General features: G+C 71.3%; 55 protein-coding genes (1 of these 55 only partly in view). 32 read left to right on the forward strand and 23 right to left on the reverse strand.

Going from position 1 to position 54,759, the window contains the following annotated elements:
• The first annotated feature begins 140 nt into the window (after positions 1–140).
• From LHA35_RS17535 to LHA35_RS17550, 4 genes are all read left to right on the forward strand, one after another.
• Positions 141–1,133 (forward strand): hypothetical protein, encoded by a 993-nt coding sequence (locus tag LHA35_RS17535; RefSeq protein ID WP_226610379.1) that lies wholly within the window; start codon positions 141–143, stop codon positions 1,131–1,133.
• 280 nt (positions 1,134–1,413) lie between these two features.
• The gene (locus tag LHA35_RS17540; protein ID WP_226610382.1) at positions 1,414–2,007 is read left to right on the forward strand and encodes a transposase; all 594 of its coding nucleotides are present in this window, start codon (positions 1,414–1,416) and stop codon (positions 2,005–2,007) included.
• A gap of 130 nt (positions 2,008–2,137) precedes the next feature.
• The gene (locus LHA35_RS17545) at positions 2,138–3,535 is read left to right on the forward strand and encodes an amidase family protein (RefSeq protein ID WP_226610384.1); all 1,398 of its coding nucleotides are present in this window, start codon (positions 2,138–2,140) and stop codon (positions 3,533–3,535) included.
• Positions 3,532–3,861 carry a hypothetical protein gene (locus tag LHA35_RS17550; RefSeq protein WP_226610386.1) on the forward strand — a complete coding sequence of 110 codons (330 nt, stop codon included), beginning with the start codon at positions 3,532–3,534 and terminating at the stop codon, positions 3,859–3,861. The genes LHA35_RS17545 and LHA35_RS17550 overlap by 4 nt, the downstream gene beginning before the upstream one ends.
• A gap of 179 nt (positions 3,862–4,040) precedes the next feature.
• On the opposite strand, the gene hemA is transcribed toward LHA35_RS17550, so the two are convergent.
• Positions 4,041–5,270, reverse strand: a complete 1,230-nt coding sequence (hemA, locus tag LHA35_RS17555; protein WP_226610532.1) for a 5-aminolevulinate synthase — start codon at positions 5,268–5,270, stop codon at positions 4,041–4,043.
• A gap of 205 nt (positions 5,271–5,475) precedes the next feature.
• The gene (locus tag LHA35_RS17560; RefSeq protein WP_226610388.1) at positions 5,476–6,432 is read right to left on the reverse strand and encodes a calcium-binding protein; all 957 of its coding nucleotides are present in this window, start codon (positions 6,430–6,432) and stop codon (positions 5,476–5,478) included.
• 439 nt (positions 6,433–6,871) lie between these two features.
• On the opposite strand from LHA35_RS17560, the gene LHA35_RS17565 reads away from it, so the two are divergent.
• From LHA35_RS17565 to LHA35_RS17580, 4 genes are all read left to right on the forward strand, one after another.
• Positions 6,872–7,384, forward strand: a complete 513-nt coding sequence (locus LHA35_RS17565) for a Csu type fimbrial protein (RefSeq protein WP_226610390.1) — start codon at positions 6,872–6,874, stop codon at positions 7,382–7,384.
• Positions 7,385–7,490: 106 nt separating this feature from the next.
• A complete protein-coding gene (locus tag LHA35_RS17570) occupies positions 7,491–8,234 on the forward strand; it encodes a fimbrial biogenesis chaperone (protein ID WP_226610392.1) in 744 nt (247 codons plus the stop codon).
• A gap of 23 nt (positions 8,235–8,257) precedes the next feature.
• The gene (locus LHA35_RS17575; RefSeq protein ID WP_226610394.1) at positions 8,258–10,603 is read left to right on the forward strand and encodes a fimbria/pilus outer membrane usher protein; all 2,346 of its coding nucleotides are present in this window, start codon (positions 8,258–8,260) and stop codon (positions 10,601–10,603) included.
• A 35-nt stretch (positions 10,604–10,638) separates the two neighbouring features.
• A complete protein-coding gene (locus LHA35_RS17580; protein ID WP_226610397.1) occupies positions 10,639–11,082 on the forward strand; it encodes a spore coat protein U domain-containing protein in 444 nt (147 codons plus the stop codon).
• Positions 11,083–11,094: 12 nt separating this feature from the next.
• On the opposite strand, the gene LHA35_RS17585 is transcribed toward LHA35_RS17580, so the two are convergent.
• The gene (locus LHA35_RS17585) at positions 11,095–11,397 is read right to left on the reverse strand and encodes a hypothetical protein (protein ID WP_226610398.1); all 303 of its coding nucleotides are present in this window, start codon (positions 11,395–11,397) and stop codon (positions 11,095–11,097) included.
• Positions 11,398–11,532: 135 nt separating this feature from the next.
• Here LHA35_RS17585 and LHA35_RS17590 point away from each other — a divergent pair, with 135 nt between their 5' ends.
• The 5 genes from LHA35_RS17590 (at position 11,533) to LHA35_RS17610 (ending at position 16,062) form a co-directional block, all read left to right on the forward strand.
• The gene (locus LHA35_RS17590; RefSeq protein WP_226610401.1) at positions 11,533–11,994 is read left to right on the forward strand and encodes an L-2-amino-thiazoline-4-carboxylic acid hydrolase; all 462 of its coding nucleotides are present in this window, start codon (positions 11,533–11,535) and stop codon (positions 11,992–11,994) included.
• A gap of 4 nt (positions 11,995–11,998) precedes the next feature.
• The gene (locus tag LHA35_RS17595) at positions 11,999–13,069 is read left to right on the forward strand and encodes a DUF6817 domain-containing protein (protein ID WP_226610403.1); all 1,071 of its coding nucleotides are present in this window, start codon (positions 11,999–12,001) and stop codon (positions 13,067–13,069) included.
• A 63-nt stretch (positions 13,070–13,132) separates the two neighbouring features.
• Positions 13,133–14,125 (forward strand): Bug family tripartite tricarboxylate transporter substrate binding protein, encoded by a 993-nt coding sequence (locus tag LHA35_RS17600; RefSeq protein WP_226610405.1) that lies wholly within the window; start codon positions 13,133–13,135, stop codon positions 14,123–14,125.
• Positions 14,125–15,114, forward strand: a complete 990-nt coding sequence (locus LHA35_RS17605; protein WP_226610407.1) for a Bug family tripartite tricarboxylate transporter substrate binding protein — start codon at positions 14,125–14,127, stop codon at positions 15,112–15,114. The genes LHA35_RS17600 and LHA35_RS17605 overlap by 1 nt, the downstream gene beginning before the upstream one ends.
• A 33-nt stretch (positions 15,115–15,147) precedes the next feature.
• The gene (locus LHA35_RS17610) at positions 15,148–16,062 is read left to right on the forward strand and encodes a DMT family transporter (RefSeq protein ID WP_226610409.1); all 915 of its coding nucleotides are present in this window, start codon (positions 15,148–15,150) and stop codon (positions 16,060–16,062) included.
• 111 nt (positions 16,063–16,173) lie between these two features.
• On the opposite strand, the gene LHA35_RS17615 is transcribed toward LHA35_RS17610, so the two are convergent.
• From LHA35_RS17615 to LHA35_RS17625, 3 genes are all read right to left on the reverse strand, one after another.
• On the reverse strand, positions 16,174–17,574 hold the full coding sequence (locus LHA35_RS17615) for an MBL fold metallo-hydrolase RNA specificity domain-containing protein (RefSeq protein WP_226610411.1): 1,401 nt from the start codon (positions 17,572–17,574) through the stop codon (positions 16,174–16,176).
• Positions 17,575–17,630: 56 nt separating this feature from the next.
• Positions 17,631–17,963: an acyl-CoA thioesterase gene (locus LHA35_RS17620; protein WP_226610536.1), complete on the reverse strand. Its 333-nt coding sequence runs from the start codon at positions 17,961–17,963 to the stop codon at positions 17,631–17,633.
• Between the two features lie 74 nt (positions 17,964–18,037).
• Positions 18,038–19,057, reverse strand: a complete 1,020-nt coding sequence (locus LHA35_RS17625; RefSeq protein WP_226610413.1) for an enoyl-CoA hydratase/isomerase family protein — start codon at positions 19,055–19,057, stop codon at positions 18,038–18,040.
• Between the two features lie 77 nt (positions 19,058–19,134).
• On the opposite strand from LHA35_RS17625, the gene LHA35_RS17630 reads away from it, so the two are divergent.
• A complete protein-coding gene (locus LHA35_RS17630; protein ID WP_226610415.1) occupies positions 19,135–19,620 on the forward strand; it encodes an MgtC/SapB family protein in 486 nt (161 codons plus the stop codon).
• A gap of 51 nt (positions 19,621–19,671) precedes the next feature.
• Here LHA35_RS17630 and LHA35_RS17635 read toward each other — a convergent pair whose 3' ends face one another.
• Positions 19,672–20,106, reverse strand: coding sequence for a phage holin family protein (locus LHA35_RS17635; RefSeq protein ID WP_226610418.1), 435 nt, complete (start codon positions 20,104–20,106; stop codon positions 19,672–19,674).
• Positions 20,107–20,124: 18 nt separating this feature from the next.
• Positions 20,125–20,472 (reverse strand): hypothetical protein, encoded by a 348-nt coding sequence (locus LHA35_RS17640; RefSeq protein ID WP_226610420.1) that lies wholly within the window; start codon positions 20,470–20,472, stop codon positions 20,125–20,127.
• Positions 20,473–20,644: 172 nt separating this feature from the next.
• On the opposite strand from LHA35_RS17640, the gene LHA35_RS17645 reads away from it, so the two are divergent.
• The 3 genes from LHA35_RS17645 (at position 20,645) to LHA35_RS17655 (ending at position 23,748) form a co-directional block, all read left to right on the forward strand.
• Positions 20,645–21,715, forward strand: a complete 1,071-nt coding sequence (locus LHA35_RS17645) for an ABC transporter ATP-binding protein (protein WP_226610423.1) — start codon at positions 20,645–20,647, stop codon at positions 21,713–21,715.
• 62 nt (positions 21,716–21,777) lie between these two features.
• Positions 21,778–22,509, forward strand: coding sequence for a superoxide dismutase (locus LHA35_RS17650; RefSeq protein WP_226610425.1), 732 nt, complete (start codon positions 21,778–21,780; stop codon positions 22,507–22,509).
• Positions 22,510–22,704: 195 nt separating this feature from the next.
• Positions 22,705–23,748, forward strand: coding sequence for an SDR family oxidoreductase (locus LHA35_RS17655; protein WP_226610427.1), 1,044 nt, complete (start codon positions 22,705–22,707; stop codon positions 23,746–23,748).
• 168 nt (positions 23,749–23,916) lie between these two features.
• Here the strand turns inward: LHA35_RS17655 and LHA35_RS17660 are convergent, their stop codons facing one another.
• From LHA35_RS17660 to LHA35_RS17705, 10 genes are all read right to left on the reverse strand, one after another.
• Entirely contained in the window at positions 23,917–24,903 is a 987-nt protein-coding gene (locus LHA35_RS17660; RefSeq protein ID WP_226610429.1) for an acetamidase/formamidase family protein, read from the reverse strand.
• A 157-nt stretch (positions 24,904–25,060) separates the two neighbouring features.
• The gene (locus LHA35_RS17665; RefSeq protein ID WP_226610548.1) at positions 25,061–25,813 is read right to left on the reverse strand and encodes a hypothetical protein; all 753 of its coding nucleotides are present in this window, start codon (positions 25,811–25,813) and stop codon (positions 25,061–25,063) included.
• Positions 25,723–26,709, reverse strand: a complete 987-nt coding sequence (gene corA / locus LHA35_RS17670; RefSeq protein WP_226610432.1) for a magnesium/cobalt transporter CorA — start codon at positions 26,707–26,709, stop codon at positions 25,723–25,725. Before corA ends, LHA35_RS17665 begins: the two co-directional genes overlap by 91 nt.
• A 257-nt stretch (positions 26,710–26,966) precedes the next feature.
• A complete protein-coding gene (locus LHA35_RS17675) occupies positions 26,967–27,920 on the reverse strand; it encodes a tripartite tricarboxylate transporter substrate binding protein (RefSeq protein WP_226610434.1) in 954 nt (317 codons plus the stop codon).
• 254 nt (positions 27,921–28,174) lie between these two features.
• Positions 28,175–29,137 carry a Bug family tripartite tricarboxylate transporter substrate binding protein gene (locus tag LHA35_RS17680; protein WP_226610436.1) on the reverse strand — a complete coding sequence of 321 codons (963 nt, stop codon included), beginning with the start codon at positions 29,135–29,137 and terminating at the stop codon, positions 28,175–28,177.
• 198 nt (positions 29,138–29,335) lie between these two features.
• A complete protein-coding gene (locus tag LHA35_RS17685; protein ID WP_226610439.1) occupies positions 29,336–29,692 on the reverse strand; it encodes a hypothetical protein in 357 nt (118 codons plus the stop codon).
• Positions 29,693–29,906: 214 nt separating this feature from the next.
• Positions 29,907–31,253 (reverse strand): DUF2254 domain-containing protein, encoded by a 1,347-nt coding sequence (locus tag LHA35_RS17690; RefSeq protein ID WP_226610441.1) that lies wholly within the window; start codon positions 31,251–31,253, stop codon positions 29,907–29,909.
• Complete coding sequence (locus tag LHA35_RS17695) at positions 31,250–32,266, reverse strand: mechanosensitive ion channel family protein (protein ID WP_226610442.1); 1,017 nt, start codon at positions 32,264–32,266, stop codon at positions 31,250–31,252. Before LHA35_RS17695 ends, LHA35_RS17690 begins: the two co-directional genes overlap by 4 nt.
• Positions 32,267–32,490: 224 nt before the next feature.
• Positions 32,491–33,018: a DUF421 domain-containing protein gene (locus LHA35_RS17700; protein WP_226610444.1), complete on the reverse strand. Its 528-nt coding sequence runs from the start codon at positions 33,016–33,018 to the stop codon at positions 32,491–32,493.
• Positions 33,019–33,080: 62 nt separating this feature from the next.
• Complete coding sequence (locus LHA35_RS17705) at positions 33,081–34,172, reverse strand: PRC-barrel domain-containing protein (protein ID WP_226610446.1); 1,092 nt, start codon at positions 34,170–34,172, stop codon at positions 33,081–33,083.
• Positions 34,173–34,406: 234 nt separating this feature from the next.
• On the opposite strand from LHA35_RS17705, the gene LHA35_RS17710 reads away from it, so the two are divergent.
• Positions 34,407–36,299: an ABC transporter ATP-binding protein/permease gene (locus LHA35_RS17710; RefSeq protein ID WP_226610448.1), complete on the forward strand. Its 1,893-nt coding sequence runs from the start codon at positions 34,407–34,409 to the stop codon at positions 36,297–36,299.
• Between the two features lie 42 nt (positions 36,300–36,341).
• Here LHA35_RS17710 and LHA35_RS17715 read toward each other — a convergent pair whose 3' ends face one another.
• Together LHA35_RS17715 and LHA35_RS17720 are read right to left on the reverse strand one after the other, a co-directional pair.
• Positions 36,342–36,998, reverse strand: a complete 657-nt coding sequence (locus LHA35_RS17715; protein WP_226610450.1) for a response regulator transcription factor — start codon at positions 36,996–36,998, stop codon at positions 36,342–36,344.
• The gene (locus LHA35_RS17720) at positions 36,988–39,537 is read right to left on the reverse strand and encodes a PAS domain-containing protein (RefSeq protein WP_226610453.1); all 2,550 of its coding nucleotides are present in this window, start codon (positions 39,535–39,537) and stop codon (positions 36,988–36,990) included. The genes LHA35_RS17715 and LHA35_RS17720 overlap by 11 nt, the downstream gene beginning before the upstream one ends.
• 294 nt (positions 39,538–39,831) lie before the next feature.
• Between LHA35_RS17720 and LHA35_RS17725 the strand changes: the two genes are divergently transcribed.
• Complete coding sequence (locus tag LHA35_RS17725) at positions 39,832–40,272, forward strand: hypothetical protein (protein ID WP_226610455.1); 441 nt, start codon at positions 39,832–39,834, stop codon at positions 40,270–40,272.
• 136 nt (positions 40,273–40,408) lie between these two features.
• Here the strand turns inward: LHA35_RS17725 and LHA35_RS17730 are convergent, their stop codons facing one another.
• Complete coding sequence (locus tag LHA35_RS17730) at positions 40,409–41,284, reverse strand: hypothetical protein (protein WP_226610458.1); 876 nt, start codon at positions 41,282–41,284, stop codon at positions 40,409–40,411.
• Here LHA35_RS17730 and LHA35_RS28990 point away from each other — a divergent pair.
• The 3 genes from LHA35_RS28990 to LHA35_RS17745 all read left to right on the forward strand — a co-directional run bounded on the left by LHA35_RS28990 (position 41,231) and on the right by LHA35_RS17745 (position 42,887).
• On the forward strand, positions 41,231–41,797 hold the full coding sequence (locus tag LHA35_RS28990) for a PRC-barrel domain-containing protein (RefSeq protein WP_338050909.1): 567 nt from the start codon (positions 41,231–41,233) through the stop codon (positions 41,795–41,797). The two genes, LHA35_RS17730 and LHA35_RS28990, sit on opposite strands and share 54 nt — an antisense overlap.
• 384 nt (positions 41,798–42,181) lie before the next feature.
• Positions 42,182–42,343, forward strand: a complete 162-nt coding sequence (locus tag LHA35_RS17740; RefSeq protein ID WP_226610459.1) for a DUF1328 domain-containing protein — start codon at positions 42,182–42,184, stop codon at positions 42,341–42,343.
• A 106-nt stretch (positions 42,344–42,449) separates the two neighbouring features.
• Entirely contained in the window at positions 42,450–42,887 is a 438-nt protein-coding gene (locus LHA35_RS17745) for a PRC-barrel domain-containing protein (RefSeq protein ID WP_338050910.1), read from the forward strand.
• A gap of 580 nt (positions 42,888–43,467) precedes the next feature.
• Here the strand turns inward: LHA35_RS17745 and LHA35_RS17750 are convergent.
• The gene (locus LHA35_RS17750; protein ID WP_338050912.1) at positions 43,468–44,394 is read right to left on the reverse strand and encodes a LysR family transcriptional regulator; all 927 of its coding nucleotides are present in this window, start codon (positions 44,392–44,394) and stop codon (positions 43,468–43,470) included.
• 170 nt (positions 44,395–44,564) lie between these two features.
• On the opposite strand from LHA35_RS17750, the gene LHA35_RS17755 reads away from it, so the two are divergent.
• The 10 genes from LHA35_RS17755 to LHA35_RS17800 all read left to right on the forward strand — a co-directional run bounded on the left by LHA35_RS17755 (position 44,565) and on the right by LHA35_RS17800 (position 53,444).
• Entirely contained in the window at positions 44,565–44,762 is a 198-nt protein-coding gene (locus tag LHA35_RS17755) for a (2Fe-2S)-binding protein (RefSeq protein WP_226610462.1), read from the forward strand.
• Between the two features lie 11 nt (positions 44,763–44,773).
• Positions 44,774–46,117, forward strand: a complete 1,344-nt coding sequence (gene benA, locus LHA35_RS17760; protein WP_226610464.1) for a benzoate 1,2-dioxygenase large subunit — start codon at positions 44,774–44,776, stop codon at positions 46,115–46,117.
• A 14-nt stretch (positions 46,118–46,131) separates the two neighbouring features.
• Complete coding sequence (gene benB, locus LHA35_RS17765) at positions 46,132–46,653, forward strand: benzoate 1,2-dioxygenase small subunit (RefSeq protein WP_226610466.1); 522 nt, start codon at positions 46,132–46,134, stop codon at positions 46,651–46,653.
• 26 nt (positions 46,654–46,679) lie between these two features.
• A complete protein-coding gene (gene benC / locus LHA35_RS17770) occupies positions 46,680–47,708 on the forward strand; it encodes a benzoate 1,2-dioxygenase electron transfer component BenC (protein WP_226610468.1) in 1,029 nt (342 codons plus the stop codon).
• Positions 47,709–47,715: 7 nt separating this feature from the next.
• A complete protein-coding gene (locus tag LHA35_RS17775) occupies positions 47,716–48,495 on the forward strand; it encodes a 1,6-dihydroxycyclohexa-2,4-diene-1-carboxylate dehydrogenase (RefSeq protein WP_226610471.1) in 780 nt (259 codons plus the stop codon).
• Between the two features lie 27 nt (positions 48,496–48,522).
• Positions 48,523–49,476: a catechol 1,2-dioxygenase gene (catA, locus tag LHA35_RS17780; protein ID WP_226610474.1), complete on the forward strand. Its 954-nt coding sequence runs from the start codon at positions 48,523–48,525 to the stop codon at positions 49,474–49,476.
• 132 nt (positions 49,477–49,608) lie between these two features.
• Positions 49,609–50,769, forward strand: a complete 1,161-nt coding sequence (locus tag LHA35_RS17785) for a muconate/chloromuconate family cycloisomerase (RefSeq protein WP_226610476.1) — start codon at positions 49,609–49,611, stop codon at positions 50,767–50,769.
• A gap of 10 nt (positions 50,770–50,779) precedes the next feature.
• Positions 50,780–51,058: a muconolactone Delta-isomerase gene (gene catC / locus LHA35_RS17790; RefSeq protein WP_226610479.1), complete on the forward strand. Its 279-nt coding sequence runs from the start codon at positions 50,780–50,782 to the stop codon at positions 51,056–51,058.
• Positions 51,059–51,176: 118 nt separating this feature from the next.
• Positions 51,177–52,523, forward strand: a complete 1,347-nt coding sequence (locus LHA35_RS17795) for an MFS transporter (RefSeq protein ID WP_226610482.1) — start codon at positions 51,177–51,179, stop codon at positions 52,521–52,523.
• Between the two features lie 66 nt (positions 52,524–52,589).
• Positions 52,590–53,444 (forward strand): BKACE family enzyme, encoded by an 855-nt coding sequence (locus tag LHA35_RS17800; protein WP_226610484.1) that lies wholly within the window; start codon positions 52,590–52,592, stop codon positions 53,442–53,444.
• 253 nt (positions 53,445–53,697) lie between these two features.
• On the opposite strand, the gene LHA35_RS17805 is transcribed toward LHA35_RS17800, so the two are convergent.
• Positions 53,698–54,759 carry the 3' portion of a hypothetical protein gene (locus LHA35_RS17805; protein ID WP_226610486.1) on the reverse strand. It continues 153 nt past the right edge of the window, so 1,062 of the gene's 1,215 nt are visible here — the last part of the coding sequence; the start codon falls outside the window, past its right edge; it ends in the stop codon at positions 53,698–53,700.

Consider the following 54,759-nt stretch of genomic DNA (forward strand, 5'->3'; position numbering starts at 1 on the left):
CACCCGCAGCGGATGGTCGGCCCGGACCCGTTGTTCCAAATCCACGTAGCTGAACAGCGACCCAACCACCGCATCACTGCCACGCATCCTCACCCCGCTCGCTGCCGGGGGTAGGGAATCACGCAGGCGGCATCACCACAATGAATTTCAGCAGCCTGCTAGACCTACATCTTGTCGCTGTGGTTCACAACATCGATGAGCCATCTAGACTACACTTGGGGTTCCCTGGATTGAAAACAGATAATGCCGTTTCCGCAGACGAGCAACCATTTACGGTGGGTTGTAATTTCGGATCAGAATTTATTCACATTATAGATGGGCCAAGCCTTTTCACGACATTAACAACTTTAGATACTATAAAATATTTCGTGAGTTTCCTGAATGACCGTCGGCTTACTCTTGCTAAGCGTCATTGTGTTATTGAAGGAAACGAGAATTTTTTAGGGGCCTATCTTAGCTCGCCGATCGCTGCAGGAAAATACAGTGTCGCACATCAGTTGACTGGCAGCATTCTTGACACTGTAGTGTTCAACAGCGGGTTCTGGACTAAATATGCTCAATCTCCCGCATGGGAGCATACAAACAAAGAAAACAAAAGAAGCTATTTCATAGACAGACTTATAGAGCATATTTCTGAAGAGTATCAGCTCGGCCGTCTCGTCCGGTCGCAGGAGATGGAATTCTCCTATCATGAACAGGGTTGGAGGTTTTTAGCTCGAGAGAGCCGATTCTCCCGAAGACTATTAGCTGGCGCATTTCAATCAATTTTTGATGAGCCGGACAAAACGACGTTTTGGTCATCGTCCGTCTCATCGAAAGACTACCCTGATACACGATATGTTTTTCTTACATACCCGCAAGCCACCAGCGACAAGTCATACGAGAAACTTGAAAATTACATTAGTTTTCATTTAATGGAATACATGTTTGCGGCAGGTGCTGCTTTTAGGGATGCGAGGTACATAGTAGGTGTTGGAATTCCCAACTACCACTTCGGCCAACATAGTATAGTTCTTCATATTGCAGACACGCATAGTTGGGGGGATCGTGAGCAAGTGACTGCAAAGAAAATTAGACACCGACTAGGAGCGTTCCGCGCTCTACATGCCAACACTACATTCCATTTCGAATGACACCCCATTTTTCGTGCAGATGGGCAAAACGTCGATCATCTCCGGCGGCCTGAAGTGGGCGCCGGCCACCTTTCTCAGCCGTAGCCCTCGTGAACAGCACCATCTCTGGGACGCCGGAGATCTGCTCCTCGTCTGAAGCAACCTTAAGCGGGGACGCTCCGTTCCGACCTCATTCAGCCACCGGTTCCAACACGACAACCTTCGCCGCCCCCGAATAAATTGACTTCCAGAAAAAATTCCTATTCACTCCCCCGGCTGCGCCGCTGCCGCCGGAGGCCCTATGTCCCGCCGCTCCCCTCCCGCCCCGCGCCCCGCCGAACCCCGCCCCTGGGCCCCGCTAACCGATGCGGAATGGGACATCCTCGCCCCCTTCTTCGCCCGCCGCGGCGCCGGCCGCCCCATCCGCGATCTCCGCCATCGCGTGGACAGCATCTTCCAGGCCGTCACCTCCGGCCTGCCCTGGTCGGAGCTCCGGTCCGGCACCCTGCTCTGGGACACGGCGCACCGGCAGTTCCGCCGCTGGGCGCATGCGGATCTCTGGACGCGCCTGCTCAAGGCCGTCGCGCGCCGCCGGTGCGGCCGGGTGCTGCGCGGCCTCCGGCCCTGGATCTGCGCCGCCTATCGCCGCGCCTGGCGGCTGCTCGGCTTGCGCGGCATCGCCATCGCCCGGCGCCTCGGCCTGTTCGATGCCCTGCGCGCCCCGCCCTGGATGCTGCCCGACCCGGATTTGTCCGAACAGGCGCTGCGGCATCTCCATCAGCGCCTCGCCCCCGGCCAGCCGCCCATGGCGCGGGAGACCTGGCGGCTCTGGCTGAAGGTCCTGCGCCGCCTCATCCTCCCCACCCGCATCCCCCGTGCCCTCGCATGGCCCTGAGCAGCACGCCCGGTTCCCGAAGGCCCCCCGGCCTCCGGCGGGCTTGGCCGGGGAAGGGCGAGGCCCTGCCCGGATTGACCGGCCCTTGCGGTCCCCCGACCATGCCGCGAAAGCAACCGGGACCCATGCCATGACCGATCTCTGGCGCCTCTCCGCCACGGAACTTGCCGCGCTGATCCGCGCCCGCCAGGTCTCCGCGGAGGAGGCGACGCAGTCCGCCCTCGCCCGGCTCGATGCGGTGAATCCCAGGCTCAACGCCGTCATCGCGCATGATGCGGCGCAGGCGCTGGCGGCGGCCGGGGCGGTGGATGCTGCGATCGCGCGGGGGGAGGCGGTGGGGCCGCTCGCCGGCGTGCCGGTGACGGTGAAGGTGAATGTGGACCAGGAAGGCTGGGCCACCACCAACGGGCTGCGCATCCAGCAGGACCTGCTGGCGCGGCAGGACAGCCCGGTGGTCGCCAACCTGAAGAAGGCCGGCGCCGTCATCCTCGGCCGGACCAACACGCCGGCCTTCTCCCTGCGCTGGTTCACCCGCAATTCCCTGCATGGCGCCACGGTCAATCCGCGCGACCCCTCCATCACCCCGGGCGGTTCCTCTGGCGGCGCGGCGGCGGCGGTGGCGGCGGGCATCGGCGCCATCGGGCATGGCACGGATATCGGCGGCTCCATCCGCTACCCCGCCTATGCCTGCGGCGTGCATGGCCTGCGCCCGACGCTCGGGCGCATCCCGGCCTGGAATCCCACCGGTCCGGATCGCGCGATCGGCGCGCAGCTCATGGCCGTCTCCGGCCCCATCGCGCGGACCATCGGCGACCTGCGCCTTTCGCTCGCCGCCATGAGCCAGCCCGATGCGCGCGACCCCTGGTGGGTGCCGGCGCCGCTGGAGGGGCCGGCCTTCCCGAAGCGCGCCGCGCTCTGCCTCGCGCCGGATGGCATGGCGGTGCAGCCGGAAGTCGTGGCCGCGCTGCGCGACGCGGCGAAGCGGCTGGAAGCGGCCGGCTGGGCGGTGGAGGAAGTGCCGAACACCCCGCCGCTCCAGGCCAGCGCCGATCTCCAGCTCCTGCTCTGGCTGGCCGAAAGCCGCCGCGCCGGCCCCGCGGCGCGGGAGCGGGAGGGCGACCCGGATGCGCTGGCGATCTTCGGCTATATGGAACGGCTGTGCCCGGCGCCGACGCTCTTCGATTTCCAGGATGCGCTGCAGACGCGCCTCACGCTGCTGCGGGACTGGCTGCTCTTCCTCGAACGCTACCCGGTCATCCTGATGCCCGTCTCGGGCGAGTTGCCCTTCCGCGACCACTCGGATGTCGAGAGCTTCGAGGGCTTCCGGCGGATCCTCGCGGCGCAATTGCCGCAGGTGGGGCTGCCGCTGCTCGGCCTGCCGGGGCTGGCGGTGACCACCGGCCTGGTCGGGCGCCTGCCGGTCGGGGTGCAGCTGGTCGGCGGGCGGTATCGGGAGGATGTGCTGCTCGCGGCCGGGGAGGCGATCGAGGCGGGCGGCGTGCCGGCCGCGCCGGTGGACCCGGCATGAGGGCGCTGCGCGCCCTGCCGCTGCTGCTGCTCGCCGCCGCCTGCGCCGGGGGCGGGCGTGGCTGCCCCGCGGTGCTCGTGAACGCCTCCCAGTTGCCGGTCGAGCAGTTCTACCTGGCGCGGGCAGGGGCGGAAGGCTGGGGCACGGATCTGGTCGCCGCGGCCGAGCTGGCGCCGGGCGGCACCCTGCCGGTCCGCTTCGAGGGGGAGGGGCGCTACGGCCTGCGCGCCGTCTGGGCCAATGGCCGGGCGGTGGAGATGCAGAATATCGAGGGCTGCCGCGTCGCGCGCATCACCGTGCGCGACGACGCCTTGCAGGTGGAATAGGGCATGCCGCTGGCGCGCCGCCGGGGGCGGGGCGCCTGCCTCGGGCCGCGGTGCCGGCACGCCCTGTCCCGCCCCGCCTGCCCGCGGAGGGAGGGGGGCCGAGGCGGCGCCGCATGGCAGCCCGCCCCCGGCGGCAGGCCGGGGCGACCATGCCGCGCCCGGCCCTGCGCCGGCCGGTCCTACTCCGCCGCCAGCGGCACGGAGCGCTTCGGCAGCACCGCCTTCAGCGCCTCGACCAGTTCCGCGATCATGGCATCGGTGTGGAAGGGCGTGGCGCAGAGCCGCAGCCGCTCCGTCCCGCGCGGCACGGTCGGGTAGTTGATGGGCGTGGCGTAGAGGGCGTGCTCCTCCAGCAGGCGGCGGGCCACCTGGCGGCAGAGCTCGGCCTCCCCCACCATCACCGGGACGATATGGCTCGGCCCCGGGATGCGCGGCAGGCCGGCGGCGTCCAGCGCCGCCTTCAGCGCCGCGGCGCGCTCGGCCAGCGCCGCGCGGCGGGCGGGGTCGCGCTTCAGGACACGCACGCTCTCCAGCGCCGCGCCGGCGACGGCGGGCGGCAGGGCGGTGGTGAAGATCAGCCCGCCGGCGACGCTGCGGATGAAGTCCACCAGCTCCGCCTCGCCCGCGACATAGCCGCCGAGCACGCCGAAGCCTTTCGCCAAGGTCCCCTCGATGAGGTCCACCCGGTGCGCCACGGCATCCCGCTCGCTGATGCCGCCGCCGGTCTCCCCGTAGAGCCCGACGGCGTGGACCTCATCCAGATAGGTCATGGCGCCGTAGCGCTCGGCCAGGTCGCAGATCGCCGCGATCGGGGCGATGTCGCCATCCATGGAATAGACGCTCTCGAAGGCGATCAGCTTCGGCGCCTCGGGCGGTGCCGCGGCCAGCTTCGCCTCCAGGTCCGCCAGGTCGTTATGCGTCCAGATGACGCGCTTCGCCGCCTTCGCGCCGCGCATGCCGGCGATCATGGAGGCGTGGTTCTTGGCGTCCGAGAAGACCCAGAAGCCCGGCAGCGCCTCCAGCACGGCGGAGAGCGCGGCCTGGTTGGCCATGTAGCCCGAGCCGAAGAGCAGCGCGCCGGATTTGCCATGCAGCGAGGCCAGCTCCGCCTCCAGCGCCACGATCAGCGGCGAGGTGCCGGAGATGTTGCGGGTGCCGCCCGCGCCGGCGCCGTGCTCGGCGATCGCCCGGGTGGCGGCGGCCAGCACGGCGGGGTGGCTCCCCATCCCGAGATAGTCGTTGGAGGACCAGACCGTGACCTCCCGCAGGCCCGCCGGCGCATGCCAGCGATAGACGGGGAAGCGGCCGGCCAGCTTCTCCAGATGGGCGAATTCGCGGTAGCGGCCCTCCCGGCGCAGGGCGCCGAGCGTGTCGCGGGCATGGGCAAGGAGGGTGGCTCGGGTCTGCATCATGGCCGGGTGCTGTGGCGTGGGGTCAGTGGGGTATGTCGGCATGGCCGCGAAAAACCCAGTGAAACCGTCGCAACCCTGTGTCGCGGCGTGAACGCCTCTCCGCGCAGGATGGACGCCTTTCCCGCGCCGCGTGCCGCCGGCGGGATCCGGCGGCGTGCCAGGAGCGGTTTCTTAGCCCAGCCTATGACCGGGCATAAGGCCTTCAAATGAAAATGAAATTATCAAAGGCGATATGATCGCCTGAGCCGATCAGGGCAGGGTCATCCAGGCCAGGGAGGGAGGTGATCAGCAGGGTGTCGATCGCGCCCCAATTTGCGCCGCTGACCAGGGCCGGTTTGTGGTTGCCGAGGGTGACAGTGGTCTGGCCGGCCAGCGCGCCGTCCCGGTAGCCGGCAAAGGTGACGCTCTGTTCGAGATTCCAGGCCGCCGCCGCCTGGACCTGGCCGAAGATGAAGCAACTGCCATCGGTCCTGGTGATCTCGATCGGGCCGTCGGCGAAGGTACTGAAGGCCACCTGGTGGCCGGACGGAACGCTGGCGGCCGCATAGCCGCTGCCGGGAAAGTAGCTGGTGTCGATCACACGCATTCCATGGGTCGGCGTGTGCCAGTTGAAACCATGATAACCGTCCGGCAGGAGTGGGGTCGGCATCCCGTCGATATCCTCGAAGGTGATCAGCTTCGGCGCGCCCAGCAGTGCGTCAAGACTCACGAGCGTGCCGTCCAGCCTGACGCGGACGATCTCGACGCTGGTCATGTCGATCCGCAATGTATGGTTGACGAAGCGGGCGTCCGGCGCCGGCGGTGCGGCAAGATGGGCCCAGAGCGAAAAGAGTGCCGCCTGCACGTTGGCCTGGGCGAACTGCGCCGAACTCATCGTTATGACCAGCGTGTCCATGCCAGCCCCGCCATTGATGGTGTCGAAGGCGGCGGGGCTGAGGAATGTGAAGATCGTGTCGTCGCCGGCGCCGGCGAGGATCAGGTTCTTGCCGGCGCCGCCGCGGAACGCGTCGTTTCCTGCCCCGCCAATAAGAGTGTCATCGCCGGCGCCGCCGCGTAGCGTGTCGTTACCGGCAGCCAGCAGTTCGACTGCGAAGCCCTCTGTCATGGATTGGGCGTCGACGAGGGTTCCATAGGAATAATTGGTAAAAAAGATTGTCACGACGCATTTCCTTCCCGTGCAGGTTCGATGCATGGGCGGCCGATCCATCCTGACCCGTTGCCGATAGTGCTGATGCGGCGGGAAGTGGTTGATGCTTAAGGATGACCGCCCGAGCAAGTCGAGGAAATAGCTCCAATTACATTCGCCTGCCAAGCTCGTTGTTGAGGTCGACATGGAATTCAGCAAATAATATAGTACACGGTAGATTGCGCGAAATAACGGGCAGGTTTCTCGGATCGATTACAACTTTCACTAATTGTAACCGTTCTGAGGCATTGAAATTATCGAGAGAATAATGAAGATCGGGTTGGGAAGAGAACGCTCCTAATATGCAACATTCCTCCACTGCATCATTCGGTCGCCGCCCCCGCGGCCACCGCCTGGCCAGGGGCAATGGACGGGCGGAGCAGGACCTTCCCGATACGGAAAAGGAACATCCATGAAGCGCCTTGCCCTTGCCGCCGCCCTGCTCGGCGGCACCGCCCTCAGCCTCGCCACGCTGGCCAACAAGCCGGCCGATGCGGCCGTCGCGACCTCGACCTTCCAGGTTCAGGCGCAGGTCGTGAACACCTGCTCGATCTCTGCCACGAACATGAGCTTCGGCGTCTACAATCAGAATACCAGCTCGCAGGCGACCTCCACCATCACCGTCAACTGCACCCTCGGCGTGCCGGCGGTGATCACTCTCGACCAGGGCCTGAACGACATCTTCGGGTCCGCCTCGGCGCCGAGCCGCCGCATGAAGAACTCGGCCACCAATGCCTGGCTGAGCTACAACCTGTTCACGGATTCCGGCCGCTCCTCGCTCTGGGGCAACACGCCGGCCACCGGCCAGTCCTATACCGGCACGGGCCAGAACACGGCCCTGAACGTCTACGGCCTGCTGCCCGCCGGCCAGAACGTCCTGGCGGGCACCTACTTCGATACCGTGACTGCCGTCATCACCTACTGACGTCCCGGGGCCGCTGCGGCCGTATGCACCATGGCCGCCACCCGCCCGCCGAGCCGGGGCGGGTGGCGGCACGCCATTGTCCCCACCCTGGAATTTCCGAAACCTCATGGTCCCCGCGCCCCGTTCTGCGCCGCGCCGCGCCGCCCTTGGCCTTGTCCTCGCGGCAGCGGGCTGCCTTCTCGCGCCGCGCCGCGCCGCGGCCGCCACCCGGATCTCGCCCACCCTGCTCGACTTCGCCCCGGGCCAGATGGCCGGCCTGCTCGAATTCGCCAATCTCGGCGACGGTGCCATTTCCATCGACATCGACATCGTCGCCTGGACCCAGCGCGGCGACGAGGACATCCTGGCGCCCAGCGAGGATATCGTCGTCTCCCCGCCCGCCGCGGTCATCCCGGCCGGTGCCCGCCAGACGCTTCGCGTCATCTTCCGCCGCCGCCCCGAGGGGGAGGGCGAGCGCAGCTACCGCCTGCTGATCGCCGAGAACCCCGTGGCGCCGGACCGCAACCGCACCATCGCCGTCGCCGTCACGCATTCGCTGCCGGTCTTCATGGGGCCCGCCCTCGGCGGGGGGCAGGGGCGGGTGCAGTGGCGCGCCGAGCGTTCCCCCGAGGGCGGATGGGATCTCGTCGCCGCCAATCCCGGCCAGCGCTACATCCGCATCCAGTCGCTCAGCGTCCTCACCAGCCGCGCCCAGCAACTCCCCGTCGAGCCGCGCGGCCGCACGCCCTATGTGCTGCCGGGGGTGGAGCGCCGCTGGCGCCTGCCGAGGGTGCCGGCCGGCATCGATTCGGTGCTGCTGCGCGGCCAGACCCAGTCCGGCCCCTTTGAGCAGACCGTCACGTTCACATGACGCAGCGCTCGGCAGGTCTTGCCATGCTGCTTCTCGCCCTCGCATTCCTCCCATTCCCGGTGCAAGGCGCGGAGCGGCGGCTGCAACTCGAGGTGCGGATCAACGGACGGCCCACCGGCTTGGTCGGGGAGTTCGTCGAGCGCGCCGGCGCCCTGTTCGCCCGCGGGCGGGAACTGCGCGAACTGGGCGTCGAGGCACCGGAAGATGACGCGCTGGTCCCGCTCGCCTCCATCCCCGGCCTCGGCGCGACGCTCGATCCGCTTACCCAGGTGCTGGAGGTCAGCGCCGATCCCGCCGCCCTCCGGCGGACCAGCCTGAACGGCCGCGGCGGCCGCACGCTGCCGCCGCTGACCCCGACCGACTGGGGCATCGTGCTCAACTACGACACGCTCGGCACCTTCGGCACGGAGACCACCGGCTTCGTACAGAACGAGCAGCGCCTGCTCGGCCCCTATGGCACGCTGTCCAACAGCGCGCTCTCCCGCTTCGGGGTCCGCGCACCGGACCAGGACTATGTGCGGCTCGACAGCAACTGGTCCTATGCCGATCCGGATCAGGACCGCAACTGGCGGCTGGGCGACCTGGTGACAGGCGCCGTGGGCTGGAGCCGCGCAATCCGGCTGGGCGGCGGACAGGTGGCCTCCGACTTCAACATGCGGCCCGATCTGGTGCGCTTCGGCAGCCCCAGCTTTACCGGCCTCGCCGCCCTGCCCTCCACCGTGGACGTGCTGGTCAACGGCGTGCGGCAGTTCGGCTCCCCCGTGCCGCCGGGCCCCTTCGAGATCCGCAACCTGCCGGTCGTGGTCAGCGGCGGGTCGGAGGTGGTGGTGGCGGTGCGCGACGAACTCGGCCGGCAGACCCTGACGACGCTGCCCTTCTACTACAGCACCCAGCTGCTGGCCGAAGGCACCACCTCCTATTCGGTCCAGGCGGGCCGGGTGCGGCTCGGCTACGGCATCCGCACCACGGACTATGTCGGCTGGGCAGCCTCCGGCTCGGCCCGGCATGGCCTGAAGCAGTGGCTCACGGCCGAGGGGCATGCCGAGGCGACCGACGGGCTCGCGATGGCGGGCGGCGGCGGGGCGGTGCGGCTTGGCAGTTTCGGGGTCGCCAGCCTGGCGCTTGCCGCCAGTGCCGGGCGGGGCGCCAGCCTGCCGCGCGAGATCACCGAGCGCTATGGCGTCCTCGGCAAGGCGACCACCGGCCCCGGCCGGGGTGGTCAGGTGGCTTTCGGCCTCCAGCACAGCACCAGCCGCTACAGCCTCACCCTGAGCGGCACCTTCGCCAGCGCCGGCTTCCGCGACACGGCGGCGCTGTTCGGCACCTCCGTGGTGCGCAGCCAGCTGCGCGCATCCGTCAGCCTGCCCTTGCAACGCTACGGCAGCCTGACCCTCGGCTTCATCCAGCAGCGCGGCGGCGTCGCGCAGGCCACTCCGCTCGGCGGCATCCCGCTCGGCCTGCAGGCGAACAATGCGCTGCTCAACCTCGGCTATTCCGTCAGCCTGCGGGATGATCTCTATTTCTATGCTTCGGGCTTCTACGATCTGCGCGGCAGCCTGGGCACCGGCATCTTCGCCGGGCTCATCTTCACCTTCGGCGCCAAGGACTCCGCCGGGCTCAGCTACAACCGGCAGGACCGTAGCAACACCTACACGGCGCAGCTGGTGCGACCGGCGGTGCAGACCGGCGATATCGGCGGGCGGCTGGTGGCCGAGCTGGGCGACGTGAACCGCCAACTCGCCGAAGGCCAGTATCTCGGCCCCTATGGCCGCGTGACCGCGGGTATGGACCTGCTGGACGGCCAGCCGACCGGTCGCTTCGGCCTGGGCGGTTCCGCGGTGATCGGCGGCGGCAGCGCCTTCCTCTCCGACCGGATCTTCGACAGCTTCGCGGTCGTGCGTACGGGATCGGTGCCCGGCGTCCCCGTGCAGTACGAGAACCGCCCCGCTGGCACCACGCGCCGGGACGGACGGTTGCTGGTGCCGCAGCTCCGTTCCTTCGACGTCAACAGGCTCTCGATCGATCCCGTGGCCCTGCCGGCAGATGTGGAGGTGAGCAGCACGCAGCAGGAGGTGCGGCCGGGCGACCGGGCCGGGATCGTCGTGGATTTCGGGATCCGCCGCAGCCTGGGCGCGCTGGTGCGGTTCCAACTGCCGGATGGTCGGCCGGTACCGACCGGATCGGCGGTGCGGAAGGAGGGACAGCCGCCCGTGCCCGTAGGCGGCGGCGGCCGTGCCTACCTGACCGGGCTGGAGGAGCGGAACAGGGTCGCCATCGCGCTGCCGGACGGCACCACCTGCCAGGCAGGCTTCGGCTTCACGCCGCTGCCTGGTGAGATCCCGCTGATCGGGCCGGTGGGATGCGAGTGATCCTGCCCCTGCCGGCCGCGGCGCTGCTGGCGACCTTGAGCCCTCTGCCGGCCGCGGCTTCCGGCGGGGTGGTGACCTGCAGCCTCTCTGCCACGGCCATGGCCTTCGGCGTGGTCCAGCCGGAGGGCAACGCCCCCGGTGACACCACCGCCACTCTGGAGGTGATCTGTGTCGCCAACGGGCAGCAGCCGGCGGCGGTCACCCTGCGGGTGATACCGCTGAGCGAGCCGGTGGGGCCGGGCCTGCGGCGGATGCAGCCCGGGCCGGGGCTGCGCTACCAGATCTTCGTCGATGCCGCGCGCAGCATCGCCTGGGGCAGCGGCATCGGCGGCAGCATGCCGCTTGCGGCCAGCGCCACGGTGGTGCCGGGCACGCCGCTGCGGGTGCGGTTCACCCTCTACGGCCGGGTGCCGGGGCGCCAGCATGGCCTGCCCGCCGGCAGCTTCGTGGAGAGCCTGGTCGCGGTCCTGCAGTACTGAGCAACGCGCGGTTCAGTACAGACGGAGGATGCGGACATTCCCCTGCGCATCCGTCTCCGTCGTCACCGCCGGCGGATAGGTTGCGGCCGCCGGGGGCAGGGAGAGGCCGGCCTGCCGGGCGGCCGAGATGGCCGCGGCGCAGCCCGCCTGCTCCGCCGACGAGAGTGTCTGGCCGTTCCAGCAACTGGGCGGCAGCACGATGGCGCCGACGGACATCTGCGCGCCGCTGCCGCGCGTCGTGCCTTGGGCCTGCGCGGCGAGGGATGGCAGCAGCAGGGCGGCCAAGAGGCCGAGGGGACGGAGAGTGGGGCTCAAGAATGGCATGCCTGATCATGTCGGGCGCCCTGGTTGAATATTTCATAAATCATCGCGAGGAGTGGGCGTGCCGGACCGGCTTCCGCAGGGCCTGCGCCTGCAGCTACCTTGCCCCATGGCCGGGAGGGAACCAGCATGGATATCGGCATCCTGCAGCAGCGCCGCATCGAGGCGGCCTTCGCCAGGGGCGTTTTCGAGGAGATGGCGGCCGAGATCGGCGCCGAGAGGGCCAAGGCCATCCTCTCCCGCGCGGTGATCAAGCTGGCGAAGCGGGCCGCCGCCGAGATGGCGAGGGAGGCGCCGGAGGGCCCGAGCCTCGACCATTTCGAGGCGATCCAGGAGCGCTGGACGCGCGACGACGCGCTCCGGATCGAACCCGTCGCGCGCGACGCGACGCGCTTCGAGTTCAACGTGACGCGCTGCCGCTACGCCGAGATGTACCGGGAGATGGGCCTTGCGGAACTCGGCGCCGTGCTGTCCTGCAACCGCGACGGCGCCTTCTGCGAGGGCTACGACCCGAAGCTGAAGCTGACCCGCACGCAGACCATCATGGGCGGCGCCAGCCATTGCGATTTCCGCTACCGGGTCGAGGAGTGAGGCCATGCCGGAGCGCCTGCATCCGAAGCTCCGCGCCTTGCTGGCCGATGACTGGGTGGCGGTCGATCCCGAACTGCCGCGGCTGCTGGAGATGCTGTTCGCCCGCAGCGCCGGGGAGGACTGGCACAAGGCCGGCACCTTCAAGGACCACCTGCTCGGCGTCTGCCGGACGCTGACGCTCTGGGACCAGCCGCGGGAGGTGCGCCTCCTCGGCCTCTTCCACAGCGTCTATTCCAACGAATACGTGGACCTGAAGCTCTTCGACGGCAGCGGCAACCGGGCGGAGCTGGCCGAGGCGCTGGGCGCCGAGGCGGAGCGGCTGATCCACACCTTCTGCGTGATGCCCCGCACCCTCTTCACCCAGCGCCTGCTGGCGATGGAGCACCTGCCGGAGGAGGAGATGGTGCTGGAGCGGGAGGGGGCGCCGGCGCTGCACCTGCCGCCGCGCGATGTCGCGGTCTTCGCCATCGCCACCATCGCCGATATCGCGGAGCAGTGGCATTCCTGGCAGGACGAGATTTTTGCGGGTTACCCCTTCCAGAAGCCGCGGGCCGTCCGGGAGAACTGGGCCGCCTCGCTCTGGCCCGGGCCGCTGAAGCCGACCGCGACCGCGCTGTCCATGCTCTCCCGCCTCGGCCGGGTCCTCTCCGATCTGCCGGAGGAGTGGGGGCTGCCCACCCCGCCGGTCTTCGCCCGCTGCACCGCGGTGCTGGAGGCGGAGGAGGAGATGGCGGCCGTCACCCTCTACTGGCAGGCGGTGACGCGCGGCCTGCCCATGGCGGGGCTCGGCCCCACCCACCGGGCGTTGGAAGCCTGCATCCGCCACAACCCCTATGTCGGGGAACCGCGGCTGATGCTGGCGCAGCTCGCCCTCATCGCCGGGGACTGGGACATGGCCGCGGGTCATGCCCGGGCGGGCCTCGACCTGCTGCAGGACTGGGGCGTCGCCTGGGACAAGCGCATCGCCTGGTCCGGCTGGGTGGCCTGGGCGCGCATCCTGCTGCAATCGGCGGAAGGCCGGCGCTGGCCGGAGAGCCTGACGGGGCTGAACGGGCTCGGGCTGGTGACGGGCTGACCTTTTCCCGGAGGGCAGGACGCGCCATGTTGGGCGCAACGAACTGCCTCCGGGGAAACGTCCATGATCCGCCTCACGCGCCGCGCCGCGCTCGCCCTGCCGCTCGCCACCCCCTTCGTCGCGCACGCCCAGGACGCATCCGCCCCCTGGCGGCCGAGCCAGACCATGCGCATCGTCGTCCCGGCCGCGCCGGGCGGCACCGCCGATATCAGCGCCCGGCTGCTCGCGCCCTTCCTGCAGGCGCATCTCGGCCAGAGCTGCGTGGTGGAGAACCGCTCCGGCGCCGGCGGGGTGATCGGCACGCAGGAAGTGGTGCGCGCCACGCCGGACGGGCACACCCTGCTGCTCGGCAATATCGGGCCGCAGGCGATCGGCCTCTCGCTCTACCGCAGCCTGCCCTACAAGCGGGAGGACCTGACGCCGGTCTGCGGCACGGTGCGGGGCCCGAACGTGCTGGTGGTGCACCCCTCCGTCCCCGCCAACACCCTGCCGGAGCTGGTCGCCCATCTGAAGAAGAACCCGGGCAAGCTCAGCTTCGGCTCCCCGGGCGTCGGGCAGAGCCCGCACCTGACGGGCGTCTGGTTCAACCAGGCGACCGGGACGGAGGCGATCCACGTCCCCTTCCGCGGCGCCGGCCCGGCGGCGCTGGAACTGGTCGCGGGCAACATCCAGTACATGTGGGACAACCTGACCAGCGGCATCACCCAGATCCGCGCCGGGCGGGTCCGGGCGCTGGCCGTCAGCAGCGCCGACCGCAACCCGCAACTGCCGGACGTGCCGGCGGCGCGGGAGACGATGCCCGAGCTCGCCGCCTTCGACGTCAACACCTGGTTCGGCATCTTCGTCCCCTCCGCGACGCCGCGGCCGGTGGTGGACAGCCTCAACGCCGCCATGAAGGCCTGGCATGAGACGGAGGAGGTGAAGGCCCGCTGGCGGGAGATGGGCGGCGTCTCGCTCTACGGTACGCCGGAGCAGTTCGCCGCCTTCGTCGCCAACGAGGTGCAGAAGTGGGGCGAGGTCATCCGCAAGGAAGGCCTGCAACTGGAGGTCGGGTGATGGGCGCCGCGCGGCTCCCGCGCCGGGCGGCGCTGGCCGCGCCGGCCCTGCTGCTGGCGCCGCCCCTTGCGGCGCAGGCCTGGCGCCCCGGCCAGCAGATGCGCATCGTGGTGCCCGCCGCGGCCGGCGGCACCACCGACATCATGGGGCGGCTCTGCGCCCAGCACCTGCAGGCGCGCTGGGGCACGCCTGTCGTGGTGGAGAACCGCACCGGCGCCGGCGGCACCATCGGCACGCTGGAGGTGGTGCGGTCCCGCCCCGATGGCACCACGCTGCTCTCGGGCAATATCGGGCCGCAGGCCATCGCCTATTCGCTCTTCCGCAACCTGCCCTACGGCGCGGACCAGCTCGTCCCGATCGCCGGGCAGATCCGCGGGCCGAACGTGCTGGTGGTGCTGGCCGACACGCCGGTGCGGAGCATGACGGAGTTCGCGGCCTGGCTGCGGGCCGAGCCGGGGAGGATCAGCTTCGCCTCCACCGGCGTCGGGCAATCGACGCATCTGACGCCGGTCTGGATGCTGCAGCTGCTGAACGCGCAGGCGATCCATGTGCCCTTCCGCGGCTCGGCGCCGGCGCAGATCGAACTGCTGGCTGGCAATGTCGGCTTCCTCATCGACAACCTGACCGGCGTCATCGAGCATATCCGCAGCGGCCGCCTGCGCGCGCTCTGCGTCACCAGCGCCGAGCGCAACAGCGAATTGCCGGAGGTGCCGGCGGCGCGGGAGACGCTGCCGGAGCTGGCGCGGTTCGAGGTGAACACCTGGTTCGGCCTGTTCGGCCCGGCCGGCCTGCCGGCCGAGATCGTCCAGACCGTCAATGCCGAGGTCAATGCGCTGCTCGACCAGCCGGAGACGCGGCAGCGCTTCGCCCAGCTTGGCGGCGTGCCGCTGCGCCTCTCGCCGGAGGCGTTCGCCGACTGGGTGCGGGCGGAGACGGAGAAATGGGGCGCGGTGATCCGGCGGGAGGGGCTGCAGCTCGACGCCGGTTGACGCCGTAGCGGCCCCACCGCAGCCTGCGGGCGGATGATCCTCTCGCCCCTCTGGCTGCCGGTGACCCTGGCCGCCGCGCTCTTCCAGACCTGGCGCACCGCCCTGCAGCAGAAGCTGCGGGGCCAGCTTTCCGTCAATGCCGCGGCGGTGGTGCGCTACCTCTACGGCGTGCCGGTCGGCGCGGCGCTGCTCGGCCTCTACATGCTGGTCTTCGGCGGGTCGCTGCCGGCCCTGAACCTGCCCTTCCTCGCCCTCGCGGCGGCGGGCGGGCTCGGCCAGATCCTCGGCACCAACCTGCTGATCATGGCCTTCGGCCATCGCGGCTTCGCCGTCGGCACCGCCTATGCGAAGACGGAAGCCGTGCAGGGCGCCATCCTGGCGCTGGTGCTGCTGGGCGAGCGCATCTCGGCCATCGCCTGGATCGGCATCTCCATCGGCGTCGGCGGCGTGCTCTGGCTCTCCCTTGCCGGCAAGGCGCGCAATGCCGGGGAGCTGCTGCGCGCGACGGTGCAGCCGGCGGCCGTCTGCGGCCTCGCCTCCGGCTTCTTCTTCGCCCTCACCAGCGTGCTGATCAAGGCGGCGAATCTGGAGCTGCCGGGCGATGACCCGATCCTGCGCGCGCTGGTGACGCTGGTGGCGGCGAACATCCTGCAGACGCTGATGCAGGGAAGCTGGCTGCTGGCGCGGGAGCCGGACCAGGCGCGCGCCGTGTTCACCACCTGGCGGACCAGCGCGCAGGTCGGCGCGCTCTCCGCCTGCGGCTCGGCCTGCTGGTTCACCGCCTTCGCCCTCGCTCCCGTCGCGCTGGTGCGCGCGGTGGGGCAGGTCGAGATCATCTTCACCCTGCTCTTCAGCCGCTTCTACCTGCGGGAACAGCCGAAGCGCGCGGAGATCCTGGGCGCGCTGACGGTGGTGCTGGGCGTGGTGCTGGTGCTGGTCGGGCGATAGGCGCTTGCCGGCCGGTTCACGCCTGCGGGCTTCGCCCTCCGGCGATCGGGTGGCTTGTCTCCTGCCGGCCGATTCACGCCTGCGGGCTTCGCCCTCCGGCGATCGGACGGCTCAGCCCAGCGCCACCTGCTCCCCATGCTCCGGCACCCGGCAGGGCCAGCCCAGCTCCTCCTCGATCCGGTGGCGCAGCGCATCCGCCGCGCCCGGCTCCCCATGCACCACATAGGTCTGCCGCGGCGGGTGCGCGAAGCCGCGCAGCCAGGCGAGGATCTCCGCGGCATCGGCATGGGCCGAGAGCATGGAGAGATTGTCCACCTCCGCCCGCACCGGGATATGGGCGCCATGGATCTTCACGCTCTCCGCGCCCGCCACCATCTGCGCGCCGCGCGTGCCGCCGGCCTGGAAGCCGCTGAACAGGATGGTGTTGCGCCGGTCCGGCGCATAGACCTTCAGGTGGTGCAGCACCCGCCCGCCGGTCGCCATGCCGCTGGCCGAGAGGATGACCTTCGGGAAGGCATTGGCGGCCAGCGCCTTCGATTCCGCCGCATCCCGCACATAGCGCGCGACGCCGCAGGCGGCCCGGGTCTCGGCGGCGGAGAGCCGGTGCTCCCCCTGGTGCTTGCGGAACAGGTCGGTCGCGTCCTGCGCCATCGGGCTGTCGAGGAAGATGGGCAGGTCCGGGATGCGCCGCGCCGCCTTCAGCCGGTGCAGGTGATACAGCAGCGCCTGGGTCCGCCCCACCGCGAAGGCCGGCACCAGCACCGTGCCGCCGCGCGCCGCGGTGCGGGTGATGACCTCGGCCAGCATATCCTCCGGGTCGCGCGGGTCGTGGCTGCGGTCGCCATAGGTGGATTCGACCAGCAGCACATCCGCCCGGCGCACCGGCGCCGGGTCCGGCATGGTCGGGCTGTTCAGGCGCCCGAGATCGCCCGAGGCGACGAAGCGCGTGCCGTCGGGCAGGTCCAGCTCGGCGATGGCGGCGCCGAGGATGTGCCCGGCCGGCCGGAAGCGCAGCGTGATGCCGGGGGCGACCGCATGCTCCCGCCCGAACTCCACCGGCGCGAAGCGCTCGAGCGACGCCTCGGCCTCCGCCAGGGTGTAGAGCGGCAGGGCCGGGTGGTGCTTCGAGAAGCCGTGGCGGTTGGCGTAGTCCGCGTCCTTCTCCTGCAGGAAGCCGCTGTCCGGCAGCAGGACGCCGCAGAGATCGGCGGTGGCCGGGGTACAGAGGATGGGGCCGCGGAAGCCCGCGCGCGTCAGCAGCGGGAGGGCGCCGGAATGGTCGAGGTGGGCATGGGTCAGCACCACGGCGTCGAGGCTGGCCGGCGGCACCGGGAAGGGCGCCCAGTTGCGCAAGCGGAGCTGCTTGAAGCCCTGGAACAGGCCGCAATCCACCAGGATGCGGCGCCCGCCGGCCTCGAGCAGGTATTTCGAGCCGGTGACCGTCCCGACCCCGCCGAGGAAGGTGAGCCTTGCCCCGCCGCCACCGGTTCCCGATTCGTCCGTGCCCGCCATGGTGCTTCTCCCCTCGCGCGATATCCTGCCATGGCTGGCGCGCAACGCGAGGGTTTTCAGCCGGCGAGGGGCCGCGGCTTCCCCCGCTCATCCAGCGCGACATAGGTGAAGTCGGCCGAGGTCACCTTGATGCGCTCCCCCTGGCCCTGGCGCAGCACCCAGGCCTCGACATGCAGGGTGAGGGAGGTGCGGCCGATGCGGGCCAGGTCGCAATAGACGCAGACCACATCCCCCACCTTCACCGGCTTGAGGAAGGCCATGTCGGTGCAGGAGACTGTGACGACGCGCCCGCCCGCGCGGGCCACCGCCGAGATGCCCCCCGCGACATCCATCTGCGACATGATCCAGCCGCCGAAGATGTCGCCGGCCGGGTTGGTGTCGGCCGGCATGGCGAGGGTGCGGATCGCGAGCTCGCCGCGCGGGCCGCCCGCGGCCGCGACGCCGCCATGGTCCGGCGCGCCGCTCACCCCGCGAACAGCGCCCGGATCGCCGCCGGGTCCACCGCCTCGATCACCGCCGGCGTCCAGCTCGGCTTGCCGTCCTTGTCCACCAGCACGCTGCGCACGCCCTCCCGGAAGTCGGGATGCCTGTTCACCACGTTGCGGGTCAGCGCCAGCTCCATCTCCAGGCATTCGTCGAGCGTCGCGCCGGCGCCGCGCCGGATCAGTTCCAGCGAGACGCAGAGCGAGGTGGGCGACATGCGGCGGAGGATGGCGATCTGCTCGCGCGCCCAGTCCGTGCCCTCCGCCTCCAGCGCCGCAAGGATGGCGGGCATGCTGTCGAGCGCGAAGCAGCGGTCGATGGCGGCGCGGTGCGGCGCGAAGGAGGGCTCGGGCGGCGCCTCGGCGAAGCGCTCCACCACCGCGGCATCGCCCTCCAGCAGCGCCGCGCGCAGCGCGGGCAGCTTCGCCTTCGGCACGTAATGCGTGGCGAGGCCGGCATGCACGGAATCCGCGCCGCGCAGCCGCGCGCCGGTCAGCGCCAGCCAGGTGCCGACCGCGCCCGGCAGTCGCGGCAGGATGTAGGAGGTGCCGACATCGGGGAACAGCGCGATCGCCGTCTCCGGCATGGCCAGCAGCGCGGCCTCGGTCACCACGATCGGGCGGTTGTGGATGGAGACGCCGATGCCGCCGCCCATGCAGACGCCGTCGATCAGCGACACCCAGGGCTTGCCGAAGGTGGCGATGCCGCGGTTCACGGCATATTCCTCGGCGAAGAAGGCCTCGATCGCCGCCGTGTCGCCATCGATCGCCAGTTGCCGGATGCGGCGGACATCGCCGCCGGCGCAGAAGGCCTTGCCGCCGGCGCCTTCCAGCACCAACAGCTTCACCGCCGGGTCGTCCTTCCAGGCATCGATCGCCGCCTGGAAGCCGCGGATCATCGCCTGGTCGAGGGCGTTGAGGGTTTTCGGCCGGTTCATCAGCAGCGTGCCGGCCGCGCCCTCGCGCCGGGCCAGGATGGTCGGTTCCGTGGTCTCGCCCATGCGCCCTTCCCCCGTTCGGTTCTCCGCCATCGCCTAACCCTTCGGCGGGCCCCGGGCAACCCGAGCGGCGCGCGGCCATGTTGCCGAACGCGATCATCCCGCCGGCGTTGGCCGGGCATGGACCCCTCAGACCTGGTGCCGAGCTTCCGCAACCTCGCCTTCCGCATATCCGCGACCTCGGGATCGCCTATCTCCTGGCCTTCGTGATCGGCTGGAACCGGGAGCGCGAGGACCACAGCGCCGGCATGCGCACCTTCCCGCTGGTCGCCATCGCGGCCTGCGGCTTCATCCAGGGGACGGAGGCCCTGCTCGATGCCTATCCCGAAGGCCGGGCGCGCATCATCGAGGGCGTGATCACCGGCATCGGCTTCATCGGCGGCGGCGCCATCATCAAGGGCGGGGGCGAGGTGCACGGCACCGCGACCGCCGCCGCGCTCTGGGCAACCGGGGCGATCGGCATCGCGGTCGGGCTGGGGCAGTACCATGTCGCCCTGGTCATCTGCCTGTTCACGGCACTGACCTTCTTCGTGCTCAGCCGGCTGAAGCCGAAGCCGAAAAGCTGAGCGCGGGAGGGCAGGGCGCCCTCCCGCCGAGCCTGTTGGCCGATCCGGGCCTCAGCGCCGGGCCAGCAGCCCGACGACGACGGCGGTCAGCGCGGCGCCGACCATTCCCTTCTTGGCGGACTGGCTGCGGAGCAGCGGCAGCACCATCGCGGCCTTGGCGGTGGAATCGCCCACCTGGCGCAGCGCGTCATCGCGCACGCGCTGTGCCTCCAGCGCCACCGGGTCCTCCGCACGCCGTGCCGCCAGCCAGAAGAGGATCGCGGCCAGCACCAGGTCCACGGCGGCGACGATCAGCGCGGCGGAAAGAGCGCTCCGCCCGTCGGACAGCCAGATCAGCGCCGCGACATGCAGCATGACCAGCAGCATCAGGCCGAAAACGGCGGCTGCCGCGCCGAGGCTCGCCTGGATGGCGTAGCCGCGGCCGGTCCGCTTCCAGCGCAGCGCCTCCGCCTGGGCGGCCAGGTGGAGCAGTTGGAACATGCGCATGCGCGGCCGCCCCCCGGATCAGTGCCGGTCGCGCGGATAGACGTAGGTGTTGCTGCCCATCAACCGGCCGATCAGGTAGCCGGCCGCGGCGGCGATCGCGACCGCGGTCAGCGGGCGCTCCCGCACCGTGTCGGTGATGGCGTCCATCTGGTCCTCGACCGTCTCGCGCGCGCGGTGCGCATAATCCTGCACCTGGTCGGCGGCGCCGGCGAGGGCGGGCGTCACGCGCTCCTGCATCAGCCGCTCCACCTGCGCGCGCAGGCGGGCCAGTTCCTCCCGCGCATCGTCGCTCACGCGCTGCGCGGAGGCCTGGGCTTGGTTGCCGAGGTTCCGGGCGTCGTTGTTGAAATCATTCGCGGCGCTCATGGCGTGCTCCTTCCGCAGGGGTAACTTGGCGACGGAACGCCGCCGCGCCGCCAATGGTTCCACCTTGCGACCACAGGGCGGCGGGGGGTGTGAAGCGTCCGACGCGGAGGCTAGACCGGTTGTCCACGCGCCGTGCGTCAACTCGGCGCAATCGCGCTCCGGGGGAATTCGCATGGATGCGCCGCTGCTGCGCTTCGAGTCGGTGCGCAAGCCCGCGCTCGGGCTGCATGGGATCGATCTCGCCCTGCCGCGCGGGGCCTGCACGGTGCTGCTCGGCCCCGCGGGTGCCGGGAAATCCGGCGCGCTGCGCCTGATGGCCGGCCTCGCCTCGCCCGATACCGGCCGGCTGCTGCTGGAGGGTGGCGACTTCCACCGGCCGCCGCCGGGCTGGCGCGGCACCGGCACCTTCCTGCCGGCCGAGGCGCTGCCGCGCGGCCGCAGCGTCGAGCAGGTGGTGACCGAACTCCTCCGCGGCCTGCCGCCGCGCGAGCGCGCGGCGCATCTGGCGCGCGCGCTGACCGCGCTCGGCCTCGACGGGCAGGAGGCGACGCCGCTCTCCCGCCTCTCGGCCCCGCAGCAGTGCCGCGTGGCCCTGGCGCGCGCGCTGGCGCCGCAGCCTTCCCTCCTGCTGCTGGACGATCCGCTGGAGGGGCAGGAGCATGCCACCCGGCAGCGCCTGGCGCTGGAGTTGCGCGCCCTCGTCCGGCGCTTCGGCCTGACCGTGGCGGTCGCAACGCGGGAGGCGGAGGAGGCGATGCTGCTCGCCGACCACCTGGCGGTGCTGGAGGAGGGCCAGGTCGCCCAGGCCGGCACGCCGCAGCAGGTCTATGAGGAGCCGGCCTCTGCCTTCGTCGCCAGCCTGGTGGGCGAGAACAACCGCCTGCCCGGCACGGTCATGGCGCTGGACGGGGAGGAGTGCCAGGTGCGGCTGGATTGCGGGCCGGAACTCTGGGCGCGGCGCGGTGATGCCGGCGGCCCGGGCAGCCGCTGCATCGTGGCGGTGCGGCCGGAGCGCGTCGCGGTCGCGGCGATGAGCGCGGAGGAGATGGGGGAGGGGGCGCTGCCCGCCACGCTGCAGGACGTGATCTTCCTCGGCGACCATCTCCGCCTGCTGCTGGCGGTGGGGCGGGGCGGGGCGCTGGTGGCCAGGCGCCCGCCCGGCAGCCGGGTGCCGCGCATCGGCGGGCCGGCCTCCGTCGCCTGGGACCCCTATGCCGCCTTCGCCTTCCGTGCCTTGCGATGATGCGAGGCCCTTGGCCCTGCCGCTGGGGCTATTATGTGCCGGCAAACGGGAAGGAGAGTGCCATGTCCCCGCTGACCCGCCGCCGCGGCCTGCTGCTCGGCGGTGCCGCCCTGCTGGCCGCGCCGCGCACGGTTTTCGCCCAGGGCACGGCGCCCGCCGCGCCCACCGGCCCCTTCACCCTGCCGCCGCTGCCCTATGCGCCGGAGGCGAACGAGGCGGCGATCGACGCCCAGACCATGCAGATCCACCATGGCCGGCACCATGCCACTTATGTGAACAACCTCAATGCGGCGGTGAAGGACCATAGCCGGCTGCATGCCATGCCGATCGAGGAGATGTTGGCCAAGATCGGCGAATTGCCGGAGGGCATCCGGACCGCCGTGCGCAACAATGGCGGCGGCCATGCCAACCACGCCATGTTCTGGGGCATCATGGGCGGCCGCGGCGGCCAGCCGGGCGGCGAGTTGATGGCCGCGATCCAGCGCGACCTCGGCGGCTGGGACCAGTTCCGCAGCCGCTTCGAACAGGCGGCGAACACGCAATTCGGCTCCGGCTGGGCCTTCGTCACCGTGACGCGGGAGGGCAGGCTGGCCATCGTGCAGAAGCCCAACCAGGACACGCCGCTGATGGAAGGGCAGCGCGTGCTGATGGGCAACGATGTCTGGGAGCACGCCTACTACCTGCGCTACCAGAACCGCCGCGCCGAATACACGCGCAACTGGTGGAACGTGCTGAACTGGGACGCGATCGGGCAGCGCTACGCCGCGGCGAAGGCCGGCACGCTGAAGGTCTGATGCCGCGCCACAAGTCCTGACCGGCGGCCGCCACCGGCGGCTGCGGCCCGCCGCACAGGCGGGGTTCTCCCGGATGCGGCCAGGCATCCGGGCCGTCGGTAAGCGGTGGCCCGAGGTCCGGGCCGGAACCGGGGGGGAACCGGCAACCGGGCGGCGGGTTCAGCCCGCACCCCCCCTGTCCCCGAGGTTCCCCCCATGCCGCATCTCCGGCTGAAGCCGCTGTCGCAGCAGACCATCGTCATCACCGGCGCCAGTTCCGGCATCGGCCTCGCCACCGCCCGCCGCGCCGCGCAGGCGGGCGCGCGCGTCTTCCTCATCGCCCGCAACGAGGACGCGCTGCGGAGGATCGTGGAGGAATTGCGGGCGCGCGGGGCCCAGGCCGATTTCGCCGCCGCCGATGTCGGCGACCGCGCGGCGCTGGAGGCGGCGGCCGAGGCCTGCCGGCAATCCTTCGGCGGCTTCGATTCCTGGGTGAACGACGCCGGCACCTCCATCTATGGCGAGATCGAGAAGACGCCGATCGAGGACCAGCGGAAGCTGTTCGACACCAACTATTGGGGCGTGGTGCACGGCTCGCTGATCGCGGCCAAGGCGCTGCGCGGCCGCGGCGGCGCCATCGTCAATATCGGCAGCGTGCTGTCGGACCGCGCGATGATCCTGCAGGGCACCTATTCGGCGACGAAGCACGCGGTGAAGGCCTTCACCGATGCGCTGCGGATGGAGCTGGAGCGCGACGGCGCGCCGATCAGCGTCACCCTCATCAAGCCTTCCGGCATCGAGACCGCCTTCCAGGAGCACGGGCGGAACCTGCTGGACAGCCCCGGCATCCGCGTGCCGCCGCCCGCCTATGACCCGCGGCTGGTGGCGCGCGCCATCCTGCATGCCTGCGAGCACCGCACGCGCGAACTGGTGATAGGCTTCGGCGGCCATGCCATCGCGCTGATGGGCCAGTTCTTCCCGCGCGCGACCGACCTGGTGATGGAAGCCGTGGGCTACACCGCGCAGTCCAGCCGCAAGCGCCCGCGGCCGGAACGCGCGGACAACCTGCACGCACCGCGCGAGGACGGGACGGAGAAGAGCCTGACGCGGCCCGTCGCGCCGGTGCGCAAGACCAGCCTGTTCCTGGAGGCGCAGCTCCATCCCGCGCTGACGGCGACGGTCATGGCCGGGCTCGGCGCGCTGGTGCTGGGCGCGAGCGCGGCGCGACGCATGGGCGGCAGGCGGGCGCGCTTCTTCTGACGGAATGGGGGGCTTTGCCCCCCTCGTTGGCGGCAGCGCCGCCAACCCCCGCCAAGGGCCGAAAGGCCCTTGGCCCCCCGGATCATGCCAGCCTGCAGGAGCCCTGGCCGGCAGCCGCCATCGGCGGCTGAGGCCGCGGACAGGCGCCGGCCTGTCCGCGGGAGGGCATCAGAACAGCAACCCCTTCTTCAGCAGCCCGTGCACGCCCTTCTCGCCGTTCACGGTCTGCGTCACATGGAAATCCACCGCCAGGCTGCAGAGCTGGTAGGCATCCGCGGCCGAGAGGTTGGTGCGGGAGACGATGAAGGCGATCATCTCGCGCAGCGCCTGCTTCATGGCGAGGTCGAGATCCTCATGCATCCCCATGGAGATGTAGTGGGTCCTCGTCTCGGCGCGCGGATACTTCAGCACCGGGTCCTTGGCGCCGCCGCCCTTCTCCAGGCTCAAGCGGAAATGCCCGGTCAGGCACATCTCGAGCGCGTTGATGCAGACCTCGCCGTCGCCCTGCACGCCATGGCCGTCGCCGGCGGAGAAATTGGCGCCCTCGACGAAGACCGGCAGGAAGAGCGTCGCGCCCTCGCCGATCTCCTTCGCGCCCTCGCCGATCTCCTTGTTGTCGAGGTTGCCGCCATGCGCCCGCGGCTCCTTCGTGCTGATCTGCCCCCACTCCGGCGGCGGCGCCACGCCCATGACGCCGAAGAAGGGCGAGAGCGGCAGGGTGACGCCCGGGCCGACCGGCACCTTGCAGGTCATCGCCTGCCTGTCGACCGGGATGTGCAGCACGCGGGCATAGGGGAAGTCCTCCGGCAGCGTGCCCACCAGCGGGCGGAAGCCGCAGAAGCCCCAATCGGCGCCAAGCTCGATCTTCTCGATGTCCACGCGCAGGCAGTCGCCCGGCTCGGCGCCCTTCACCGCCACCGGGCCGGTCAGGATATGCGGACCGAGACGCGGCACGCCGCCGGCATGGATCGCCGCCAGCTTCTCCGGCACCGCCATGCCGCTGCCCGGGGGCGGCATCACCTCCTTCGCGCCCGAGAGGCATTCGAGGATGACCAGGTCGCCCGGATCCACCTCCGCGACCGGCGCGAAGGAGGCATCGAAGGCGCCCCAGCGGACATTCGGGATGGTCGGCTCGATACGGTGCGTGGCAGGCATGCGGGCTCCCCCGGCGGAATCACCCCGCATGGATACGGGGCGGCGGCCTGTTGGCAAGGGGCGTGCCGATCCGATGAGGCGCGGATGGGCGCGATGCCCGGCAGCGGGACCCTGCCCTGCGGACCGGCCTGCGGAGGCGCACGCGGGGCGCCGCGCCTCAGCCCGGCCGGCCCAGCCGGGCGCGCAGCCGCGCCCGGTCCTCCGGGCAGATGCGGCCCAGCCGGGCATATTCCTCCGGCGTGTCGATGGCGGCATGCGCCGCCTCCCGCGCCTTGCGCATCCCGGCGAGGGCCGGCTCGATCGCCTGCCGCAGCCCCTCCTGCAGGGCGGCGACCGCGGCCTCCATGGTCGGGCCGCGTCCCTCGGCGCGGCCGGCCCAGGCCTCCGCCGCCTGGCGCGCCTCGGCCGCAGCGTGCCGCAGCGTCGCCCGGTTCACAGCCACATGGCGGCGCTCATGCGCCTCCACCGCGCGCCACAGGCAGCCGCCCTCGGGGATCTCGCGCGCGATGCGGATGCGGTGCTCGGTCTGGGCCAGGCGCAGCGTCACGCGCGCCGGCCGGGCGCAGATGCCGCCCTCTCCCTCCCGCCAGCGCGTCTCCATCTCGCTCCCCCAGGCGACGCGAGAGGTGGTGAGGCCCAGATGATGCAGCCGCGCGCCTGGCGGGGCGGCGGCCCCGCCCTCCGGCGGCACGATGCGCCCGGCGGCCGAGAGCACCGGCGGCGGATCCTCGAGGACGAGCTCGACCCGCGCCGCCCCCGCCGGGCAGCCGCCCGCCTCCTCCGCGGCCAGCGCCGGCGCCGCCAGGGTCAGCGCGATGGCTACAGCCAGCCCTTGCGCTTGAAATAGACGATGGGCAGCAGGGCCGAGACGATCATCAGCAGCAGCGCCATCGGATATCCGAGATCCCATTGCAGCTCCGGCATCCGCTCGAAATTCATGCCGTAGATGCTGGCGATGAGCGTCGGCGGCATCAGGGCCACGCTCGCGACGGTGAAGGTCTTGATGATGGCGCTCTGCTCGACATTGATGATGCCGAGCACCGCGTCGAGCAGGAAATTGGCCTTGCTATTCAGGAAATTCGCATGCTCGACCAGGGACCGCACGTCCCGCACCAGGGACTTGATCAGGGTCTGGTTCTCCTTGCGCACGGCGGTCGCCTTCTCGGCGGTCAGGAAGGTGAGGATGCGGGAGAGGCCGAGCAGCGTCTCGATCGCGCGCGTCGTCACCTCCCCCACCTGGCCGAGGGTGATCAGCACATCGCGCAGATCGGCATCCTTGCGGGTCGCCTTGACCTTCGCCTTGGCGCTGCGGAAGACCGACTGGCTGGCGCGGTCCATATCGGCGGCGATGCGCTCCAGGTTATCCGCCAGCCGGTCCACGATCTGCTCGAACAGGTGCAGCATCACCCCGTCCGGGGAGTTCAGCAGGGCGGCGGGGGTGCGGTGGCAGCGCGCGCTGAACACCGCGAAGGCCTTGGGCGTCGCATAGCGCACGGTGGCGAGCGTGTTGTGGGCGAGCACGAAGGTGATGGCGGTGGAGCCCATCTCCCCGCCATCCATGCCATACAGGAAGGGCGCGGTCAGGAAGAAGGCATCGTCTTCCTTGTAGAGGCGCGAGGAGCTTTCGATCTCCTGCATCTCCTCGCGCGTCGGGATCTCCAGGCGAAGGGCGGCCTGCACCATCCGCTCCTCCTCCTGCGTCGGGGTCAGCAGGTCGATCCAGATCGCGCGCCGCAGCGCCTCCACGTCATGCGGGCCCTCGCGCACCAGCAGAGCGCCATTGTCGACGGTATAGGTGGTCAGCATCTGGCGATCCCCCGGCCGGACGGGCAACGGGCTTCTAGAGCAGATCAGCGCGGAGCGGAAACGCCCGGGGGACGTGACCCTCCTCGGCAGGTCCGCCGGCCGGCCTCATACCGACCGGCGTGAATCCTGACTTGCAGCCGCCATCGGCGGCTGGGGCCGCGAATGCGGCCCGCGGCTTATGCCACGTCGCCAAGCCGCCGCAGGCGGCGCCGGCGCCTGAGGCCGCATGAATGTGTTGGCATTCATGCGGAACAGTGTCACTCCCGCCAGGGATGCGCCGCCCAGAGCTTCTCGTACTGCGCCCGCAGCGCCAGCAATTCGGCGCGGTACTCGTCCGGGCCCAGGAAGCGCAGCGGCAGGTTCTGCTGCACCGCGGCCTTCTGGAATTCCGGCTCCTCCACCGCGCGCCGCACCGCCTGGGCTAGCCGGTCAAGCACCGGCCGCGGCACGCCGGCCGGCGCCGCCACTCCGCGCATCGATCCCTCGACCACCTCGAAGCCCAGCTCCTTCGCCGTCGGAACCTCCGGCGTCACCTCCCAGCGCTGCGGCCCGAGCTGCGCCAGCGGGCGGACCAGCCCCTGCCGCCAGTCGGTGATGCCCTCCGCCATGTTCACCACCGCGACCGCCAGGGTCTTCGACAGCAGCGCGGTGCGCACCTGGGAGGAGCCGGCGAAGGGGATGTGCAGGAATTGCACGCCCGCCTGCCGCTCCAGCGCGAGCATCGCCAGGTGGTCGTCCGACCCGATGCCGGTGGTGCCGTAGCCGATCGTGCCGGGCGCCTTGCGCGCCGCCGCCAGCAGGTCGGCCAGGCTGCGATAGGGGCTGTCGGCCAGCACCCAGATCCCGCCCGGATCATCGACGATATTGGCGATGGGGGCGAAGTCCTCCAGCCTGAAGCGCGCCTGCCGCTCGATCGGCACGGTGAGGAGGCCGGGGGTGTTGGTGAAGCCGATGGTATAGCCATCGGGCCTGGCGCGGGCCAGTTCGCTCCAGCCGATCTCGCCGCCCGCGCCCGGGCGGTTCACCACCACGATGGGCTGGCCCAGATCCTTCTCCATGAAGCGCGCCAGCGTGCGCGCCGCGGCATCGGTGCCGCCGCCGGCGGCATAGGCGATGATCATGGTAATGGGGCGCTCGGGGTAGGGGGCCTGGGCGGCGGCGGGTGCGGCCAGCAGGCCCGCGAGGGCCAGGGCAAGGAATGAGCGGCGCATGGGCGAATCCTCCGGCGGGCGCCGGGCGGCGCCCCTTGCCGGGGTTGGACCATGGCCGCCGGGGCCTGGCAATGCGGCGCCGGGGCCGCCCAGGCGGCGTGCATCGCGGCGGCGTGCATCGCGGTCGTGCCGGCGCGGTCGCTGTCCCGGCGCGCGGCCACCGGGCCCGGGCGGGCGCGCCCGGCTGCATGCCGTCCCGCAGACATGCCGGCGCTTATCCGCGGCTTGCAGGTCCAGGCCCTTGCCGGCCGGCCTCACTCCCGCCAGGGATGCGCCGCCCAGAGCTTCTCGTACTGCGTGCGCATCGCCACCAGCTCAGCCCGGTACTCGTCCGGTCCCAGCAGGCGCAGCGGCAGGGAGAGCTGGGTCGCCACCGCCTGCCATTCCGGATCGGCCGCCGCCTGCCGCGCCGCTTCCACGATGCGGTCCAGCACCGGCCGCGGCAGGCCGGCCGGGGCGGCGAGGCCGCGCATCGAGCCCTCCACCACGTCGAAGCCCTGCTCGCGGAAGGTCGGCACATCCGCCATCACCGGCCAGCGCGTGGTGCCCATCTGGCCGATGGCGCGGAACATCCCCTGCCGGTAGTCGCCGATCGCCTCCCCGATATTGGTCACTGCCAGCTCGATCTGGCGCGACAGCGTGGCGGTGCGCACCGGGGCGCCGCCGGCGAAGGGCACATGCAGGAATTTGGTGCCCGTCACCCGCTCCAGCGCCAGCATCGCCAGGTGGTCGTCCGACCCGATGCCGGAGGTGCCGTAGCTGATCTGCCCCGGCCGCTTCTTCGCCTCCGCCACCAGGTCGGCGACGCTGCGGATCGGGCTGTCCGGCAGCACCCAGATGGCGCCGGGATCGTCGACGATGTTCAGCACCGGGGCGAAGTCGTCCAGCCGGAAGCGGGCCTGCGGCCGCTCGATCGGGATGGTGACGATGGTCGGCGTGTTGATGAAGCCGATGGTGTAGCCATCGGGCCTCGCGCGGGCGAGTTCGGTGAAGCCGATCTCGCCCGCCGCGCCGCCGCGATTCGTCACCACCACGGGCTGGCCGAGATACTTTTCCATGATCCTCGCCATCGGCCGCGCCGCAAGGTCGGTGCCGCCGCCGGCCGGGAAGGCCACGATCATGGTGAGCGCCCGGTCGGGAAAGGACTGGGCCCGGGCGGTACGGGTGCGGGCGAGCGGCATGGCGGCCAGCCCCGCCAGAAGGGCGCGACGCTGCATGGTGGTTCCTCCCGTTCGGCGCGGCGTGGCGCGCTCTGCTTGTGGCGGGATCGGACCATGCGGGCGGGGCGCTGGCAACAGCAGCGAGGGCCGCCCGGGACCGGCGGGGCAGGGGTGCCGCCCCCGTGGGGGCATCCGTGGCGGGACCGTCCGGCACCGGTCCCGCCGCGGGGCTCGAGGCGGGGGAGCCCGGGCGGCTCAGCGGGCCCGGATATAGGCCACCCCGGCATCGTCGCCGCCGCCGACCAGCCACGCCTCGCGGCCGGGTGCGGCAGGCGCCGGCGCCAGGTATTCCACCACCTGCCCGTCGCCCTGGCTGCCCCCGAAGCGGGCGGGCCGCCCGGGCTGCGAGGGCAGGCCGGCGCCACCGCCGCCGCCGGGGGTGCTGTAGACAATGGTCATGGTGTCGCCGCCGCCCGAAATGGTGGCGCTGCCGCCGCCGAGGATGGCCGCGCCCCCCGGCACCTGGCCGGTGCCGGCCAGCGGGGCCTGGGCCTGGGCCGCGCCGGCGGCCAGGACGACTGCGAAAATGCCTGCAAATGCAATCTGCTTCATCATCGTATCTCCGTCATCGCCGCGATCGGCGATGACCGGAGGATGCGCGGGTGACGTGTGAAGGGCCGTTGGCGCGGCCGTGGGAAGCGGGCGGCCAGGCGTGGTATCGGCGACCGCCTCCGCGGGGCGGGACGGCGCCGCCGGCCTCCGGGCATCCTGATCTCCTCCGGGGCCAGGCTCCCTGATCGGGCCGGAACCGGTTCAGGGAGGCAGGTCAGGCCGCGCCATGCCTTGGCCGGGAGGCCAGGGCCGGCGCGATCATGCCGAGGGCGGCGGGAAGCCGGGCATGCCGCTCCTCGATCGCCGCCCGCGCCGCGGTGTCATCCGTGCCGGCCAGGGCCGCCTCGCGCGCCAGCGCGGCATGGCGGTACAGCGCCTGCCGGCGGTCCGGGTCCCGCTCCACCGCCCCGACCTCGGCCAGCACCTCCAGCAGCCGGATCATGACGGCCGGCTGGCCGGCGCCGTTCTGGCGCAGCATGTGGAACATGGCATCCAGCAGGCCCGGATAGTCGGTGGCCGGCCGGACAACGCGCAGCCGGCCACCCCGGACAGTGTGCCCGTCGGGCAGTTCGCGCCCGGCGAGGTCGCAGAGCGCAGCCCCCAGCCGGTCCAGCACCGCGATGGCCGTGAAGGGATCGTTGATGCCGGGCGACAGGGCGCGCAGCCCGACCTCGACCAGCTGGCGGACCGCGAATTCCAGGTCCTGCTCGACGCTGCGGGTGTCGCCGAGCGACATGGCGCGCCCGAGTGCGGCCTGCGCCTCGCCCTGCGCCCCGGCCGGCGCCACCTCGCCGATCACGCTGCAGGGGAAGACGAAGCCGCCCGGCCGCAGGCGAAGGCAAAGGGTGGCATCATGCTCCTCGGCCCAATCGGCCAGCGCCGCATCGTCCAGCACCCGCAGATAGCCTCCGCCCGGTGCACGCAGCGGCGCGGTCTCCCCGGCCGGATGCAGGCCGGCCTCCGCGCGGCCCGACCGGTCGGCCGGCCGCTCGCCGCGCGGCAGCGCGGTCAGCGCCGCCGAGAGATCCCCGTGCACCAGCGCCACCACCCGCTCCACGCTGATGGAGGTGGCGACGTGGTGCAGGAACCAGATCAGCACGCCGACGCAGCCGAAGGCGAGCAGCAGCGCCACCGAGACGGCGAGTTGCGGCACGAAGTCCCCGCCCTCCGCCTCGTGCACCGAGCGCAGCGCGACCAGGGAATAGGCGAAGGTGGCGACCAGGGCGCCGAGCGCGTACTGGTTGCCCGGGTCGCGGGTGAAGTTGCGCAGCAGCCGCGGCCCCATCTGGTTGGAGGCCAGGGTCAGCGCCGCGACCGTGATGGAGAAGGTGGTGCCGGCGACGCCGATCATGGCGCCGGCGATGACGCCGAGCACGTCGCGGGCGCCGGATGTGCCGCCGGCATAGACCCAGCCATCGAGCGGGGCGGGCAGGTCGAGGCTGCCCTCGCTCTGCACCAGCAACTGGGCCAGCAGGATCGCGCCCAGGGTCATGACCGCCGGCCGCAACCAGAAGGAGGCGAGGAGATCGGCCCACCACTGCCGCAGCTGCGTGGCGGTCACCGCGCCGCGGGTCCCGCTGCCGCAGTGGTGGCATTGATAGTGCTGCCGCGTCCTGCGCCCCCGCCGTCCGGCCGGCGCATCCCGTCCATGGCCCGCCAGCGCGGCTGCGGGTTTCCGCCGCCCGGCCGGGCCGGCCATCCTTCCCGCTGCCGCGCGCGATCGCCGTCCGTCGCCTCGGTCTGATCGTGCAGCAGGATCTGCTGCGTCGGGTAGGGCAGGTCGATGCCGGCATCGGTCAGTGCCGCCTTGGCGCGCTCCAGCACCCGGTCGATCACGTCGAGCGCCTCCACCCGCTGCGGCGGGTCGATCCAGAAGAAGAGGTCGAGCTGCACCGCGAAATCGCCCAGTTCCGCGACCCGCACCACCGGGGCCGGCTCGGGCAGCACGCCCTCCGCGCCGCGCGCGGCCTGCAGGATCACCCGCTTGGCGGCCGCGATGTCGTCGCCATTGCCGATGCCGAAGCGCAGCGCGAGGCGGCGCCGGTCATAGGCGGTGTTGACCAGCACCTTGCCGGAGAAGAGGTCGCTGTTCGGGATGACGGCGCGGCGGTTGTCGTAGGTACGGATGGTGGTGGCGCGGATCTGGATGTCCTCCACCGTGCCCTCGAACTCGCCCGCCTTGATCTGGTCGCCGAGCCGGAAGGGCTGGGTCAGCAGCAGCAGGATGCCGGCCAGCATGTTCTGCAGGATGTCGCGGAAGGCGAAGCCGATGGCGACGCCGCCGATGCCGAGCACGCCGAACAGGTCCGCCGCGCTGATCGAGGGGAAGGCGATCGCCGCCGCGACGAAGATGCCGAGCAGCACGGTGAGCCCGGCGCCGATCCGGCCGAGCACCAGCGCCAGGCCCGGCGGTCCGGCGCGCAGCGCCACCGCCCGGGCGACCGCAGCGCGCACGGCGCGAGCGAGCAGCAGGAAGAGCCCGAGGACCAGCAGCCCGAGGAGGAGGCCGGGCAGCAGGGCGAGTGTCGCATCCGCCAGCGCGCGGATCCGGGTGAGTGCGGCATCCAGATCCATTGGGATCGTGTCCTGTCCGTCTGCCAGCGGCAACGATGCGGCGGGCCCGCGGTTCGTCCCCCGGCGCCCTGGGTGGCGGCGTCGTCACGCCGGCCGCGCGAATGCCTGACCCATGGCCGGCGGTCCTGCGGCCGGCATGGCCCTCTCGTTGGGCGCGCAGCCGCCACACCAACCCCTGTGCGCGATACGCCTCGCGGAAAGCCGGGACTTTCCGGCGGCGCGTGTCAGACCTTGGCCGCCGGGGCGCAGACGCCGCGCAGGGCCTCCATCTCCCCGCTGCCTGCGGCCGAGGCGGGGATCACGCTCAGGCTGCCATCGGTCTCCAGCACCACCGCCGCGGCATCCGCCGGCTGCGCCACGCCGGAGGAGCGCAGCGCCGACACCACCTCCTCCCGCGTCACCCGCTGGCCTTGCATGGCGCTCTCGAGGAAGCGGCCGCGATGCAGCAGCAGCGTCGGCTCCGACTTCACGAGCGCACCGAACCGGCTCGAGCGGACCGAGAGGGAGGCGACCAGGTACTGCAGCCCGACGAGCAGGATGAAGGCGAAGACACCGTCCGCCAGCGCCACCGAGCGGTTCAGCAGCACGGTCGCCAGGGTGGAGCCGAGCGCCACCGTCACCACCAGGTCGAAGGCATTCAGCTTGGCAAGCGTCCGCTTCCCCGAGACGCGCAACAGCAGGACGAGGGAGGCATAGGCCAGCGCCCCCACGACGAGGATGCGCAGCAGGGAGGACCAGGATTCGAAGAACATGTGCGGCGGCTCCGGCAGAAAGGGAGGGGCGGGCAGCCACCCGCCCCCGCCCCAATGTCCGGCTACCCGGCCCGGTTCTGCTCCTGCTGCTGCCAGAAGCGATCGATCTCCTGGCGGCGCTGGCTGTAGGTCTGCGGATTCGAGAAGGCATCCAGGTCCACCTTCGGTGCCTTCTCCAGCGCGTCCTCGCTGGTGTTCAGCACGAACATGTCCATGTTCGGCGTTGCCTGCAGCCGCTGCCAGGGCACCGCGATGTAGTCCTGCCCGATGCCGAGGAACCCGCCGCGCGCCAGGATCACGTAGCTGATCTGGCCGTTGTTCGGGTCGACGATCACGTCCTCGACACTGCCCAGGTATTCGTCCTTCGGGTTGCGCACATCGGTGCCGGTGACGTTGTCGGCGCGGAAGGCGCGGCTCATCTGGCTGACCGGCTGCGCGCTGGCGAGCTGCTGCTGGCGGTAGGTGCCCATCCGGCCGGCATCCGCCCCGGCCTGGCGCAACTGCTGGCCATACTGGCCATAGGCCTCGCGCAACTCGGAGAGCACGGTCTGGCAGCCCCGCTCCTCGCCCCGCTGGGCCATCACCATCGCGGCGGCGTGCAGGGTGCGGATCTCCTGCATCGGCGGCACGCGCCAGTTCACATTGCCCCAGGGGCCGCCAACCGGCTGGCCGACCCCGGCGCGCGCGGCGGGCGCCGTGCCGATCGCGCCGCCGCCCTGCGCCTGCACATCGGCGGCCCGGGCGCGGGCCTCGGACCCCGCGCGCGCGTCGGTGTTGCCGGTGCCCGGCGCGGTGTGGACGGCGGTCTGGTCGCTGCGGGTGGTGGCGGTGGTGGCCGGCCAGCCATAGCCGCTGCGGTAGCCGCTCAGCCAGAGGCCCTCATTGCGCATCTGCTGGCGGAAGGCCTGCAGGTCGTTGAGGCATTGCTGCGCCTGCGGCTGCTGGCCGGCCTGGGCCTGCTGCTGCCCGCCACCCTGCTGCTGCGCGGCCTGCCCGCCCTGCTGCTGCTGGGCTTGCCCGCCCTGCTGCTGGGCCTGCGGCTGCTGGCTGCGCTGCTGTGCCTGCGGCTGGCCCTGGGGCTGCGCCTGCTGGGCCGCCACGAATTGCGGTGCGAGGAGCAGGACGGCGGCGGTGCCCAAGAGAAGATGCTTCATGTCGTGGCCTCCCGGATGCAGTGTGACGCCCGTCCTGGTCGCGATCGCGGGCCGCGGCCAGGGCGAGTGCCCGGCAGGTGGGCACCGCCCCCCTTGCCCTCGACCCCGGGACATTCCCTAGGAAACCGCTGCCGTGCCGGAGCGGACCGCCGGCCGGCCGGATGAGGCGCGCATCGGTTTCCTAGGGGGAAGCACGAGCTCGTCGTGCCGGGTCTGGCCACGCAGATTCCAGGCATGCGCGAGCGGCAGGACAGGGAAGAGGAGCCGGCAGAGGGACCGGCACGCCCGTGGGATGCGGGGGGCGACGGGCTGCTGCGCCGATTCCTCCGTCTCGCCGGCGGCTACTACGCGTCGGAGGAGCGGCGCTCCGCCTGGATCCTCACGGCCTGCGTGCTGGGCTTCACCATCCTGCAGGTCCTGGTGCAGATCCGCCTCAACCTCTGGAACCGCGACTTCTTCGACGCCCTCGAGAACCGCGACCTCCCGGCCTTCTCGCGCCAGATCGGCCTCTTCCTGGTCCTCGCCCTGGCCGGCATGGCGGTCGCGGTGCTGCAGCTCTATGCCCGGCAGACGCTGCAACTGCGCTGGCGTGCCTGGCTCGTCCTGCATCTGCAGCAGCGCTGGCTGGAGCGTAGCCGGCACTACCGCATGGGTTTCGCGGCGGAGGCCGCCGACAACCCCGACCAGCGGATCAGCGAGAATACCCGCTGGGCCACCCAGCATGCGGTCGAGATGGCGGTCGGGCTGCTCCAGGCCGGCCTGATGCTGGTCTCCTTCGTCGGCATCCTCTGGACCCTCTCCGGGCCGCTGCATGTCGCATTCGGGGCGAACGAGTTCGCCATCCCCGGCTACATGGTCTTCGCCGCGATCCTCTACGCGATGGCCGGGTCCGGCCTGACCTGGCTGATCGGCCGGCCGATGGTGGACATCAATATCCGCCGCAACCAGGCGGAGGCGGACCACCGCTTCGCCCTGGTCCGCCTGCGTGAGAACTCGGAAGGCGTCGCGCTGATCCGCGGCGAGGCGGATGAGGAGCGCGGGCTGCGGCACGGCTTCGCCCGGGTGACCGGCGCGATGGCGGAGCTGTTCCGCACCGAGCGGCGGCTGATGTGGCTGACCTCCGCCTACGGGATGCTGCTGACGATCTTCCCGGCCCTGGTGGCGAGCCCGCGCTACTTCGCCGGCGCCATCACCCTCGGCGTGCTGATGCAGATCACCGCCGCCTTCTACCAGGTGACCACCAGCCTCAACTGGTTCGTGGACAACTGGCCCCGCCTCGCCGACTGGCGCAGCCATGCCGAGCGGGTGCTCGCGCTGGACCGCGCCTTCGGCGCCGCCGAGCCGCCGCCGGGCAGCAGCGGGATCGAGGTGACGGAAGGGCCGGCGGAGGATGGGCGCGAGGTCCTCGCCTTCCGCCGCCTCTCGGTTGCCAGCGCCGACGGGGCCAGGGTGATCCGCGAGGCGGAGGCCGAGATCCGGCCAGGCGAGCGGGTGCTCATCACCGGCGAGAGCGGCATCGGCAAGTCCACGCTGTTCCGCGTGATCGCCGGTCTCTGGCCCTGGGGATCCGGGCAGGTCCGGGTGCCGCCGCACGGGCAGGTGATGTTCATGCCGCAGCGGCCCTACCTGCCGCTCGGCACGCTGCGCGCGGCCATTGCCTACCCCGCCGCCCCCGGGCGCTTCGCCGATGCGGCGATGCGCGCGGCGCTGGAGCGCTGCGGGTTGGCGCATCTGGCCCCGCGGCTGGAGGAGGCGCAGCGCTGGGACCGCATCCTCTCGCTCGGGGAGCAGCAGCGGCTCGCCTTCGCGCGGCTGCTGCTGCACCGGCCGCGCTGGGTCTTCATGGACGAGGCGACGGCCGCGCTCGACGAGGCCAACCAGGACGCAATGATGCGGCTGTTCCGGGAGGAGCTGGAGGGTACCGCGCTGGTCTCGATCGGCCACCGCCCGGGGCTCGACGCCTATCACGACCGGACCCTGACGCTGGTACGGGGGACGGAGGGCGCCAGGCTCGAGGCCCCGCGGGCCCGGCCGCCGGCGGCTGCGCTGCCCCGGCGGCGGCCGGCCATGGCCGGTGGCCAGCGCCATGCGCGGGCCACGAGCCGCAGGCGGGAGGCGCGGGGCTGAGCGGCCCGCCGGCATCCGGACCGCCAAGCGGCAGCCTCAGCCTCAGCCTCCGCGGCGCGCGGCGGGCGGCGCCGGCGGCAGGCCGGCCGCCAGCGCGATCCGCACCGCTTCCGAGAGGCTGCCGGCGCGCAGCTTGGCCATGACATTGGCGCGGTGGATCTCGACCGTGCGCGGGCTGAGGCCGAGGTCGAGCGCGATGACCTTGTTCTGCCGGCCGGCGACGAGCCCCTGCAGCACCTCGGTCTCCCGCGGCGTGAGCGTGGCGAGGCGCGCCGCGGCCTCGGTTGCCTCCCGCGCCCGCTCCAGCGCCTCGTCACCGCGCCCGAGCGCCGCCTCGACCGCCCGCAGGATGGTGGCGCCGGCATAGGGCTTCTCGATGAAATCGCAGGCACCGGCCTTCATCGCCTCGACCGCCAGCGGCACGTCGCCATGCGCGGTGACGACCACGACCGGCAGCTGCAGGCCGCGCGCCGCCATCGCGCGCAGCACCGCAAGGCCGTCCATCCCCGGCATGCGGATGTCGAGCAGCACGCAGCCGAAGGGCAAGCCGTTCTCCGCCGCGCGCAGGAAGTCCTCGCCCGAGCCGTAGGACCTCGCCTCGATCCCCGCCGCCTGCAGCAGCAGCGTCAGCGACCGCCGGACCATCGCCTCGTCATCCACGACATGGACGCTCCGTGCCGCGCCGTGCTCAGCCTGCATCCATGTGCTCCTCCTGCCGGACGCGCAGCACGGGCAGCACGAAGCGGAAGACCGTGCCGCCGCCCGGCCGCGCCGCCGCCTCCAGCCGCCCGCCATGCCCCTGGATGATCGAGCGGGAGATGGAGAGGCCGATGCCCATGCCATCCCGCTTCGTCGTCACGAAAGGCTCGAACAGCCGGCCGTCGAGATCCGCGGCGAGGCCCGGCCCGCTATCCGCAACGCTCACCTCCACCGCCTCCGGGCCGTCCGGCGCCGTCGCCACCAGCAGCTCCCGCCGCGCCGCGCCGCGCATCGCCTCCGCCGCGTTGCGCACCAGGTTGACCACCACCTGCTGCAACTGCACCGCATCGGCCAGCACCGGCGGCATGCCGGGCGCGAGGTCGAGGCGCAGCGTGGCCTCCGCGTCCGGCGTCCCGGCCAGCGCCAGCGAGACCGCCTTCTCGACGATCGCGTTGAGGTCGGTGGACCGCTTCTCGGTGTCGCCGCGGCCGACGAATTCCCGCAGCCGCTGCAGGATGCGCCCGGCCCGGACCACCTCCGCCGCCGCCTCCGCCATGGCCTCGCGCGCGGCGTCCAGCCGCGCCGGCTCCGCCGGCCCGTCGCCCGCCAGGAACAGGCCCGCCGCTTCCGCGAAATTGGCTGCGGCCGTCAGCGGCTGGTTGAGCTCATGCGCCAGCGCCGCCGCCATGGCGCCCATGGCGTTGATTCGGGCGACGCGGAACAGCTCCGCCTGCGTCTCGCGCAACTGCGCCTCGGCATGCCGCCGCGCGGTGATGTCGCGCGACACGCCGACGATGCCGAGCGTGGCGCCCGACGCGTCGCGCCAGGGCGCCTTGGTCGAGAGCAGGATGCGCCGGCCGCCGCCGGGCAGCGCGACCTCGTCCTCGGCCACGCGCACCTGGCCGGTGGCGATCACCGCGCGGTCGGTCGCCTCGAGGGTGGCGGCAAGGGCGGGGTCCACGATGTCCGCGGCACGGCGTCCGATCGCCGCCTCCACCGTGGTCCCGAGCAGGCCGGCCGCGGAGGAGTTGAGGATGACGTAACGCCCCCCGGCATCCTTGGCGAAGATCGGGTCGGCGCTGCCTTCCAGCACCGAGGAAAGCAGGTCCCGGCTGCGCCGCAGCGCGGCCTCGGCCTCGCGCAGGGCGGTGATGTCGTTGCAGGCCTCGACCACGGCCAGCGCCTCACCGGCCTCGCCGCGGCGCAGGGCCCAGTGGCTGGCGACCACCACCAGGGCGCCGTCGGCGCGCCGCTGCCGCAACTCGCCCCGCCATTCGCCGCGGGCCAGCAATTCGGCCTCGATCTCGGGCAGCGGGCGCGGGAACTCCGTCTGCAGCAGCGCATGCGAGTTGCCGCCGAGCGCCTGCGACCGGGACCAGCCGAACAGGCGCTCCATCCCCGAAGTCCAGAGCGTGATCGCACCGCCCGGCTCGCGCACCAGGACCTGTGCCCGGTCGAGCGTCTGCAGCAGCGCCTCGCGCTCGGCCGCCCGTCGTTGCCGCTCCGCCTGCGCGGCCGCGAGCATGCCCGCCACGGCATTCACCTCCCGCACCGGGGTGACGAGCGGTGCCTCGTCGGAGCCCGCCGCAGCGATCCCGGCGAGCGCCTCGATCGGGCGGGCGATGCGGCGCGCGACGGCATGGGCCAGCCCGGCTGCGAGGGCACCGAGGAGCAGGCCGAAGGCGGTCGTGAAATAGAGGGAGCGGCGCAGCGGTGCCGCGAAGCTCGCCTCCGGCAAGGAGACGACAGCCGTCCAGCCGGCGATTCCGGAGCGGGCGAAGGCCGCAACCACGATGGTGCCTTCATTCGCCTCCGTCCGGATCCAGCCTTGTTCCCGGTCGCCGATGCCGTCCAGCATGTGGGCCGGCAGCCGCAGGCCGGTGTAGCGGGCGTGCTCGGCGCTCCGCGCCGCCACGATGCCGTTGCGGTCGGCGAGGCTGGCGACCATGCCATCCGGCACCTCCTCCCGCCGCAGGAGGCTGCCGAGCACGGAGATCGGCACGTCGAGCCCGAGGAGGTACAGCACGTCCCCCTCCTTACCGCGGACCGGCGCCACAACCAGGAACGACCGCACGGCGTCCGCCGCCGCCGTGGCGATCACGTCGGACACCTGCGGCCTTCCTGTCGCGGCGGCTTTCCGGTCGGCCTCGCCGGGCGGCCTGTTCGCAGCCGGAGGCAGGGAGGATGAGCCGGTCTCGGCCAGGATCCGTCCTGCCGCATCCCGCAGCACGATCTCCGCACCCGCGGGGCGCGGGACCTCGAGCGCGCGCTGCCGGAAGGCGGCGAGATTGCCGGCGCGCAGGTAGTCCGAGGTCGCCAGCACCTCGAGCATCGCCTGATAGGTGGTCAGCCCACGATCAAGGGCGATGGCGATCTGCCGCGCGGCCTCGCGCGCGACACCCTCGTGCCGCGTGCGCTCGGCCTCCGCCATCCGGACGAGGAGGAATCCCCCGAGGGCGAGCATCGGCACCAGCAGGGCGGTGCAGAGCATGCCGAGGTGCCAGGCGAGGGGACGGCCCTGCGACAGGGGCTGCGGCATGTCCTGGCCCTCCAGCATGGCCGGGCCGACGCACGGCCCGGCGCCAGGACCGGCACCGGGGCGTCCCGGCCAGGACGTTACGCCCGGCAACGCCGCTGCCCACGCATCGGTTTCCTAGGGAGTGCCCCGGGGTCGTGTCGCCCGATGCATGGCTCCAGATGCCCTTCGCCTGTGGTCACACCGCCGGAGGAACCGGGCTCCGCCCATCACGAGCCGAGTCCTTCGTCCCCCGCAGGTCTCCGTCGCAGGGCAGCCGCCCCGCTGCGGAGCAGCAACAAGGAACAGGGAGTTCCCATGACGAAGCCCATAGCTCGCCGGCTGACCCGGACTGCTCTCGGCGCCGCGCTCGGCCTTGCGCTCGCGGCGCCCGCCTTCGCCCAGTCCTCCCAGTCCCAACCTTCGCAGTCCCAGCCCTCCCAGGGCGGCAGCGCGGCGCAATCCCCTGGCGGCCAGCGCTCGCAGCCCCAGGCGATGAGCCAGGACAAGCTGCGGCAGCAGCTCACCCAGGCCGGGTTCCGCGAGGTGCAGATCCTCGACGCCGCCTATCTCGTCCGGGCCAAGACCCAGGACGGCAATACCGTGCTCATGATGATCGACCCGCCACCTGGCGGCATGCAGAGCTCCGGGATGACGGGCGGCGACCGCGGCGCGGGCACGAGCGGCTCCTCCGGCGGTGCCAGCCCCTCCGCCTCGGGCGGCAGCAGCGGCAACCAGCCGGGCGGCCAGAGCCGCTGAGCCCCGGGCGACGCTGCGCCATGCAGGCCATCGCCGGGCGAGGGCGGCGCAAGGGCGCCGTCCGGCCATGCAGGCGCAGCGGAGCGGCGTGATCCCGCCCAGGCGGCTGGCCGGGCCGGGCCCCCGACTGTGGCGATCACCGGCGATGCGGTTCGCCGTCCCGCGGGGCGGCGAACCATGCCGAGGCGGGCGCCGCCGGCAAAGCAAGGCATACGGAGACGAAGAGATGAACCGATATCTGACGACGACGGCCCTGGCGACCAGCCTGCTGCTGAGCGGCGGCGGGCTTGCAGCGGCCCAGGGACAGCAGCCCCAGGGACAGCAGCCTCCGGGGCAGCAGCAAGGGGCGGGCCAGGCCGGCCCGCAGGCGCAGGCGGGCTCGCAGGGCCAGCCCCAGGCGGCGCAGCCCCAGGCGGCGCAGCAAGGCGCCGGCCAGGCTGGAAGCCAGCAGGCCCAGCCCGGGCAGGCCCAGGGTGGCCAGGGCGCCATCGCCGGCCAGCTCCGCACCGTCGAACAGTCCCTGCGCCACGCGGAACGGCAACTCTCGGGCGGTCAGGGCGACCAGCCGCCCAATTACGGCCAGGCGCGCACCGCCGTAAGCGCCGGGCAGGATGTGCTGGGCAAGATGCCGCAGCAGGTGCAGGACCAGAATGCGTACCGCACTGCCCGGAGCGAGCTCCAGGAGGCGCAACAGGCCCTGCTGGGGCAGCAGCCCGACCGCCAGCAGGCGGCGACCCGGCTCCGTGAGGCGGCAGAGGCGGTGGCCGAGCTGCACCGTAACATGGGCGGCGGCAACAATGCCGCTGCCGCCGGATCCGCGGCCGGAGCCGCAGGCGGCGCCCAGATCGCGGTGCAGCAGCGGGCCCCGGAGGTCACCGTGCAGCAGCCGCCGCCGCAGGTCACCGTGCAGCAGCCGCAACCGCAGGTCACCATTCAGCAACCACCGCCCCAGGTCACCGTGCAGCAACCGCAGCCGCAGGTGACGGTGCAGCAGGCCCAGCCGCAGGTCCATGTGCAGCAGCAGGGCCAGCCCCAGGTGAATGTCGAGCGGCAGGGTCAGCCACAGGTGCAGGTCGAGCGGCAGGGTCAGCAGCAGGCGGGGGATCAGCGGAACACGGGCACCTCGGCCGCGCCGGCCCCGGCCCAGTCGGGCGGCAATACGCAGCGGGCCACGGTTTTACCGGGCGCCACCGGCGTGCCGCTCGCGCGCGCGCAGAGCCTGGTCGGCACCAATGTGGTCGGCGCCGATGGCAAGGATGCGGGCGAAATCCAGAACCTGCTGATCGACGGCAGCGGCCAGGTCCGCGCTGCCGTGGTCGAGTGGGGCGGCTTCCTCGGCATCGGCGAGCGCAGCGCGGCGGTGCCGATCGACCGCATCCAGCTCGGCGCGGCGGGCAGCAACGACCGGGCCCGGCTGACCATGACCAGGGAAGAGCTGGAGAGGCTGCCGCGCTACGACCGCAACCGCGTCGGCGAGTATGGCCGCGAGCAGGGCTGGGGCGACGGCATCCGGCTGTTCCGCTGAGCGGAGCGGGGTGCGCTGCGCGGCGCAGCGCACCCACCCCGCATTGTCCCGATGGCCACATCGGAAGGATGGGTGCGGTGCCATGGAGGCAGGCTGGATGAAGGCAGCAATCGCAGCGCTGATGATCGCGCCGCCGCATGCGGTGCTGGCGCAGTCGGGCGGAGAAAGCGGGCCTGCCCGCAGGTCCGAACAGCGATGCGGAAACAGCCGTTCCATGGAGCGGCTGTTCCGGGCGGCGCAGCGCCTGCGCGGGGCAGTGCAGGCCATGGCCCCGGACCGCGTCCGGCAGGCGGCACATGCCGGGCGGGTTGAGCAGACACGCCCCGGAGGCGGAGCAGGCCCGCAGGGCAGCAGGACAGTCTTGGACAGGATGGAGGAGTCGACATGCTCACCTGGGCCATCATCGCCCTGGTCATCGCACTTATTGCCGGCGCGCTCGGCTTCACCGGCGTCGCGGCAGCAGCGGGAACGCTGGCGAAGGTGCTCTTCGGTATCTTCCTCGTGATCGCCCTGGTGCTGTTCGTGCTCGGCGCCGTGGCGGTCTGACCCGTGCGGAGCCGGATCGCCGCAGATTCCAGGCCGGGCAGGGCACGTCGCGCCTGTCGGAGCGCCAGGCTCACCGGCGACCGCGTTACTGGAAGGAGACACGACCGTGCAGGACAATATCGTACCGCGCAGCAGCGACAGTGACACCGCAGCGGCAGCACAGGGCAGTGCGGCATCGCGCGGAGAGGTTGCCATCAACGAGACGGACCGGCTGATTGCCTCCGACAAGGTCGAGGGCACCGCCGTCTATGACCGGCAGGGCAATAGCCTCGGCTCGGTCTACAACCTCATGATCGACAAGGTATCGGGCAGGGTTGCCTATGCCGTGATGAGCTTCGGCGGCTTCCTCGGTATCGGCGAGCGCTACCACCCGCTGCCCTGGGAGAAGCTCACCTACGACACCGGGCAAGGCGGCTATGTCGTCGATCTCTCGCGCGAGCAACTCGAGGGCGCGCCCAGCTACGGCCGCGACGAGACACCCTGGGGCGACCCGGCCTATGGGCGCGGCGTGCACGACTACTACGGCGTGCCCTATCTCGTCTGAGCACCCGCGGAGGCGAGGGATCCGGAGCGCGGGCCGGCCGCCAGGAATCGCGAGCGAGGTGTGTCAAGGCGGCGGGGAGCCATGCCCCGTCGCGTGGTGCAGGGGCGATGGGGCGCCCACACCATCGACGCCCTCCGCCGTGACGCTGTTCCGGGATCGGCTGCCGGCAATCGGCATTCGCCTTGAACGGCAACAGGCGGAGGGGACTTGCTCCGGCCTCCGTCTGCCCCAAGCCGTCACGCTGGCCGATCTCCGCAGCGACGCCGCGGTGAGGCCCAACCGGATCGCCGCTCAGGAAGATGGCTCAGGCGGCATCCGGAAAGATGCTCGTGCCCCCGGTGCGCAGCAGATGTACTCTCGTGCGCGGCAGGCCCTGACGCCGGATCTCGGGCATCGCCTGCTACCACAGGCAGCGCCGATCTTTGCCGGCAGCCTCCCCGTGATACGGCGCGCGACCCGGAGTGAGCAGGGTCTTGCCCTCTCCCCCGGCAATCCGCCAGCGCCGTGAAACTCCCGCCAGCCCTCCGCGAGGGCGTCGCCTGTGCCCTCTGCCACGCTGCCTGCATGACCAAACCCAAGCTCAGGCACCGAAGGTGATCCCCTCCTTCCGGTACATGTCCTTCACCAACCGCAGGACGAGTCCGATCTCCGGCGACTTGTCGCCCTTCCGCGTGCTCATGATGATCGGCGAGACGGCGCCGGCCTCATCGAGCGGCCGGTAGACGACGTTGTCGCGCCGCAGCCGCTCGACCGAGGCCGGCACCAGGCAGACGCCGCTCTCCGCCGCCACCAGGCCAAGCGCCGTCTGCAGCTCCCGCACCTCGTGCACCAGCGCCGGGCGCAACCCGCGCTCGCGGAACAGCGCCAGCACCTGGTCGGCATAGCTCGGCCGCGGCGCCTTCGGGTAGACGACCAGCGCATCGCCCGCCAACTCCTCCAATCGCAGCGAACCGATGCGCGACGCGAGCGGATGCATGAGCGGCAGGGCGACGCAGAGCTTCTCATTGCGCAGCAGCGTTCGCTCGATCGTCGCGTCGTTGAAGGGGATGCGGCCGAAGCCGACATCAATGCGGCCCTCCTTCAGTGCCGCGATCTGCTCCATCGTCGTCATCTCCTGCAGCGACAGCTCAACGCCCGGGCGCGCGGCGCGGTAGCGGCGGATCACCTCCGGCAGGTAGCCGTAGAGCGTGGAGGCGACGAAGCCGATGCTGAAGCGCGGCTTTTCCGCCTCCAGCAGGCGCTTCACCATCGCCTTCATCTCGTCCATGCGGTCGAGCACCTGCACCGCCTGATCGAACAGCAGCTTGCCGGCATCGGTGAGCGCGAGCGGCCGGCTGCCGCGGTCGAACAGCGCGACGCCGAACTCCTCCTCCAGCGCCTGGATCTGCCGGCTCAGTGGCGGCTGGGCGATATGCAGCTTCTCCGCCGCGCGCGTGAAGTTCCGCTCGCGCGCCACCGTCACGAAGTAGCGGAGCTGCCGGGATTCCAGACGATACCTCCAGGGTATGGTTGGAACCTATTTAGTCTTGGATTCGGCAATACGAAAGGTGCGACCTGGGGCCATCGGAGGAAACAAATGAGCGCCCCACCACCTGTCAGCGCAACAAAGCGAACCGCGCCAGCCCCTCGCGCCCCCGCCGGCAGGACCGCCGGCGGGGCCGGCTGAGGGCTCCGGCCATGGTTCTCTGCCTTTGCAACGGCCTCAGCGACCGCCAGGTCGCGCATTGCATCCGCGAGGGCGCCACCCGCCCGCGCGAGATCTACGCGGCCTGCGGCGCCCGGGCGCAGTGCGGCACCTGCACGCGCCACCTGCTCGACCTCATCCGTGCCTCCGCCACTGGCCAGCCCGACCCCCACGGACACCAAGAACACTGAGGAGACCGACCATGCTCGACAACGTCCAGACCACGGTCGACACCGCGCTGGAGGACGACGCCGACCGGGGCGTCTTCCGCGTTTCCCGCGACATCTTCACCGACCCCGGGCTCTTCGAGCTCGAGATGAAGCACATCTTCGAGGGCAACTGGATCTACCTGGCGCATGAGAGCCAGATCCCGAACAACAACGACTACTTCACCACCTGGATGGGCCGGCAGCCGATCTTCATCGCGCGGAACCGGCAGGGCGAGCTGAACGCCTTCATCAATGCCTGCAGCCACCGTGGCGCCATGCTGTGCCGGCACAAGCGCGGCAACAAGTCCACCTATACCTGCCCCTTCCATGGCTGGACCTTCAATAACACCGGCAAGCTGCTGAAGGTGAAGGACCCCGAGGGCGCCGGCTATCCCGAGAGCTTCAACAAGGGCGGCAGCCACGACCTGACGAAGGTGGCGCGCTTCGAGAGCTATCGCGGCTTCCTCTTCGGCAGCCTGAACCCGGATGTGAAGCCGCTCGTCGAGCATCTGGGCGAGGCGGCGAAGATCATCGACATGATCGTGGACCAGTCGCCCGAGGGGCTGGAGGTGCTGCGCGGCTCCTCCACCTATGTCTATGACGGCAACTGGAAGCTGCAGACCGAGAACGGCGCGGACGGCTACCACGTGACCGCCGTCCACTGGAACTACGCCGCCACCACCGGCCGACGCAAGGAAGCGGAGCGCGAGGACAAGGTCCGCGCTATGAGCGCCGGCGGCTGGGCCAAGCAGGGCGGCGGCTTCTACTCCTTCGAGAACGGCCACCTGCTGCTCTGGACCAACTGGGCGAACCCGGAGGATCGGCCGAACTGGGAGCGGCGCGAGGCGCTGGCGGCGCAGTTCGGCCAGGCGCGCGCGGACTGGATGGTGCAGCGCAGCCGCAACCTCTGCCTCTATCCCAATGTCTACCTGATGGACCAGTTCAGCTCGCAGATCCGCACCTATCGCCCGATTGCGGTCGATAAGACCGAGGTGACGATCTACTGCATCGCGCCGAAGGGCGAGGCGCCGGAGGCGCGCGCGCGGCGGATCCGCCAGTACGAGGATTTCTTCAACGCCTCCGGCATGGCGACGCCGGACGACCTGGAGGAATTCCGCGCCTGCCAGTTCTCCATGAACGCCCGCGCGGCGCGCTGGAACGACATGACCCGCGGCGCGAAGCACTGGATCCCCGGCCCCGACGCGGCGGCCGAGGCGATCGGCCTGAAGCCGCTGATGAGCGGCACGAAGACCGAGGATGAGGGCCTCTTCGTCGTGCAGCACAAGTACTGGCAGGAAGCCATGCAGCGCGCGCTGGCCGGCAAGGCCCAGGGCTGAGAAGGAACGCAACCATGTCCGCCACCATCGAAGCGCCCGCCCGCACTGGCTTCACGCAGCAGGATGCCGAGCAGTTCCTGTACCGGGAGGCCCGCACCCTGGACGACAAGGACTGGGATGCCTGGCTGGCCTGCTACGCGCCGGATGCCGAGTTCTGGATGCCGTCCTGGGACGACGACGACCGGCTGACCGAGGACCCGCAGACCGAGATCTCGCTGATCTGGTACGGCGACCGCGGCGGCCTCGAGGACCGCGTCTTCCGCATCCGCACGGAGCGCAGCAGCGCGACCAGCCTGCCGGAGCCCCGCACCAGCCACAACATCGGCAATGTCGAGATCCTGGAGCAGGCCGGCGGCCTGGTGAAGCTGCGCTTCAACTGGGTCACCTACAGCTTCCGCTACAGGACGACCGACACCTATTTCGGGACCTCCTTCTACACCATCGACGCCACCGGCGAGCGGCCGCTGATCCGGCGGAAGAAGGTCGTCCTCAAGAACGACTACATCCACCACGTCGTCGACATCTACCACATCTGAGCCGCGCGCACCGGAGGACGAAACCCATGGGCCACAGCATCGCCCTGAATTTCGAGGATGGCGTCACGCGCTTCGTCGAGGCGCGGGCCGGCGAGACCATCGCCGATGCCTCCTACCGCCTCGGGATCAACATCCCGCTCGATTGCCGCGACGGCGCCTGCGGCACCTGCAAGTGCCGCGTGGAGTCCGGCCGCTATGACGGCGGGTCCTATATCGAGGACGCGCTGACCGAGGAGGAGGCGGCCGAGGGCCTGGCGCTGGCCTGCCAGGCGCGGCCGGAGAGCGACCTGGTGGTCGCCATCCCCAGCACCTCTGCAGCCTGCAAGACCAGGCCGCAGAGCTACGAGGTCGGCCTGCGCAGTGTCGAGCGACTGTCGGAGACCAGCATCGCCTTCTCGCTGGACGCGCCGGCCGGCCTCGCCTTCCTGCCGGGCCAGTATGTCTCCCTGCGCGTGCCGGGCACCGAGCAGCGGCGGGCCTACTCCTTCAGCTCCGCCCCGGGCGCTGATGCGCTGTCCTTCCTGGTGCGCGACATCCCGCAGGGGCTGATGAGCACCTGGCTGCGCGAGGCGGCGAGGCCCGGCGCGGCGATGGAATTCACCGGCCCCTCCGGCAGCTTCTACCTGCGGGAGGTGACGCGGCCGCTGCTCTTCCTCGCGGGTGGCACGGGCCTCGCGCCCTTCCTCTCCATGCTGGGGAAGCTGGTCGGGACGGGCTGCGACCAGCCGGTCCACCTGGTTTATGGCGTCACCAACGACGCCGATCTCGTCGGGGTCGATGCGCTGGAGGACTACGCCGCGCGGATCGACAGCTTCAGCTTCTCGACCGTCGTGGCGGCGGAGGCCAGCCAGCATCCGCGCAAGGGCTATGTCACGGCCCATATCGCGCCGGAGCAGCTGCATGGCGGCGAGGTGGATGTCTATCTCTGCGGCCCGCCCGCCATGGTGGATGCGGTCCGCGCCTGGCTCGGCGCCCAGGGCGTGACGCCGGCGAGCTTCCATTATGAGAAGTTCTCGCCGAGCGCGCCTGCCGACGCGCAGCGGCTGGCGGCGTGAGGCGGCGATGAGGACCTATCCCGACCGCTTCGCCGGCAGGACCGCGCTGGTCACCGGCGCCGCCCAGGGCATCGGCCGCGAGGTCGCGCTGCGCCTGGCGCGGGAAGGAGCACGGGTCGCCCTGGTGGACCGCTCACCCCTCGTCGAGGAGGTGCGGCAGGAGGCCGGCGAGGGCGCGATCGCCGTCCAGGCCGACCTCGAGAACTTCACCGGCGCCCAGGCGGCGGTGGAGACGGCGCAGGGCGCCTTCGGCCACATCGACATCCTGGTCAACAATGTCGGCGGCACGATCTGGGCGAAGCCCTATGCCGAATACGCGCCGGAGCAGGTGGAGGCAGAGATCCGCCGCTCTCTCTACCCGACGCTCTGGTGCTGCCGGGCCGTGCTGCCGGCCATGCTGGCCGCAGGCGGGGGCGTGATCGTCAATGTCTCCTCGGTCGCCACGCGCGGGCTGAACCGCGTCCCCTACGCCGCGGCGAAGGGCGGGGTGAACGCCATCACCGCCTGCCTCGCCTGGGAATATGCCGAAGCCGGCATCCGCGTCTGTGGTGTCGCGCCCGGCGGGACGGAAGCGCCGCCGCGCCGCGTCCCACGCAACGCGGTACCGCCGACCGAGCAGGAGAGCGCCTGGTACCGGCAGATCGTGGACCAGACCATCTCGTCCAGCCTCATGAAGCGCTACGGCACGGCGGAGGAGCAGGCGGCTGCGATCCTGTTCCTGGCCTCGGACGAAGCCTCCTACATCACCGGCGTCACCCTGCCCGTGGCGGGCGGCGACCTCGGCTGACCACCGTCGGCCGGACGGCTTCCGGCCATGACCACCGACACGGAGGAACGAGTGATGAGCGACAGCCTGATGGAGACCAAGGAGGTCAAGGACCTGCTGATGAAGGTCAGCGCCCTGGGCGACGGCAATGGCGATCTGCGCCTGAAGCGCATCGTCCACCGCGTGGTGTCGGACCTCTTTCGCACCATCGAGGAGTTCGACATCCAGCCGGACGAGTTCTGGACGGCGATGGGCTACCTGACCCGCCTCGGCCAGTCGAACGAGGTCGGGCTGCTGGTCCCGGGCCTTGGCCTCGAGACCTTCCTCGACCTGCGCATGGACCAGGCGGAGCGGAAGGCCGGGCTCGAGGGCGGCACGCCCCGCACCATCGAGGGCCCGCTCTGGCTCGCCGGCGCGCCGCTCTCGAAGGGCGAGGCGCGGCTGGATGATGGCACCGAGCAGGGCGAGGTGCTGTTCATGCAGGGCCAGGTGCGCGACACCCATGGCAGGCCGGTCGCCGGCGCGGTGATCGATGTCTGGCATGCCAACACCAAGGGTGGCTATTCGGGCTTCGATCCGTCCCAGTCCAAGTACAACCTGCGCCGCCGGATCGAGACGGATGCGGAGGGCCGCTACCGCTTCCGCTCCATCCTGCCGAATGGCTATGCCTGCCCGCCGGATGGTCCGACGCAGCAGCTGCTTGACGCGCTCGGCCGCCACGGCCACCGCCCGGCGCATATCCACTTCTTCGTCGTCGCGCCCGGCTACCGCAAGCTGACGACGCAGATCAACATCGACGGCGACGAGTACCTGCATGACGACTTCGCCTTCGCCACGCGGGACGGCCTGATCCCGGAGGTGAAGCGGGTGACGGATGCGGCCGCGATCCACGCCAGGGGCCTGAACGCGCCCTATGCCGAGATCGGATTCGACTTCGTCCTGCATGCCGAGACCGCGGCGGCGCCGAAGACGGTCGTCGAGCGCGCACACGCCTCGGTCTGAGGCGGCAGGCCCGGCCGCCGCGAGACGGCCGGTTCCTTCCCGACAATCCGCTCCCGCCCCGGCGGGGAGCCCAGGCGGCGCGCTCCGGCGCGCGCCGCCACCCCCTTCCGCGTCCCCATTGGAAGCCAAGCGATGCCCGACAGCACCATCACCATCCCCGCGGATCTCTGGCGCGACCTCGCCGTCGAATCCGTCCGCAGCACGATCGTGGATGTGCCGACGGTCCGCCGCCACAAGCTCTCCCAGACCTCGGTGACGGCGCAGAGCTATGTCATCGTCGAACTCCGCCTGGCCAATGGCGCAGTGGGCATCGGCGAGGCCGCGACGCTCGGCGGCCCGCGCTGGAGCGAGGAGAGCGTCGAGGCCATGAAGGCCAATATCGACGCCTACCTCGCCCCCGCCCTGATCGGCTTGCCGGCCGACCGGCTCGAGGCGGCGGGCGCCCGCCTGGATGCCGCGGCCAGGCGCAACAACGCCGCCAAGGCGGCGATCGAGACCGCGCTGTTCGACGCCGTCGGCAGGACGCTCGGCGTGCCCGCCGCCCTGCTGCTCGGCGGCAAGGTGCGGGAGAGCGTGCCGGTGCTCTGGACCCTGGCCTCCGGCGATCCCGGCCAGGAGATCGAGGAGGCGGAGAGGAAGCTCGCCGCCCGGCTGCACAGGACCTTCAAGGTGAAGATCGGCGCCCAGGCGCCGGAGGCCGACCTGACCCGCCTGGGCCGCCTGGCCGGCGCCCTCGACGGCCGCGCCAGGCTGATCGTCGATGCCAACCAGGCCTGGGACGAGACCACCGCCGTGCGCTGCCTGCCCCGGCTGGCCGAGATGGGCATCGCGCTGGTCGAGCAGCCGGTGCCGGCCTGGAATATCGGCGCAATGGCGCGGCTGCGGGCGCGGCCCGGCACGCCGCCGCTGCTGGCGGATGAGTGCGTGTTCGACGCGCATGACATGCTGGCCGTGGCGCAGGCCGCGGCGGCGGATGCGGTCTCGCTGAAGCTCGTCAAGCATGGCGGCCTGCTCGGCCTGCGCAAGGTCGCCGCGGTGGCCGAGGCGGCCGGCATCGGCCTCTATGGCGGCTGCCTGCTGGAGAGCTCGATCGGCGCCGCGGCGCATCTCCAGGCCTTCGCCACATTCCGCGAGCTGGCCTGGGGCTGCGAGCATTTCGGCCCGCAGATCCTGGTGGACGACCTGGTGGAGGAGCCGCTGCGCTTCGCCGACTTCCAGGTCCACCTGCCGAACCGTCCCGGCATCGGCGTCACGCTCGATCAGGACAAGCTGCGTCGCTACGCGCGGCAGTGAGGAGGAGAGGATGCTCTACCACGTCCGCATGGATGTGCGCGTGCCGCACGAGCTGGACCCCGCGCGGTTCGAGGCGCTGAAGGCCGAGGAGAAGGCCCGGGCCCAGGCGCTGCAGCGCGAGGGCAAGTGGCGCCACCTTTGGCGCATCGCCGGGCAATACGCCAATGTCAGCGTCTTCGACGTGGCGGACCACGACGAGCTGCACGCGATCCTCTCCACGCTGCCGCTCTTCCCCTTCATGGAGATCGCGGTGACGCCGCTCGCGCGGCATCCCTCGGCGATCGGCTGACCCCCGCGCGCCGCCCCGGCGCGCCGTCCCGCAACCCGCCAGCTTCGGGCCGTCCCTCCACCGGCGGGGACGGGCGGCCTGCCACGACCCGCCGGTGCCTTCAGGAGGGAGACTTCAAGTGATCACGCAACGCAGCATCGACATCCAGGATGTCATTAACGCCCATCCCGTCTCACGCTTCCAGGGGCTGGTCATCGCGCTCTGCTTCCTGGTGGTGGCGATCGACGGCTTCGACACCGCCGCCGTCGGCTTCATCGCGCCGGCGCTGCGGGCGGAATGGGGCGTGACGCCGGCGCAACTCGCGCCGCTCTTCGGCGCCGGGCTGTTCGGCCTGATGGTCGGCGCCTTCGTCTTCGGCCCGCTGGCCGACAAGTGGGGCCGCAAGCCGGTGCTGGTGGCGACCACCGCCTTCTTCGGCGCGGCGACCGTCGCCTCGGCCTTCGCGCCCGATATCGAATGGCTGGTCGGCCTGCGCTTCGTCACCGGCATCGGCCTCGGCGGCGCCATGCCCGCGGCCATCACCCTGACTTCCGAATTCTGCCCGGAGCGCAAGCGGTCCAGCCTGGTGACGCTGATGTTCTGTGGCTTCACCATCGGCTCGGCGGCCGCGGGCCTCGCCGCCTCCCATATCGTCGCGGCCTATGGCTGGCAGGGGCTGCTGGTGCTGGGCGGCGTGCTGCCGCTGCTGCTGGTGCCCGTCCTGTGGGTGCTGCTGCCGGAATCGCCGCGCTACCTGGCCCTGCGCGAGGCACCGTCGGCGCGGATCGCCGCCGTGCTGCGCCGGATCGCCCCGGGGGAGGCGCTGGAGGACGCGCGCTTCACCGGCGTGCGCAGGCCGCAGGGCTCGCCCATGCTGCAACTCTTCAAGGATGGCCTCGCCACCGGCACGCTGCTGATCTGGACCACCTTCTTCATGAGCCTGCTGGTCTTCTACCTGCTGTCCAGCTGGCTGCCGTTGCTGATCACCACGGCGGGCTTCTCGCTCAGGCATGCCTCGCTGATGGCGGCGACGCTGGCGACCGGCGGCACGGTCGGCGCCATCCTGATCGGCCGGCTGATGGACCGCTTCGACCCGCACCGGGTGCTGGCGGCGTCCTACCTGCTCGCCGGCGGCTTCGTCATGCTGCTCGGCAGCGCCACCGCGCAGCCCTGGCTGCTGGTCTTCGCCATCTTCGGCGCGGGCTTCGGTGTGGCCGGCGCCCAGGTGGGGGTGAATGCCCTGGCCGCGGCCTACTACCCGACCGCGAGCCGCGCCACCGGCGTCTCCTGGGCCAATGCCGTGGGCCGCACCGGCTCGGTGCTCGGCTCCATGGTGGGCGGCGTCCTGCTCTCGATGGGCTGGGACCTTGCCACGGTCTTCACGGTCGCCGCGCTGCCGGCCTTCCTCGCCGGTGCGGCGATGCTGGCGAAGGGCGCGGCCCGCAAGCCGGTGCCGGCCGCCGCCCTTCCCGTCGCGGCCGAGTAGCCGCCCATACCGTTGCCGCCAGGGGGCGCGGGCAAGGCCACGCGCCCCCATCCCTGGGAGGACATCATGGCCAGCCCCTGCATCATCTCCGTCGCCATCACCGGATCGGTGCCGCGCAAGAAGGACAATCCTGCCGTGCCGGTCACGCCGGCCGAGCAGATCGAGAGCACCCATGCGGCCTACGAGGCGGGTGCCTCGCTCGTCCACATCCATGTCCGCAACCCGGACGAGAGTCCGGCCTCCGACCCGGCGCTCTTCGCGCAGGTGCAAGAAGGGGTGAGGAAGTACTGCCCGGGCATGATCGTGCAGTTCTCGACCGGCGGGCGGGGCCGCGACCCCGCCGCGCGAGGCAGCGCGCTCTGCCTCAAGCCCGACATGGCTTCGCTCTCGACCGGCTCGGTCAATTTCCCGACCATCGTCTACGAGAATTCCGCGGCGCTGGTCACCGACCTGGCGGGCAGGATGCGAGACAATGGAATCCGACCGGAGATCGAGGTCTTCGACCTCTCGCACATCCACGGCGCCAGGCGGCTGGTCGAGGCCGGGTTGATGGATGAGCGGCCGCATGTGCAGTTCGTCATGGGCGTGAAGAACGCGATGCCTGCCGAGGAGCACCTGCTCGACATCCTGCTGGGCGAGCTTCGCCGCGTGCTGCCGAAGGCGACCTGGACTGCGGCCGGGATCGGCGCCGACCAGGCCCGGGTGATGGAATGGGTGCTGGCCCGCGGCGCGGACGGGGTCCGCACCGGGCTCGAGGACAACATCCGGGTCTCGAAGGAGCGCCTTGCCGCAAGCAATGCCGAGCTGGTCCGCCTTGCGGCTGACGCAATGGCCCGGCGTGGCCGGCGGCCGGCCACGCCGGAGGAAGCGCGCCGGCTCCTCGGGCTCGGCGCGCCAGGCTCCCGGTCGCCTCGGCCGTGAACCAGGCTGCTGGTCTGCCACGAGCGCGCGGGCCTGCGTCCTGCTCGGCCCGGTTGGTCGCCTTGTGGCACTGCCGCGGGATGTGGCGCCGGAGGCCGGGCGCCGATCCTGAAGGGCTGGGCGGGGCCGCCCGCGGTCTTCGGGGGCTTGCCCGCCTCCCCCCGCCGGCCCGACGGCATCGGGTTCGGTGGTCCGTGAGATCCCGCCACCGCCCGCGACCGCTCGCGGGCAGGGCAGCGGCGGGATGCCGTGCTCAGAAGCTGGCGCGGTACCGCAGGACCCCGAGCAGGCTGTTGGACTGCCCCCGCCGGCCCTCGTCCTCAAGCGGGTAGCGCGCATACTGGTAGCCGATATCGGCGCTGAAGCCCCAAAACAGCTCGCGCCCGGCCGAGATCTCCAGATAGCTCGCCGTCGGGACCGGGTTGACCGAACGCTTCCGCTGGTCGCGCTGCCAGGCGATGTTCGCGCGCCACGGCCCATAGGTCGTCTGCGCGCCGAGGGTGGTGAAGCGCCGCCGCTCGGAGACCGCGACCTCGGAAGGCAGGGAGCCGCCCTCATCCTCGTCGAACAACTCGGGACCCGCTTCAAGGGGACGGCCGCCGGCACCGCGGAACTCGACATGCTCGGCGTAGAACAGCGTGCGCAGGTCGCGCTGCCAGGACACCTGGTAGCGGGCACCCGCGGCGTAGCCCCATTCCCGGTCCGTCCCGTCGCGCCCCGGACCGCGTGAGAGCAGCGCGAGGTGGTAGGAGAAGTTGGGCAGCCAGCCGATCCGGTCGCCATCCAGGGCAATGGCGAAATTGTCGAGCCGGCCGGTATTCCCGGCGCCGCCCTGGGCGCGGTAGTTCCGCCGGAAGCGCTCGAAATCCCCCTCGCAGCAGGGTTTGCGGGTGAAGGCGGTATTGGAGAAGAGGCTGGTGTCGAGGGTGAACACCGCCGCCGACAGGTCGTGCTCGCCGAAGCGCTCGCTGGAGATGACGGTCGCGGTGGCGCCGAAGCCGGCCGACTCCCGGATCAGGTAGGTCTCGTGTGCGCGGATCAGCGGCAGGATGCCCGGGAAGACGTGGTGCCCATAGCCGAAGGGGGCGGAGAACTTGCCGCCGAACAGGTTCAGCCGCTCCGTCGGCCGCCAGTTCAGGCTGAGGGTCTCGATATAGGCGCCCTGGTAACGCAGGCCGGTCCAGGTGCCGTTCGGCTCCACCTCGCCGACCGGCTCCACATGGAGCAAGCCCTGGATCGAGAATTGCGGCGAGAGATGGAGGCCGCCCGCGATCTCGCCGAACAGGAAGCTGCTGGCGCCGCGCTGCCGCCGGTC

Source organism: Roseicella aerolata (assembly GCF_020523605.1).
GTDB lineage: Bacteria > Pseudomonadota > Alphaproteobacteria > Acetobacterales > Acetobacteraceae > Paracraurococcus > Paracraurococcus aerolatus.

Bases quoted from the DNA above. Each gene is read 5' to 3' on its own strand.
- LHA35_RS17545 (WP_226610384.1), top strand. From the start codon at position 2,138: ATGACCGATCTCTGGCGCCTCTCCGCCACGGAACTTGCCGCGCTGATC.
- hemA (WP_226610532.1), bottom strand. From the start codon at position 5,270: ATGCAGACCCGAGCCACCCTCCTTGCCCATGCCCGCGACACGCTCGGC.
- catA (WP_226610474.1), top strand. From the start codon at position 48,523: ATGACCACCGACACGGAGGAACGAGTGATGAGCGACAGCCTGATGGAG.
- LHA35_RS17605 (WP_226610407.1), top strand. From the start codon at position 14,125: ATGGGCGCCGCGCGGCTCCCGCGCCGGGCGGCGCTGGCCGCGCCGGCC.
- LHA35_RS17535 (WP_226610379.1), top strand. From the start codon at position 141: ATGAATTTCAGCAGCCTGCTAGACCTACATCTTGTCGCTGTGGTTCAC.
- catC (WP_226610479.1), top strand. From the start codon at position 50,780: ATGCTCTACCACGTCCGCATGGATGTGCGCGTGCCGCACGAGCTGGAC.
- LHA35_RS17620 (WP_226610536.1), bottom strand. From the start codon at position 17,963: ATGCCGGCCGACACCAACCCGGCCGGCGACATCTTCGGCGGCTGGATC.
- LHA35_RS17635 (WP_226610418.1), bottom strand. From the start codon at position 20,106: ATGCGCATGTTCCAACTGCTCCACCTGGCCGCCCAGGCGGAGGCGCTG.
- LHA35_RS17570 (WP_226610392.1), top strand. From the start codon at position 7,491: ATGGTCCCCGCGCCCCGTTCTGCGCCGCGCCGCGCCGCCCTTGGCCTT.
- LHA35_RS17785 (WP_226610476.1), top strand. From the start codon at position 49,609: ATGCCCGACAGCACCATCACCATCCCCGCGGATCTCTGGCGCGACCTC.
- LHA35_RS17675 (WP_226610434.1), bottom strand. From the start codon at position 27,920: ATGCGCCGCTCATTCCTTGCCCTGGCCCTCGCGGGCCTGCTGGCCGCA.
- LHA35_RS17755 (WP_226610462.1), top strand. From the start codon at position 44,565: ATGGTTCTCTGCCTTTGCAACGGCCTCAGCGACCGCCAGGTCGCGCAT.
- LHA35_RS17725 (WP_226610455.1), top strand. From the start codon at position 39,832: ATGACGAAGCCCATAGCTCGCCGGCTGACCCGGACTGCTCTCGGCGCC.
- LHA35_RS17600 (WP_226610405.1), top strand. From the start codon at position 13,133: ATGATCCGCCTCACGCGCCGCGCCGCGCTCGCCCTGCCGCTCGCCACC.
- LHA35_RS17640 (WP_226610420.1), bottom strand. From the start codon at position 20,472: ATGAGCGCCGCGAATGATTTCAACAACGACGCCCGGAACCTCGGCAAC.
- LHA35_RS17625 (WP_226610413.1), bottom strand. From the start codon at position 19,057: ATGGGCGAGACCACGGAACCGACCATCCTGGCCCGGCGCGAGGGCGCG.
- LHA35_RS17700 (WP_226610444.1), bottom strand. From the start codon at position 33,018: ATGTTCTTCGAATCCTGGTCCTCCCTGCTGCGCATCCTCGTCGTGGGG.
- LHA35_RS17680 (WP_226610436.1), bottom strand. From the start codon at position 29,137: ATGCAGCGTCGCGCCCTTCTGGCGGGGCTGGCCGCCATGCCGCTCGCC.
- LHA35_RS17575 (WP_226610394.1), top strand. From the start codon at position 8,258: ATGCTGCTTCTCGCCCTCGCATTCCTCCCATTCCCGGTGCAAGGCGCG.
- LHA35_RS17705 (WP_226610446.1), bottom strand. From the start codon at position 34,172: ATGAAGCATCTTCTCTTGGGCACCGCCGCCGTCCTGCTCCTCGCACCG.
- LHA35_RS17715 (WP_226610450.1), bottom strand. From the start codon at position 36,998: ATGCAGGCTGAGCACGGCGCGGCACGGAGCGTCCATGTCGTGGATGAC.
- LHA35_RS17610 (WP_226610409.1), top strand. From the start codon at position 15,148: ATGATCCTCTCGCCCCTCTGGCTGCCGGTGACCCTGGCCGCCGCGCTC.
- LHA35_RS17665 (WP_226610548.1), bottom strand. From the start codon at position 25,813: ATGGGATCTCGGATATCCGATGGCGCTGCTGCTGATGATCGTCTCGGC.
- LHA35_RS17720 (WP_226610453.1), bottom strand. From the start codon at position 39,537: ATGCCGCAGCCCCTGTCGCAGGGCCGTCCCCTCGCCTGGCACCTCGGC.
- LHA35_RS17595 (WP_226610403.1), top strand. From the start codon at position 11,999: ATGCCGGAGCGCCTGCATCCGAAGCTCCGCGCCTTGCTGGCCGATGAC.
- LHA35_RS17550 (WP_226610386.1), top strand. From the start codon at position 3,532: ATGAGGGCGCTGCGCGCCCTGCCGCTGCTGCTGCTCGCCGCCGCCTGC.
- LHA35_RS17740 (WP_226610459.1), top strand. From the start codon at position 42,182: ATGCTCACCTGGGCCATCATCGCCCTGGTCATCGCACTTATTGCCGGC.
- LHA35_RS17655 (WP_226610427.1), top strand. From the start codon at position 22,705: ATGCCGCATCTCCGGCTGAAGCCGCTGTCGCAGCAGACCATCGTCATC.
- LHA35_RS17730 (WP_226610458.1), bottom strand. From the start codon at position 41,284: ATGGACCTGCGGCTGGGCCTGCTGCACCGTCACCTGCGGCTGCGGTTG.
- LHA35_RS17645 (WP_226610423.1), top strand. From the start codon at position 20,645: ATGGATGCGCCGCTGCTGCGCTTCGAGTCGGTGCGCAAGCCCGCGCTC.
- LHA35_RS17775 (WP_226610471.1), top strand. From the start codon at position 47,716: ATGAGGACCTATCCCGACCGCTTCGCCGGCAGGACCGCGCTGGTCACC.
- LHA35_RS17540 (WP_226610382.1), top strand. From the start codon at position 1,414: ATGTCCCGCCGCTCCCCTCCCGCCCCGCGCCCCGCCGAACCCCGCCCC.
- LHA35_RS17630 (WP_226610415.1), top strand. From the start codon at position 19,135: ATGTTGCCGAACGCGATCATCCCGCCGGCGTTGGCCGGGCATGGACCC.
- LHA35_RS17615 (WP_226610411.1), bottom strand. From the start codon at position 17,574: ATGGCGGGCACGGACGAATCGGGAACCGGTGGCGGCGGGGCAAGGCTC.
- LHA35_RS17650 (WP_226610425.1), top strand. From the start codon at position 21,778: ATGTCCCCGCTGACCCGCCGCCGCGGCCTGCTGCTCGGCGGTGCCGCC.
- LHA35_RS17565 (WP_226610390.1), top strand. From the start codon at position 6,872: ATGAAGCGCCTTGCCCTTGCCGCCGCCCTGCTCGGCGGCACCGCCCTC.
- benB (WP_226610466.1), top strand. From the start codon at position 46,132: ATGTCCGCCACCATCGAAGCGCCCGCCCGCACTGGCTTCACGCAGCAG.
- LHA35_RS17710 (WP_226610448.1), top strand. From the start codon at position 34,407: ATGCGCGAGCGGCAGGACAGGGAAGAGGAGCCGGCAGAGGGACCGGCA.
- LHA35_RS17660 (WP_226610429.1), bottom strand. From the start codon at position 24,903: ATGCCTGCCACGCACCGTATCGAGCCGACCATCCCGAATGTCCGCTGG.
- LHA35_RS17695 (WP_226610442.1), bottom strand. From the start codon at position 32,266: ATGGATCTGGATGCCGCACTCACCCGGATCCGCGCGCTGGCGGATGCG.
- LHA35_RS17685 (WP_226610439.1), bottom strand. From the start codon at position 29,692: ATGAAGCAGATTGCATTTGCAGGCATTTTCGCAGTCGTCCTGGCCGCC.
- corA (WP_226610432.1), bottom strand. From the start codon at position 26,709: ATGCTGACCACCTATACCGTCGACAATGGCGCTCTGCTGGTGCGCGAG.
- LHA35_RS17590 (WP_226610401.1), top strand. From the start codon at position 11,533: ATGGATATCGGCATCCTGCAGCAGCGCCGCATCGAGGCGGCCTTCGCC.
- LHA35_RS17800 (WP_226610484.1), top strand. From the start codon at position 52,590: ATGGCCAGCCCCTGCATCATCTCCGTCGCCATCACCGGATCGGTGCCG.
- benC (WP_226610468.1), top strand. From the start codon at position 46,680: ATGGGCCACAGCATCGCCCTGAATTTCGAGGATGGCGTCACGCGCTTC.
- benA (WP_226610464.1), top strand. From the start codon at position 44,774: ATGCTCGACAACGTCCAGACCACGGTCGACACCGCGCTGGAGGACGAC.